Origin of the sequence: Amycolatopsis sp. NPDC051128 (assembly GCF_040682715.1) — a bacterium.
Taxonomy (GTDB): Bacteria; Actinomycetota; Actinomycetes; order Mycobacteriales; family Pseudonocardiaceae; genus Amycolatopsis.
Genome location: NZ_JBFBBN010000003.1, coordinates 57672 through 112421, shown reverse-complemented (window position 1 = coordinate 112421; position 54750 = coordinate 57672). Strand labels below are relative to the sequence as shown.

The 54750-nt window shown below is 71.1% G+C and carries 57 protein-coding genes and 3 pseudogenes (2 of these 60 running past the window's edge); 28 read left to right on the top strand and 32 right to left on the bottom strand.

Going from position 1 to position 54750, the window contains the following annotated elements; genetic code table 11:
• Positions 1–334, top strand: the 3' portion of a protein-coding gene (locus AB0M82_RS04560) for an SRPBCC domain-containing protein (protein ID WP_364717676.1). The gene continues 101 nt to the left of window position 1, outside the view; 334 of the gene's 435 nt are visible here — the last part of the coding sequence; its start codon lies off the left edge, out of view; its stop codon occupies positions 332–334.
• Positions 331–774 carry a nuclear transport factor 2 family protein gene (locus AB0M82_RS04555; protein ID WP_364717675.1) on the top strand — a complete coding sequence of 148 codons (444 nt, stop codon included), beginning with the start codon at positions 331–333 and terminating at the stop codon, positions 772–774. Before AB0M82_RS04560 ends, AB0M82_RS04555 begins: the two co-directional genes overlap by 4 nt.
• Here AB0M82_RS04555 and AB0M82_RS04550 read toward each other — a convergent pair.
• Positions 746–1678 (bottom strand): AraC family transcriptional regulator, encoded by a 933-nt coding sequence (locus tag AB0M82_RS04550; RefSeq protein ID WP_364717674.1) that lies wholly within the window; start codon positions 1676–1678, stop codon positions 746–748. The genes AB0M82_RS04555 and AB0M82_RS04550 overlap by 29 nt on opposite strands.
• A gap of 82 nt (positions 1679–1760) precedes the next feature.
• On the opposite strand from AB0M82_RS04550, the gene AB0M82_RS04545 reads away from it, so the two are divergent.
• Positions 1761–2252 carry an anthrone oxygenase family protein gene (locus tag AB0M82_RS04545; protein WP_364717672.1) on the top strand — a complete coding sequence of 164 codons (492 nt, stop codon included), beginning with the start codon at positions 1761–1763 and terminating at the stop codon, positions 2250–2252.
• 4 nt (positions 2253–2256) lie between these two features.
• Here the strand turns inward: AB0M82_RS04545 and AB0M82_RS04540 are convergent, their stop codons facing one another.
• The 5 genes from AB0M82_RS04540 to AB0M82_RS04520 are packed head-to-tail and all read right to left on the bottom strand — an operon-like array spanning position 2257 to position 6210.
• On the bottom strand, positions 2257–2739 hold the full coding sequence (locus AB0M82_RS04540; RefSeq protein ID WP_364717671.1) for a GyrI-like domain-containing protein: 483 nt from the start codon (positions 2737–2739) through the stop codon (positions 2257–2259).
• Positions 2739–3074: a YciI family protein gene (locus tag AB0M82_RS04535; protein ID WP_364717670.1), complete on the bottom strand. Its 336-nt coding sequence runs from the start codon at positions 3072–3074 to the stop codon at positions 2739–2741. Before AB0M82_RS04535 ends, AB0M82_RS04540 begins: the two co-directional genes overlap by 1 nt.
• Before the next feature lies 1 nt (position 3075).
• Positions 3076–3843 carry an alpha/beta hydrolase gene (locus AB0M82_RS04530; RefSeq protein ID WP_364717668.1) on the bottom strand — a complete coding sequence of 256 codons (768 nt, stop codon included), beginning with the start codon at positions 3841–3843 and terminating at the stop codon, positions 3076–3078.
• A complete protein-coding gene (locus AB0M82_RS04525; RefSeq protein WP_364718020.1) occupies positions 3840–5117 on the bottom strand; it encodes an RNA polymerase sigma factor in 1278 nt (425 codons plus the stop codon). Before AB0M82_RS04525 ends, AB0M82_RS04530 begins: the two co-directional genes overlap by 4 nt.
• Positions 5118–5139: 22 nt before the next feature.
• Positions 5140–6210: a TetR/AcrR family transcriptional regulator gene (locus AB0M82_RS04520; RefSeq protein ID WP_364717666.1), complete on the bottom strand. Its 1071-nt coding sequence runs from the start codon at positions 6208–6210 to the stop codon at positions 5140–5142.
• An 86-nt stretch (positions 6211–6296) separates the two neighbouring features.
• Between AB0M82_RS04520 and AB0M82_RS04515 the strand changes: the two genes are divergently transcribed.
• Positions 6297–7475, top strand: coding sequence for a cytochrome P450 (locus AB0M82_RS04515; protein WP_364717664.1), 1179 nt, complete (start codon positions 6297–6299; stop codon positions 7473–7475).
• Here the strand turns inward: AB0M82_RS04515 and AB0M82_RS04510 are convergent.
• Positions 7458–8234 (bottom strand): TetR/AcrR family transcriptional regulator C-terminal domain-containing protein, encoded by a 777-nt coding sequence (locus AB0M82_RS04510; RefSeq protein WP_364717663.1) that lies wholly within the window; start codon positions 8232–8234, stop codon positions 7458–7460. The two genes, AB0M82_RS04515 and AB0M82_RS04510, sit on opposite strands and share 18 nt — an antisense overlap.
• Positions 8235–8312: 78 nt before the next feature.
• On the opposite strand from AB0M82_RS04510, the gene AB0M82_RS04505 reads away from it, so the two are divergent.
• From AB0M82_RS04505 to AB0M82_RS04485, 5 genes are all read left to right on the top strand, one after another.
• Positions 8313–9254, top strand: coding sequence for an ATP-binding cassette domain-containing protein (locus AB0M82_RS04505; RefSeq protein ID WP_364717661.1), 942 nt, complete (start codon positions 8313–8315; stop codon positions 9252–9254).
• A complete protein-coding gene (locus AB0M82_RS04500) occupies positions 9251–10033 on the top strand; it encodes an ABC transporter permease (RefSeq protein ID WP_364717659.1) in 783 nt (260 codons plus the stop codon). Before AB0M82_RS04505 ends, AB0M82_RS04500 begins: the two co-directional genes overlap by 4 nt.
• Before the next feature lie 62 nt (positions 10034–10095).
• Positions 10096–12609, top strand: a complete 2514-nt coding sequence (locus tag AB0M82_RS04495) for a DEAD/DEAH box helicase (protein ID WP_364717658.1) — start codon at positions 10096–10098, stop codon at positions 12607–12609.
• Positions 12606–13712, top strand: a complete 1107-nt coding sequence (locus AB0M82_RS04490) for an SWIM zinc finger family protein (protein ID WP_364717656.1) — start codon at positions 12606–12608, stop codon at positions 13710–13712. The genes AB0M82_RS04495 and AB0M82_RS04490 overlap by 4 nt, the downstream gene beginning before the upstream one ends.
• Before the next feature lie 149 nt (positions 13713–13861).
• The gene (locus AB0M82_RS04485; RefSeq protein ID WP_364717655.1) at positions 13862–14431 is read left to right on the top strand and encodes a DinB family protein; all 570 of its coding nucleotides are present in this window, start codon (positions 13862–13864) and stop codon (positions 14429–14431) included.
• Positions 14432–14520: 89 nt separating this feature from the next.
• On the opposite strand, the gene AB0M82_RS04480 is transcribed toward AB0M82_RS04485, so the two are convergent.
• Positions 14521–15732, bottom strand: a complete 1212-nt coding sequence (locus AB0M82_RS04480) for an FAD-dependent monooxygenase (RefSeq protein WP_364717654.1) — start codon at positions 15730–15732, stop codon at positions 14521–14523.
• A 77-nt stretch (positions 15733–15809) separates the two neighbouring features.
• Here AB0M82_RS04480 and AB0M82_RS04475 point away from each other — a divergent pair, with 77 nt between their 5' ends.
• The 4 genes from AB0M82_RS04475 to AB0M82_RS04460 all read left to right on the top strand — a co-directional run bounded on the left by AB0M82_RS04475 (position 15810) and on the right by AB0M82_RS04460 (position 18558).
• Entirely contained in the window at positions 15810–16343 is a 534-nt protein-coding gene (locus AB0M82_RS04475; RefSeq protein WP_364717653.1) for a TetR/AcrR family transcriptional regulator, read from the top strand.
• A 119-nt stretch (positions 16344–16462) separates the two neighbouring features.
• Positions 16463–16960: a pyridoxamine 5'-phosphate oxidase family protein gene (locus AB0M82_RS04470; RefSeq protein WP_364717652.1), complete on the top strand. Its 498-nt coding sequence runs from the start codon at positions 16463–16465 to the stop codon at positions 16958–16960.
• A gap of 29 nt (positions 16961–16989) precedes the next feature.
• Positions 16990–17397, top strand: coding sequence for a YciI family protein (locus tag AB0M82_RS04465; protein ID WP_364717651.1), 408 nt, complete (start codon positions 16990–16992; stop codon positions 17395–17397).
• A gap of 6 nt (positions 17398–17403) precedes the next feature.
• A complete protein-coding gene (locus AB0M82_RS04460) occupies positions 17404–18558 on the top strand; it encodes a DUF6596 domain-containing protein (protein WP_364717650.1) in 1155 nt (384 codons plus the stop codon).
• Here the strand turns inward: AB0M82_RS04460 and AB0M82_RS04455 are convergent.
• The 3 genes from AB0M82_RS04455 to AB0M82_RS04445 all read right to left on the bottom strand — a co-directional run bounded on the left by AB0M82_RS04455 (position 18555) and on the right by AB0M82_RS04445 (position 21300).
• Positions 18555–20177 carry an acyl-CoA dehydrogenase family protein gene (locus tag AB0M82_RS04455; protein WP_364717649.1) on the bottom strand — a complete coding sequence of 541 codons (1623 nt, stop codon included), beginning with the start codon at positions 20175–20177 and terminating at the stop codon, positions 18555–18557. The two genes, AB0M82_RS04460 and AB0M82_RS04455, sit on opposite strands and share 4 nt — an antisense overlap.
• Complete coding sequence (locus AB0M82_RS04450) at positions 20161–20766, bottom strand: TetR/AcrR family transcriptional regulator (RefSeq protein ID WP_364717648.1); 606 nt, start codon at positions 20764–20766, stop codon at positions 20161–20163. The genes AB0M82_RS04455 and AB0M82_RS04450 overlap by 17 nt, the downstream gene beginning before the upstream one ends.
• 78 nt (positions 20767–20844) lie before the next feature.
• Positions 20845–21300: an SRPBCC family protein gene (locus tag AB0M82_RS04445; protein WP_364717647.1), complete on the bottom strand. Its 456-nt coding sequence runs from the start codon at positions 21298–21300 to the stop codon at positions 20845–20847.
• 22 nt (positions 21301–21322) lie between these two features.
• On the opposite strand from AB0M82_RS04445, the gene AB0M82_RS04440 reads away from it, so the two are divergent.
• Positions 21323–21937: a TetR/AcrR family transcriptional regulator gene (locus AB0M82_RS04440; protein WP_364717646.1), complete on the top strand. Its 615-nt coding sequence runs from the start codon at positions 21323–21325 to the stop codon at positions 21935–21937.
• Between the two features lie 13 nt (positions 21938–21950).
• Here AB0M82_RS04440 and AB0M82_RS04435 read toward each other — a convergent pair whose 3' ends face one another.
• Positions 21951–22514, bottom strand: coding sequence for a helix-turn-helix domain-containing protein (locus AB0M82_RS04435; protein WP_364717644.1), 564 nt, complete (start codon positions 22512–22514; stop codon positions 21951–21953).
• A 42-nt stretch (positions 22515–22556) separates the two neighbouring features.
• Between AB0M82_RS04435 and AB0M82_RS04430 the strand changes: the two genes are divergently transcribed.
• The 5 genes from AB0M82_RS04430 (at position 22557) to AB0M82_RS04410 (ending at position 25856) form a co-directional block, all read left to right on the top strand.
• Positions 22557–23072 (top strand): N-acetyltransferase family protein, encoded by a 516-nt coding sequence (locus tag AB0M82_RS04430; protein WP_364717643.1) that lies wholly within the window; start codon positions 22557–22559, stop codon positions 23070–23072.
• A 32-nt stretch (positions 23073–23104) separates the two neighbouring features.
• Positions 23105–23551: an SRPBCC domain-containing protein gene (locus AB0M82_RS04425; RefSeq protein WP_364717642.1), complete on the top strand. Its 447-nt coding sequence runs from the start codon at positions 23105–23107 to the stop codon at positions 23549–23551.
• Positions 23548–23880, top strand: a complete 333-nt coding sequence (locus AB0M82_RS04420) for a winged helix-turn-helix domain-containing protein (protein ID WP_364717641.1) — start codon at positions 23548–23550, stop codon at positions 23878–23880. The genes AB0M82_RS04425 and AB0M82_RS04420 overlap by 4 nt, the downstream gene beginning before the upstream one ends.
• Before the next feature lie 2 nt (positions 23881–23882).
• On the top strand, positions 23883–24323 hold the full coding sequence (locus AB0M82_RS04415; RefSeq protein WP_364717639.1) for an SRPBCC domain-containing protein: 441 nt from the start codon (positions 23883–23885) through the stop codon (positions 24321–24323).
• A gap of 564 nt (positions 24324–24887) precedes the next feature.
• Complete coding sequence (locus AB0M82_RS04410; RefSeq protein WP_364717638.1) at positions 24888–25856, top strand: tyrosine-type recombinase/integrase; 969 nt, start codon at positions 24888–24890, stop codon at positions 25854–25856.
• Positions 25857–25879: 23 nt separating this feature from the next.
• Here the strand turns inward: AB0M82_RS04410 and AB0M82_RS04405 are convergent, their stop codons facing one another.
• Positions 25880–26275 carry a hypothetical protein gene (locus tag AB0M82_RS04405; protein ID WP_364717637.1) on the bottom strand — a complete coding sequence of 132 codons (396 nt, stop codon included), beginning with the start codon at positions 26273–26275 and terminating at the stop codon, positions 25880–25882.
• A 66-nt stretch (positions 26276–26341) separates the two neighbouring features.
• Here AB0M82_RS04405 and AB0M82_RS04400 point away from each other — a divergent pair, with 66 nt between their 5' ends.
• Complete coding sequence (locus tag AB0M82_RS04400; RefSeq protein WP_364717636.1) at positions 26342–27130, top strand: glycerophosphodiester phosphodiesterase; 789 nt, start codon at positions 26342–26344, stop codon at positions 27128–27130.
• A 13-nt stretch (positions 27131–27143) separates the two neighbouring features.
• Here the strand turns inward: AB0M82_RS04400 and AB0M82_RS04395 are convergent, their stop codons facing one another.
• A complete protein-coding gene (locus AB0M82_RS04395) occupies positions 27144–27803 on the bottom strand; it encodes a transglycosylase family protein (protein WP_364717634.1) in 660 nt (219 codons plus the stop codon).
• Between the two features lie 245 nt (positions 27804–28048).
• Between AB0M82_RS04395 and AB0M82_RS04390 the strand changes: the two genes are divergently transcribed.
• From AB0M82_RS04390 to AB0M82_RS04380, 3 genes are all read left to right on the top strand, one after another.
• The gene (locus tag AB0M82_RS04390) at positions 28049–29449 is read left to right on the top strand and encodes an MFS transporter (protein ID WP_364717632.1); all 1401 of its coding nucleotides are present in this window, start codon (positions 28049–28051) and stop codon (positions 29447–29449) included.
• Between the two features lie 21 nt (positions 29450–29470).
• Positions 29471–30235, top strand: a complete 765-nt coding sequence (locus tag AB0M82_RS04385; protein ID WP_364717630.1) for a thymidine kinase — start codon at positions 29471–29473, stop codon at positions 30233–30235.
• 227 nt (positions 30236–30462) lie between these two features.
• A complete protein-coding gene (locus AB0M82_RS04380) occupies positions 30463–30810 on the top strand; it encodes an RNA polymerase-binding protein RbpA (protein ID WP_003081521.1) in 348 nt (115 codons plus the stop codon).
• 82 nt (positions 30811–30892) lie between these two features.
• Here the strand turns inward: AB0M82_RS04380 and AB0M82_RS04375 are convergent, their stop codons facing one another.
• The gene (locus AB0M82_RS04375) at positions 30893–31567 is read right to left on the bottom strand and encodes an NUDIX domain-containing protein (protein WP_364717629.1); all 675 of its coding nucleotides are present in this window, start codon (positions 31565–31567) and stop codon (positions 30893–30895) included.
• Positions 31568–31615: 48 nt separating this feature from the next.
• Between AB0M82_RS04375 and AB0M82_RS04370 the strand changes: the two genes are divergently transcribed.
• A complete protein-coding gene (locus AB0M82_RS04370) occupies positions 31616–32377 on the top strand; it encodes a DeoR/GlpR family DNA-binding transcription regulator (protein WP_364717627.1) in 762 nt (253 codons plus the stop codon).
• On the opposite strand, the gene AB0M82_RS04365 is transcribed toward AB0M82_RS04370, so the two are convergent.
• The 3 genes from AB0M82_RS04365 to AB0M82_RS04355 are packed head-to-tail and all read right to left on the bottom strand — an operon-like array spanning position 32364 to position 36405.
• Positions 32364–33131, bottom strand: coding sequence for a polyprenol monophosphomannose synthase (locus tag AB0M82_RS04365; protein WP_364717626.1), 768 nt, complete (start codon positions 33129–33131; stop codon positions 32364–32366). The two genes, AB0M82_RS04370 and AB0M82_RS04365, sit on opposite strands and share 14 nt — an antisense overlap.
• 26 nt (positions 33132–33157) lie before the next feature.
• Positions 33158–34789 (bottom strand): apolipoprotein N-acyltransferase, encoded by a 1632-nt coding sequence (lnt, locus tag AB0M82_RS04360; protein ID WP_364717625.1) that lies wholly within the window; start codon positions 34787–34789, stop codon positions 33158–33160.
• A gap of 11 nt (positions 34790–34800) precedes the next feature.
• Complete coding sequence (locus AB0M82_RS04355) at positions 34801–36405, bottom strand: amidohydrolase (RefSeq protein WP_364717624.1); 1605 nt, start codon at positions 36403–36405, stop codon at positions 34801–34803.
• A gap of 131 nt (positions 36406–36536) precedes the next feature.
• Between AB0M82_RS04355 and AB0M82_RS04350 the strand changes: the two genes are divergently transcribed.
• Both AB0M82_RS04350 and AB0M82_RS04345 read left to right on the top strand, forming a co-directional pair.
• Entirely contained in the window at positions 36537–37937 is a 1401-nt protein-coding gene (locus AB0M82_RS04350; protein WP_364717622.1) for a lysine 2,3-aminomutase, read from the top strand.
• A gap of 612 nt (positions 37938–38549) precedes the next feature.
• Positions 38550–39026 (top strand): hypothetical protein, encoded by a 477-nt coding sequence (locus tag AB0M82_RS04345; RefSeq protein WP_364717621.1) that lies wholly within the window; start codon positions 38550–38552, stop codon positions 39024–39026.
• Between the two features lie 190 nt (positions 39027–39216).
• Here AB0M82_RS04345 and AB0M82_RS04340 read toward each other — a convergent pair whose 3' ends face one another.
• The 3 genes and pseudogenes from AB0M82_RS04340 to AB0M82_RS04330 form a co-directional block, all read right to left on the bottom strand.
• A complete protein-coding gene (locus AB0M82_RS04340) occupies positions 39217–39453 on the bottom strand; it encodes a CHC2 zinc finger domain-containing protein (RefSeq protein WP_364717620.1) in 237 nt (78 codons plus the stop codon).
• Between the two features lie 42 nt (positions 39454–39495).
• Positions 39496–40518 carry a hypothetical protein gene (locus AB0M82_RS04335; protein ID WP_364717618.1) on the bottom strand — a complete coding sequence of 341 codons (1023 nt, stop codon included), beginning with the start codon at positions 40516–40518 and terminating at the stop codon, positions 39496–39498.
• 100 nt (positions 40519–40618) lie between these two features.
• Positions 40619–41276: pseudogene (locus AB0M82_RS04330) on the bottom strand (TetR family transcriptional regulator); the annotation flags it as partial.
• On the opposite strand from AB0M82_RS04330, the pseudogene AB0M82_RS04325 reads away from it, so the two are divergent.
• Positions 41160–41474 (top strand): annotated as a pseudogene (locus tag AB0M82_RS04325) (hypothetical protein); the annotation flags it as partial. The pseudogenes AB0M82_RS04330 and AB0M82_RS04325 sit on opposite strands and share 117 nt — an antisense overlap.
• A gap of 6 nt (positions 41475–41480) precedes the next feature.
• Here the strand turns inward: AB0M82_RS04325 and AB0M82_RS04320 are convergent.
• The 6 genes and pseudogenes from AB0M82_RS04320 to AB0M82_RS04295 all read right to left on the bottom strand — a co-directional run bounded on the left by AB0M82_RS04320 (position 41481) and on the right by AB0M82_RS04295 (position 44657).
• Positions 41481–41681, bottom strand: coding sequence for a hypothetical protein (locus AB0M82_RS04320; RefSeq protein ID WP_364717617.1), 201 nt, complete (start codon positions 41679–41681; stop codon positions 41481–41483).
• A gap of 37 nt (positions 41682–41718) precedes the next feature.
• On the bottom strand, positions 41719–42042 hold the full coding sequence (locus AB0M82_RS04315) for a hypothetical protein (protein ID WP_364717616.1): 324 nt from the start codon (positions 42040–42042) through the stop codon (positions 41719–41721).
• A 187-nt stretch (positions 42043–42229) separates the two neighbouring features.
• A pseudogene (locus AB0M82_RS04310) lies at positions 42230–42538 on the bottom strand (HD domain-containing protein); the annotation flags it as partial.
• Positions 42539–42797: 259 nt separating this feature from the next.
• Positions 42798–43106: a hypothetical protein gene (locus AB0M82_RS04305; RefSeq protein WP_364717614.1), complete on the bottom strand. Its 309-nt coding sequence runs from the start codon at positions 43104–43106 to the stop codon at positions 42798–42800.
• Positions 43107–43421: 315 nt separating this feature from the next.
• The gene (locus AB0M82_RS04300; RefSeq protein ID WP_364717612.1) at positions 43422–43790 is read right to left on the bottom strand and encodes an ADP-ribosylglycohydrolase family protein; all 369 of its coding nucleotides are present in this window, start codon (positions 43788–43790) and stop codon (positions 43422–43424) included.
• A gap of 18 nt (positions 43791–43808) precedes the next feature.
• Positions 43809–44657, bottom strand: coding sequence for a DUF6569 family protein (locus AB0M82_RS04295; protein ID WP_364717611.1), 849 nt, complete (start codon positions 44655–44657; stop codon positions 43809–43811).
• A 68-nt stretch (positions 44658–44725) separates the two neighbouring features.
• Between AB0M82_RS04295 and AB0M82_RS04290 the strand changes: the two genes are divergently transcribed.
• Complete coding sequence (locus AB0M82_RS04290; RefSeq protein ID WP_364717610.1) at positions 44726–45421, top strand: NUDIX domain-containing protein; 696 nt, start codon at positions 44726–44728, stop codon at positions 45419–45421.
• Between the two features lie 99 nt (positions 45422–45520).
• Here AB0M82_RS04290 and AB0M82_RS04285 read toward each other — a convergent pair whose 3' ends face one another.
• The 5 genes from AB0M82_RS04285 to AB0M82_RS04265 all read right to left on the bottom strand — a co-directional run.
• Positions 45521–46609 (bottom strand): 3'-5' exonuclease, encoded by a 1089-nt coding sequence (locus AB0M82_RS04285; RefSeq protein ID WP_364717608.1) that lies wholly within the window; start codon positions 46607–46609, stop codon positions 45521–45523.
• Between the two features lie 987 nt (positions 46610–47596).
• A complete protein-coding gene (gene drmC / locus AB0M82_RS04280) occupies positions 47597–48376 on the bottom strand; it encodes a DISARM system phospholipase D-like protein DrmC (RefSeq protein WP_364717606.1) in 780 nt (259 codons plus the stop codon).
• A gap of 3 nt (positions 48377–48379) precedes the next feature.
• The gene (locus AB0M82_RS04275) at positions 48380–50320 is read right to left on the bottom strand and encodes a DUF1998 domain-containing protein (RefSeq protein WP_364717605.1); all 1941 of its coding nucleotides are present in this window, start codon (positions 50318–50320) and stop codon (positions 48380–48382) included.
• A complete protein-coding gene (gene drmA / locus AB0M82_RS04270) occupies positions 50317–54102 on the bottom strand; it encodes a DISARM system helicase DrmA (protein WP_364718018.1) in 3786 nt (1261 codons plus the stop codon). The genes AB0M82_RS04275 and drmA overlap by 4 nt, the downstream gene beginning before the upstream one ends.
• 35 nt (positions 54103–54137) lie before the next feature.
• Positions 54138–54750: the final stretch of a DNA methyltransferase gene (locus AB0M82_RS04265; protein ID WP_364717603.1), read on the bottom strand. It continues 3485 nt past the right edge of the window; 613 of the gene's 4098 nt are visible here — the last part of the coding sequence; its start codon lies off the right edge, out of view; its stop codon occupies positions 54138–54140.

Genomic DNA, 54750 nt, shown 5'->3' with positions numbered 1-54750 from the left:
GTTCGTCACGAACGGGACGCACGAACTGGACTTCCGCGTCGGCGGCCGGGAAGCCCTGCATGCCTCGGGCCCGGACGGCACGGCGTTGATCTTCGTCGCGACCTACCACGACATCGTGCCGGAGCGGCGGATCGTCTACTCCGGGGCGCTGAGCGGCGGGGGCACGCTGGCGACGGTCTCGGTCACCACGATCGAGCTGGTCGGCGAAGGCGACGGCACCCGCCTGATCCTGACCGAGCAGGACACCTTCCTCGACGGCGCGGAGGAGCCGGCCTGGCGGGAGCAGGGCACCGGCGACCAGCTGGCCAGGCTGGCCAAGGAACTGGGGTCGTGAACGCCGTCGCGGAGTTGACCCGCTTGATCGAGGGCCGGGTCGCCGCCGTCGCCGCGAAAGACGTCGACGCGCTGGCTACGCAGTACGCCGAGGACGTCACGCTGTTCGACGCGGTCGGGCCGCTGGCCGATCGGGGCGCCGACGTCGAGCGGACGCGGCTGGAGACGTGGTTCGGCGCCTACCGCACGGAGATCGGCCTGCGGATCCGCGACCTCGAGGTGACCGTTGCCGGGCCGGTCGCGTTCGCGCACTACCTGTTTCACGTGCGGGGCACGATGCGCGACGGCGCCGAGGTCGCGATGTGGGTGCGTTCCACGGTCGGCTTCCGGAAGCTCGCCGAGGGCTGGAAGATCGTGCACGAGCACAGTTCGGTGCCGTTCAACGGCGCCACCGGCCAGGCGCTGACGGCGCTCAGGCCGACCGGTACCGCTGGGGACTGACGCCGAACTCGCGCTTGAAGGCCGCGCTGAGGGCGAACGCGCTGCCGTAGCCGACCTGGTGGGCGACCGCGCCGATCGTGGCGTCCGGTTGCTGGCGCAGCAGGTCCGCGGCGAGGGCGAGCCGCCAGCGGGTGAGGTAGGCCATCGGTGTTTCGCCGACGGCGGCCGCGAACCGCCGGGCCAGCGCCGCCCGGGAGACGCCGGCGTTGGCGGCGAGCTTCGCGACCGTCCACGGCTCGGCGGGCTGGTGCTGCAGCAGCCGCAGCGCCTGTCCGACGACCGGGTCGTCGTGGGCGCGGTACCAGGCGGGCGCGCTGGTGTCCGGCCGGTCGAACCAGGCCCGCAGCGCGGCGATCAGCAGCAGGTCGAGCAGGCGGTCGAGAACGGCTTCCTGGCCGGGCACGTCGCGGCCGATTTCGACGGCGAGCAGGCCGACGAGCGGGGTGGGCCAGTCGGCGGCGCGCAGGACGATCAGCGTGGGCAGTGCGGCCAGGAGCTTCTTGCTGAGCTCGCCTTCCATGCCGTAGGTGCCGGTGAGCAGCACGACCGGGCCGTCGGTGCCGTGGCCCCAGGTGCGGACGCCGACGTCGGCGAGTTCGGTGAGGTGCCCGCCGTCGGGGGTGCGGCACTCCTGGCCGGGCAGGATCAGCGCCTGCGGCGGGGTCGTCGGGTGGTCCGCGACGAGGTAGGGGCCGGGGCCGCGGACGATCGCGACGTCGCCTTCGCCCAGCGGCACGGCTTCGCCGGCGTCGGGCACGATCCACGCTTCGCCGCGCACCACCGACACGACGGTCAGGGGCGCCCGGTCTTCGATGCGCAGCGACCACGGCGGGGTGAGCACCGAGCGCAGCAGGAACGCGCCGTGGGCGCGGGGGCCGTCGAGGAGCGCGGCGAGGGGGTCCATGCTCCTCAGGGTAGACGCTGAAACATGCGATCGAGGCTTTCAACTATGGAGAGTCTCACGCGCAGCGGCTTGACTCGGGAGCATGACGACGAGGGTGGAGGAGAAGGCGATGACGACGTTCTCGGGTGTGGTGCTGGTGGCCGCGCTGGTCGCGGCCGGGTTGATCGCGGGGCTGTTCTACGCCTACGCCTGCTCGGTGATGCCGGGCCTGGCGGGCGGCGACGACAAGACGTTCGTGGAGGCGATGCGCGGGATCAACGTCGCGATCATCAATCCGGTGTTCATGGTGACGTTCCTGGGTGCGCCGCTGCTGGCGGGCGTGGCGGTGTTCCTGAACCTGGGCTCGAGGTCGCTGCCGTGGGTGATCGCGGGGTTCGTGTTCCTGGTGGCGATGCTGGTGATCACCGGCGCGCTGAACATCCCCCTGAACAACGCACTGGAAAGCGGCGGAGACGACTACGCGGCGGTCCGGGCACGGTTCGAGACGGCGTGGGTGCGCTGGAACGTCCTGCGCGCCCTGGTGAGCACGGCGGGCTTCGGATGCCTGGTCGCCGCCGTGCTCACCCGCCGCTGACCGGTCAGCCGGCGATGCGGAAGAGCAGGTCGGTGACCCACCGGGTGGGGTCCGGCACTTCGCGCGGGTTCGTGCGCAGCACCTCCAGGCGGCAGCCCCACTCGTCGCCGTCGGGCCCTTCGCGGCGGTCCCAGGTGACGCCCTCGGCCGCGCCCCAGGCGAGCACCGACTCCGTCGCGGCGGCCAGGCCGTCAGGGGCGCCGACGTAGGTGTCGAGGACGTACCTGCCCGCCGGCAGCTCACCGAGGAAGGCCGGTTCTTCCGGGGTGAATCCGCCCTCGATCGGGACACCGGCCTCGACGGTGAACCGCGTGCCGGGGTGGATGACCCGGTAGCGGAAGAACGGCGCCCCGGCCACGACGCCTTGCGCGGCCACCCCGCCGATGAGCGGCGGGAGGCGGTCGGCGATCCGCGGGAACTCCGGAATTCCGAGGGTGGCGCGCTCGGCGACGTACCGCTGGGCGGGCCGGTCCACTATGGACGGCATCAGGCGGGCTCCTCGAAGGTCAGGATCGGGCGGACCTCGATGCTGCCGTAGGTCGCGGCGGGGTGCTTGGCCGCGATCTCGAGTGCTTCGTCGAGGTCGTCGCACTCGAGGACGACGTAGCCGCCGATCTGTTCCTTGGCCTCGGTGAACGGCCCGTCGGTCAGCAGCACTTCGCCGTCGCGGACGCGGATCGTGGTGGCTTCCGACGGCGGGCGGAGCCCTCCGCCGCCGCGGATCTTGCCGCGGCGTTCCAGGTCCTCGCCCCAGCCGCCGCACCCGTCGTACTGGTGCTCCTCGGCGGTTTCGTCCCCGCAGATCATCAGCAGGTACCGCATTTCAGCGTCCTTTCAGTACTTCGCGCAGCCGCGCGGCGAAGGCTTCCGGTTCGGCGGCGAACCCGCCGTGGTCGCCCGGGAACGGTTGGGCGATCAGGCCGAGATCGGCGGCGAGTCCGAGGCCCGATTCGTGGGCCGGCTGCCCGGCTGATTTCTCTCCGGCGCCCACGACCAGCCGCGCCGACGTCGCCCGGAGCGCGTCGAGATCCGGGTCGTAGGCACCGACGGCCGGCATCAGGTGGCCGAAGAAGTAGGCGAAGTTGCCTTCCCCGCGCGGGTCGAGCGGCGGCGGGGGGTCGATGCCCAAGGTCGCCATGAAGGCGGGGAAGGCCGCGCCGACACCCTGGTCGCGGAAGATCGCGGGAATGTCGGGCCCGGCGAGCGTCTCGGCGGGCAGGTACCGGGTGATCGGTGGTTCGTGCAGCACGACCGTGCGGACGTCACCGGGGTGGCGCAGGACGTGTTCGAGCATCGTGACGGCGCCGCCGCTACTGGCCAGGACGTCCGCGGGCCCGACCTCGGCGAGCAGGCGGTGGACGTCGTCGGCGTGTTCGCGGAGGATCCCCACAGCCGGCGGTTCGCCGTCGAGGGGGCTGCGGGAGAGGCCACGCGGGTCGTAGGTGACCACGGTGTGGTCTTCGGCCAGCAGCGACCGGATGGGCGTGAACACCGTGGCGTCGGCGGGTCCACCCGGGACCAGCAGCAGGACGGGGCCGCCGCCAATGACGTCGTAGGTGATCGTGGCGCCGGGTACGGCGAGGGTGGTCATGGGTTCCTCCGGTGGTCGGGTTCGCCTTCCCGACGATCGGGCTCGTCCGGGACCGACACCGTTTCGGAAATTCTGCGCGTGAGGTAGCGGCGTTCGGCGTCGGTGGGCGCCAGGTCGCGGGCAATGGCGTACCACTGCGCCGCTTCGTCGTGGCGGCCGAGGCGGCGGAGGAAGTCGGCGCGGGTGGCCGGCAGCAGGTGGTAGCCCTCGAGGGCGGTGGTCAGCTCGTCGAGGAGGGCGAGACCGGCGAGCGGGCCGTCGGCCATGCCGACCGCGACCGCGCGGTTGAGCTCGACGACCGGGCTGGGCACGAACTTGCGCAGTTCGCGGTAGAGGCCGGCGATCTGGGCCCAGTCGGTGTCGCCCGCCCGGGCCGCCGTGGCGTGACAGGCGGCGATGGCGGCCTGGATCTGGTACGGCCCGGGGTGACGGCGGCGCAGCGCGGTCTCCAGGATCCCGGTGGCTTCGGTGATCCGCGCGGTGTCCCAGCGGGTGCGGTCCTGCTCTTCGAGGGGGACGAGTTCGCCGTCGGTGCCGACGCGGGTGGCGCGGCGGGCGTGCTGGAGCAGCAGCAGCGCGAGCAGGCCGAGGACCTCGGGTTCGTCGGGCATCAGCTCGGCGAGCACGCGGGTGAGCCGGATGGCTTCGGCGGCGAGGTCGGGGCGGAGCAGGTCGGGGCCGGCGCTGGCGGAGTAGCCCTCGTTGAACGTCAGGTACAGCACGCCGAGCACGGCGGCGGTGCGCTCGGGCAGCAGGTGCGCGGGCGGGACGCGGTAGGGGATGCCGGCGTGGCGGATCTTGCGTTTCACCCGCACCAGCCGTTGCGACATGGTCGCTTCGGGCACGAGGAAGGCGCGGGCGATCTCGGCGGTGCTCAGCCCGGCGAGGGTGCGCAGCGCGAGCGCGACCTGGGCTTCGGTGGCCAGTGCCGGGTGGCAGCAGGTGAAGATGAGCCGCAGCCGGTCGTCGGTCACGCCGCTGTCGTCGAAGCCGGGTTCGTCGGGGTGGTGCGTCAGGGCGGCCTCCCGGAGCTTGGCGGCGCCGGCGGTTTCGCGGCGGATCCGGTCGGTGGCGCGGTTGCGGGCGGCGGTGGTGAGCCAGGCACCGGGCCGGCGCGGGATGCCGTCGCGAGGCCAGGTGCGCAGGGCGAGGGCGAACGCCTCCTGGGCGCATTCCTCGGCGAGGTCCCAGTCGCCGGTGATCCGGATGAGCGTGGCCACGACCTGGCCCCACTCCTCGCGGAAGGCCTCCGCGACCGCGGTCTCGACGTCCACCACCGCTGCTCCTTCCGCCGGTTCACCCTCCCGACGAACGGTCGGGCCCGGGACCGACAGCCGCCGCGTGGCAGGCGCCGAAGCCCTCGGCGCGCATGACGATCCGGCCGCCTTCGACGCGGACGGCCGTTTCGGTGGCGTCGCTGACCGCGGTGACGCCGGTGGCCGCGGCGAGCGCGCCGCCCGCGTCGCAGATGATCCGCAGCCGCGGCCGGGTGGGCGGCGCGATCGCCTGGTCGAGGCAGCCGCGCAGGTCGGCGACGGCGAGGCGGGCCAGCGGGGCGAGCTCGCCGGGGTCGCTGGTGACGAGGACCGCGGTGACGTCCGCGCCGGTGCGGACGGCTTCTTCGAAGGCGGCGGCGCGGTGCAGGCCGAGGACGGTGACGACGCCGTCGCCGGGTCGCACGGGTTCGCCGGTCAGCAGGTTGGTGGCCGTCGGCGGGTGCCACGGTTCGTCGGTGCGGCGGGCCTGGCTCACGATCGGCGGAGTCGAGGGCCACTCGTCGGCGAGGTCCAGGTCCAGCAGGGCGGCGCACGCGGTGACGACGTGGAAGGGCTCGCCGAAGCCGGGCGCGGCGGCGGCGAGCTGGCTCGCGCCGTACAGCGTGGTCAGCGCGGTTTCGGCGACCCGCACCAGGCGCCGTCCCGGGCGGAGGCGTTCGAGGGCGAGCCCGAGCAGGATCGCGTTGACGCGCATGAGCTGCGCGAACGGCCGGCGGGTGTGTTCGTCGGCGAGGATCTCCGGCAGCAGGTCGCGGGCGAGGCGGGCCTCATCGCTGTCGCTGTCGGTGGCCAGGGGGAGCCGGGCGACCCAGGCGCGGGCGAAGGCGGCGAGGGTGTCGGACGCGCTCGGGTGCGGCGGCGGGGCCGCGGGCCGGGGCGCGCGTTCGGCGAGGTCGGCCAGGACGGCGAAGTAGAGGGCCCGCTTGCCGGGGAAGTTGGAGTAGACCGCGCCGCGGGTGAGTTCGGCGCGTTCGGCGATGACGTCGACCTTGGCCTCGCGGAAGCCGCGCCGGGCGAACTCGTCGCGGGCGGCGGCGAGCACCTTCGCGCGGTTGCGTTCCTGGGTCTCCGCCCTGCTGAGCCTGACCATCGTCCTCCTTGCCGTGGTGTCGCGGATCAAGATACCGTGACCACTGAGATGATTAGAACATCTGATTTGAACATCTGGAGTGGTGGATGACCCCCGAGATCGACCTGACCGACCTGAAAGTGCTCACCGACCCCTTCACCGCCTACGACCGGGCGCGGGAGGAGGGCGCGCTGGCCAAGCTGGTGATCCCCGGCTTCGGCCCGTTCTGGGCGCTGACCCGCTACGCCGAGGCCCGGGCGATGCTGAGCGACCCCCGGTTCGAGGTGAACTCCGGCAGCTTCATGCGGCCACCCGGCATCCCCGACCACTGCCTGGAGTACATGCGGACGATGGCCGAGCAGGACGGGCCCGAGCACCTGCGGCTGCGCCGGCTGGTCGCGCCCGCGTTCACGCCGAAGCGGGCCGCGCAGCTGCGGCCGAGGCTGGTGGCGATCACCGGACGACTGCTCGACGAGCTGCCCGCGCACGCCGAGGACGGCGTCGTCGACCTGGTGCCGCACTTCGCGCGGCCGCTGCCGATCGACGTCATCTGCGAGCTGGTCGGCGTTCCGGACGCCGACCGGCCGCGCTGGCGCGAGTACGGCGCCGCGGTGGCCGGCGGGATGGGCCCGGACTTCGCCGCGGCGATCCCGGCGATCATCGAGGGCGCCAAGGGCGCCGTGGCGCGCAGCCGGATCGAGCCGGGTGACGACCTCATCGGCGACCTGGTGCGCGCCCAGGCCGAGGACGGTGACCGGCTCACCGATACCGAGCTGGTCACCCTGGTCTGGCACCTGGTGCTGGGCGGGCAGACGCCGGTGAACCTCATCGCCAACGCCGTCGAAGCCCTGCTCAAGCACCCGGAGCAGCTCGCGGCGCTACGAGCGGAGCCGGCGCTGTGGCCGGGCGCGGTCGAGGAGCTGATGCGCTGGTGCAGCCCGCAGCTGCTGACCACGCCGAGGTTCGCGCGCGAGGACGTCGAGATCGACGGCGAGGTCATCCGCAAGGGCGAGCGGGTGACGGCGGCGATCGTGGCCGCCGACCGTGACCCGCGGGTGTTCGCCGACGCCGACCGCCTCGACGTCACCCGTTCGGGGCCGCCGCAGCTGGGGTTCTCGCACGGCCCGCACTTCTGCCTGGGCGCGTCGATCTCCCGGGTGCAGACGGAGGTGGCGCTGTCGACGCTGTTCGCCCGCTTCCCGGACCTGGCGCTGGCCGTCGACGACGTGCCGCGCGCGCCGGACGGCGGGACCTGGCGGCCGGCGGAGCTACGGCTGGCGCTCTGACACCAGCACCTCGATGCCGTCCAGGACGCGGGCGAGGCCGAAGCGGAAGGCGTGGGCCGGGTCTTCGGCGGCGTTGTGGAACTCGCCCGCGGCCTGGCCGACCCGGGAGGAGAGGGGATAGTGCGCCGCGTCGGCGGCCGGGATGCCGGCCAGGACCGGCGCGGCGCGCTCCCACCACTGCGCGTCGGTCATGCCACTGGAGCGGACCAGGCGGGCGGCCTCGAGCGAGCTGCGCGCGGTGGTCCGGACCAGGCCGGTGACGAGGGCGACCGCAGCGTCCATTTCGACGTCGTCGAGGCCGATGCCCTCGACCGCGCGCAGCTCGTTCTCGTACTTGGCGAAGCTGTTCGGGCCCAGCGCCGAGCGGCTGGTGGCGACCTGCGGCAGCCAGGGGTGGCGGTGGAAGAGCGCCCACTGGTCTTCGGCGATCGCGGTCAGTGCCGCCCGCCAGCCGAGGTCCGGCTCGGGGGCCGCCAGCTCGCCGTGGACGTGGTCGATCATCAGGTCCAGCAGCTCGGCCCGGCCGGGCACGTAGGTGTAGAGCGACATGGCGGCCACGCCGAGGTGCTCGGCGACGTGGCGGATGGTGACCGCGTCGATGGTGCCGGCGTCGGCGAGCGTGATCGCCGCGCGGACGACGTCGGCGGTGGTCAGCTTCGGTTTCGGGCCCCGCCGAGGGAGTGCGGACACGCCCCAGAGCAGCTCGATCGCCCGTCGCGGATCGCCGCCGCCGTTCTCCTCCGTGCTCACGCCGCTCATTCTGCCCACCCAAATCCCGTACGTCGTACAGAGTTGTGCTAACCTCTTCTTCGTACAACGTACAGAGTTTGGGGGAAGATGACTCCGCAGATCCACGCCGAGGGACTTCGCAAGCACTACGGCGACGCGTACGCCCTCGATGGGTTCGACCTCTCCGTCCCGGCCGGCACCCTGTGCGGCCTGCTGGGACCCAACGGTGCGGGCAAGACGACGGCGGTCCGCGTGCTGTCCACGCTGCTGCGCCACGACGGCGGCGTCGCACGGGTGGCCGGGTTCGACGTCGCCACTGAATCAGCGAGAGTGCGCTCGGCGATCGGGCTGGTCGGCCAGCAGGCCGCGGTGGACGAACTGCTGTCCGGGCGGCAGAACCTCGTGCTGTTCGGCCGGCTGCACCACCTGGGCCGACGCGCGGCCGCGCGCCGCGCCGACGACCTCCTGGAGCGGTTCGGCCTGGCGGACACCGGGTCGAAGCCGGTTTCGGCGTACTCCGGCGGGATGCGGCGGCGGCTGGACCTGGCCGCGTCGCTGCTCGCCACGCCGCGGGTGCTGTTCCTCGACGAGCCGACGACCGGGCTCGACCCACGCAGCCGCACCGAGGTCTGGCGGGCGGTGCGGTCCCTGGTCGCCGACGGCACGACCGTGCTCCTCACGACGCAGTACCTGGAGGAGGCCGACCGGCTGGCCGACCGGATCTCGCTGGTCGAGCACGGCCGCGTCATCGCCGAAGGGACCCCGGCCGAGCTGAAGGGCTCGCTCGGGGCGACCCGGATCGAGCTGGTGGTGACCGACCCGGACGTCCTCGCCGCGGCGACGGCGTTGCTCGCCCGCGTCACCGGCGCCGAGCCGGTCACCGAGGAACTCCGGGTGAGCGCGCCCGCGCCGGACGAGGCGTCGGTGCTCACCGACGTCGTCCGCGAGCTGGCCACGGCCGGGCTGGCGGTGGCCGACGTCGCGCTGCGGCGCCCGACGCTGGACGAGGTGTTCCTGCGGCTGACCGGGAAAACGGAGGTGGCCCGATGAGGTGGGCGCTGGAAGACGGGTGGACGCTGACCCAGCGGTACCTCGCGCACCTGGCGCGGCGGCCGGCCCGGCTGGCCACGGTCGTGGCGTTCCCGATCCTGATAATGCTGATCTTCGCCTACCTGCTCGGCGGCGGGATGACCGTGCCCGGCGGCGGCTCCTACCGTGAGTTCCTGATGCCGGGGATGTTCGCGATGACGATGGCGTTCGGGTTGTCCGGGACGATGATCGCGGTGCTGGACGACGCGGCGAAAGGCGTCACCGACCGGTTCCGGTCGCTGCCGATGGCGCCGTCGGCGGTGCTCACCGGGCGGGTGGCGGCGGACCTGGTGAACGCGGTGCTCGCGCTGGCGGTGCTGCTCGGGTGCGGGTTCGCCGTCGGCTGGCGGCCGCACGGCAGCCTCGGCGAGACCCTCGCGGCGCTGGGGCTGCTGCTCCTGCTGCGGACGGCGCTGGTGTTCGCCGGGATCTACCTGGGGCTGCTGACGTCCGATCCGTCGATGGTGACGCTCGCGCAGACGCTGGAGTTCCCGTTCGGGTTCCTCTCCAGCGCGTTCGTGGCGACCTCGACGATGCCGGCGTGGCTGGGAACCGTGGCGGAGTGGAACCCGTTGTCCTCCACGGTGACGGCGGCGCGGGTGCTGTTCGGCAACCCGGGAGCGGCCGGGCAGTCGTGGGTGAGCGCGCACCCGGTGGTGATGGCGGTCGGGTGGCCATTGGTGCTGCTCGCGGTGTTCGTGCCGTTGTCCGTACATCGATACAGGAGGCTGGGGAACTGAACGTCGACTTCGAACCGGGCGAACCACCGCGGACCGGGCAACTGGTGCTCGGTCCACACCGGATGTCCGTTGTGGACGGGCTCGCGGAACTGCTGGCCACGGCCGATCCCGACCCGTCCGCGGTGTTCTGGACGACGGCGGCGAAGGCCGCGCTGCGGCTGGTCGCCGCGGGTCGGCTGCTGCCCGGCGTCACCGCGGCCGGGCACGACGCCTGGCGCGTCGGGCCGCTCGAACCGGGTGAAGCCGCGTGGCTGCGGGAGCTGGCGGCCGCGATGCCGCCGGACGAGCGGGCCCCGGGTCCGCTGCTGCGGGCCTTCCTCGACGCCGTCGCCGACACGCTGCCCCGCACGCCCGCCGCGGCGAAGGCGGCCGGGACGCGGTTGTTCGCCGCGGTCGCGCCGCAGCGGGCGGAGGCGGTGCGCGACTGGGCGGACGAGCTGGCCGCGGGCCTCGACTCGGGAATCCGGGTTTCGCTGCGCGTGGAAGCGCCCGGCGGATTCGACGCCGGCCGCTACCGCGCCGTGGTGCAGGTGCACAGCCTCGCCGACCCGGGGCAGCTCGCCGACGCGACCGAACTGTGGGCCACCGGCCGGTTCGGGCCGCGGGCCCGCATCGACGTCGTGCTGGCGCTGCGGCGGGGCGCGCAGGTGTGGCCGGCGCTGGGCCCGCTGCTCACTTCGGCCGTGCCGGACGAGCTGGCCCTCGGTGAGGACGACGTGAGCGAGCTGGTCGCGGCCGCGGCGCCGCGGCTGGCGGCGGCCGGGATCGACGTGCACTGGCCGGCCGAGCTGGCGGGTTCGCTGACCGCGCGGGCCGTGGTGAGCGCCGGGGACGCGCCGGCCGACCTGCCGTCGTTCTTCGGCGGTGGGCGGGCGCTGGCGTTCGACTGGCAGCTCGCCCTGGGCGGCGAGGTGCTGACCGAAGCGGAGCTGGACGCGCTCGCCGAGGCCCGCCGTCCGGTGGTGCGGCTGCGGGACCGGTGGGTGCTGGTCGATCCGGCGCTGGCGGCGAAGGCGCGGGACCGGTCGCTCAAGCCGCTCACCCCGGTCGACGCCCTCGGCGCCGTGCTGTCCAGCAGCACCGAGGTCGACGGCGAGCAGGTCGAAGTCGTCACCGAGGGGTGGCTGGCGCGGCTGCGGGAACGGCTGTCCGGGCCGCCGGAACCGGAGGCGCCGCCGGCCGGGCTGGCCGCGTCCCTGCGCGACTACCAGCTGCGCGGGCTGCAGTGGCTGGCCACCGTCACCGGGCTGGGCCTCGGCGGCTGTCTCGCCGACGACATGGGCCTGGGCAAGACGGTCACGCTGATCGCGCTGCACCTGCACCGGGCGTCCGGGCCGACCTTGGTGGTGTGCCCGGCATCGCTGCTGGGCAACTGGGAACGCGAGATCCGGCGGTTCGCTCCCGGCGTGCCGGTGCGGCGCTTCCACGGCAGCGCCCGGTCCCTCGACGACGTCGACGGGTTCGTGCTGACCACCTACGGCACACTGCGCACCGACCCCGCGCCGCTGGCCGGGGTGCGGTGGGGGCTGCTGGTCGCCGACGAGGCCCAGCACGTCAAGAACCACCGGTCGGGCACGGCGAAGGCGTTGCGGCTGGTGCCCGCGGCCGCGCGGGTGGCGCTGACCGGCACCCCGGTGGAGAACACCCTCGCGGAGCTGTGGGCGATCCTGGACTGGACGGCGCCGGGGCTGCTCGGGTCGCTGACCGAGTTCCGGGCCCGCTGGGCGAAGCCGATCGAAGCCGGGGACGCGGCCGCGGCCGAGCGGCTTTCGCGGTTGCTGCGGCCGTTCCTGCTGCGACGGCGCAAGTCCGATCCGGGGATCGCGCCGGAGCTGCCGGCGAAGACCGAGACCGACCGGCCGGTGGCGCTCAGCCCCGAACAGGCGGCGCTGTACGAGGCGGTCGTGCGGGAGATGATGGCCGACATCGCCGAAAGCGACGGGATGGCGCGACGCGGGAGGATCGTCAAGCTGCTGACCGCGCTGAAGCAGATCTGCAACCACCCGGCGCAGTACCTGAAAGCCGTGTCTCCGGAAGAGGGCGGCGGCCGCTCGGGCAAGCTGGAGCTGCTCGACGAGCTGCTGGACACGATCCTCGCCGAAGGTGGCGCGGTGCTGGTGTTCACCCAGTACGTCGCCATGGCCCGGCTGCTGGAGAAGCACCTGGCCGCGCGCGGGATCGGCACGCAGTTGCTGCACGGCGGCACGCCGGTGGCCCGCCGCGAAGACCTGGTGGCCCGGTTCCAGGCCGGCGAGGTGCCGGTGTTCCTGTTGTCGCTGAAGGCGGCCGGCACCGGGCTGAACCTGACCCGCGCCGACCACGTCGTGCACTTCGACCGCTGGTGGAACCCGGCGGTGGAGGACCAGGCGACCGACCGGGCGTACCGGATCGGGCAGACCCGGCCGGTGCAGGTGCACCGGCTCGTCACCGAAGGCACGGTCGAAGACCGGATCGCGGCGATGCTGCGGGAGAAGCGGGCACTGGCCGACGCGGTGCTGGCCGGCGGCGAAGCCGCGTTGACCGAACTGTCGGACAACGAGCTCGCGGAGCTCGTCGAGCTGAGGAGCCGCGGATGAGCGACGAACGGGTACGCGGGTTCCCCGCCTTCGGGGTCACCGGGGCGCGCGGGCGGTTCGCGAGGTCGTGGTGGGGCCGGGCCTGGCTGAGCGCGATGGAGGACACCGCGCTGGACCAGCGTCAGCTCAAGCAGGGCCGCAAGTACGCCGCGGCCGGGCTGGTCGGGCCGATCACGGTGAGCCCGGGCCGGATCGCGGCGGTGGTCGACGACGTCGACGGCGGCCCGTTCCGGACCGAGCTGCGGCTGGCGGAACTGTCCGAAGCGGACTGGACGCGGTTCCTCGACCGGGTCGCGTCGCGCGCGGGGCACCTGGCGGCACTGCTGGACCGGGACATGCCCCACGATCTCGTCGAGGCAGCCGACGACGCGGGCGTCCACCTGCTGCCCGTGATCGGCGACCTCGATCCGGAGTGCGACTGCCCGGGCTGGGAGCTGCCCTGCAAGCATGCGGCGGCGTTGTCGTTCCAGGCGTCGTGGCTGCTGGACGCGGACCCGTTCGTGCTGCTGCTGATGCGGGGCAAGGGCGAGCGCGAGATCCGCGAGGAGCTGGAGAGCCGCACCGCGCCGCGGGAGGACTTCGCCGCCGAGGACCGGACGCCGGGGGAGCTGCCGGACCTGGCCGGCTTCCAGCCGGCGGGCGCCCCGTCGATTCCCGCCGCGCCCGGCGTGCCCGCCGAAGCCTTCGCCCTGCTGACCGCCAACGCTACGGCGCAGGCGAAGGCGTTGCTGGCGGGGGAGCCGTGGCCGGGACGGCGGCACGACGCGGTGCGGCTGGCCGCGGAGTTCCCTTCGGTCGCCGGGCGGCTCGGCGACGGGCCCGGCTTCCGGCGGGCGGTCGCGGCCTGGACCTACGGCGGACGTGCCGGTCTCGAAGTCCTCGACGCGCCGTGGACGCCACCGAAAACCGCACTGGCGGCCGCGCGCGCCGCGCTCGCCGACGTCACGGACGAGGAACCGGTGTTCGACCGCAACCACTGCACGGTCGGCGGGATGCAGGTGCGGCTGGACCACCAGGGCCAATGGCACCCGTACCGGCTCGACGGCGACGCGTGGTGGCCCGCGGGGACGCCGGAGACCGACCCAGGGCTGCTGCTGGGCTGAAAACGCCGGGATTCCCGGTATCCAGCGCGGTACTCGTTGTCTCCTGACCCCTGACGGCGGGTTCCGCCGGACTACTGGGGGTGCGGGCGCGCGGGGCTCCTCCCGCGCGCCCGCCCGTTTTGTCGGTGCCCGGCGCTAGCGTCGCGCGCATGGATCCCCTTTCCGCCGACCTGCGCCGGTACCTGCAGGAGTCCCGTGACAGCCTGCTCGCGTCGCTGTCCGGGCTGAGTGAGTACGACATCCGCCGTCCGATGACGCCGACGGCGACCAACCTCCTGGGCCTGGTCAAGCACGTCACCGGGGGTGAGCTCGGCTACCTCGGTGACTGCGTGGGCCGCCCGGCCCCGGTCACGCTGCCGTGGGTGGCGGACGGGTCGATCTGGGACAGCGCCGACATGTGGGCCACCGCCGAGCAGACCCGCGAAGAACTCGTCGAGCTGTACCGGACCGCGTGGCGGCACTCCGACGAGTCGATCGAACTGCTGCCGCTCGACGCGCCGGCCTCGGTGCCGTGGTGGCCGGAGGAGCGCCGGAAGACGACGTTCGGCTCGCTGCTCGTGCGGGTCGTGGCCGAGACCGCGCACCACGCGGGCCACGCCGACATCCTCCGCGAGCTGATCGACGGCCATCCGGGCGCCGACCACGACGACATCGGCGACCAGGCCTGGTGGGACCGGTACCGCGCCCGGGTCCAGGAGGCGGCCGACCACCACCGCTAGCCGCGCGTCCGAGGTTGGTCGACCGCCGCCCAGTCTTGACGACATGAGCGAGCCGTTCGCGGTGCGTCGCCGCGGCCGCGAAACAGGGCCTACCCGACCGGTGTGACCGCGTAGTCCTTGACCCGCATCGAGTCGTGCATCCGCACCCCTCCGGTGTTGAGCTTCGCGAGCGCCGTCGTGAGCCCGGCCGGCAGGGCGGAGACCAGCTGGCCGCCGCGGGCCAGTGCCCACGTCCCGGTGCGGGAGGCAGGGATCAGGCGCCGCGCGGCGCCGACCGCGAACGCCCGGCTCTGCCGCACCAGCTCGCCCATTTCCCGTTCGTAGGCGGCGAAGGCGCGCTCGTGGTCCCCGCCCGCCGCGGCCAGCTCGCCGGCCAGGACGTACGCGCCGAGCACCGCGAGGCTGGTGCTGCCGCCGACGGCCGGGCCGGGGCAGTAACCGGCGTCGCCGACGAGGGTGACCCGGCCGCGTGACCAGGTGTCCAGCGTCAGCTGGGTGATCGAGTCGAAGTAGAACGGGCCCGCGCCGTCCAGCTCGGCCAGCCAGCCGTCGACCTGCGGGTGCAGCCCGGCAAACGCTTCCCGCAGCAGCTGCTTCTGCCGCGGGAGGTCGCGGTGGTGGTAGTCGAGTGGCTCGTCGCGGCGGAACAGGAACACCGCGCGCGCCTCGGACATGTGCCGGGCGCTGTAGATGCCCGTGGTGCGGCCGACGCCGAGGTGCATGACGGTCTCGCCGTCGAGGCCGAGGGAGTCCGGCAGGGACAGGACGGCCAGGTAGGCCCCGATGAACTTCGTCAGCCCGGCCTCCTCGCCGAACACCAGGCGCCGCACGTTCGAGTGCAGCCCGTCGGCCCCGACGACGACGTCGAACCGGCGCGGCGCGGCCTGTTCGAAGGTGACTTCGCCGTCGGGGGAGATGGCGGTGATCGAGTCGCCGAACAGGTATTCGACGTCGTCGCGGCCGGCGTCGTAGTAGATCTCGCTGAGGTCGTCGCGCATGACCTCGACGTGCCGGTCCGACGTGGCGCGGAAGATCTTCGCCAGGTCGATCCGCACGGGCCGCCGGACGCCTTCCCGGTGGAGCGTCAGCCGGGTCGTGCCGGTGGCGAGCGCCTCGACGCGGGGCAGCACGCCCATCCGTTCGGTGATGTCCATGGCCGGCCGGAACAGGTCGACCGCGTGGCCGCCGGTCTTCCGCAGCGCCGGCGCGCGCTCGACGACCGTGACGTCGAAGCCGTGCCTGGCCAGCCAGTACGCCAGCACCGGACCCGCGATGCTGGCGCCGGAGACGAGAACCCGCATGAGAACCTCCCTGACTTAACGGTAGGTAAGTTGTACCACAGCTCCTTACCTATCGTTAAGTCAGTTATGCTGGGGCCGTGCCGAAACCCTCCGACACCAAGCAACGCATCCAGGACGCCGCCCGAGAGCTCTTTGCGAGCCAAGGGGTGCAGCGCACCAGCCTGCAGGACATCGCCGACCGGCTGGGCATCACCAAGCCCGCGCTCTACTACCACTTCCCCTCGCGCGACGACCTGGTCCGCAGCATCATCCAGCCACTGCTCGACGACGGCGAGAGGTTCCTCCTCGACCAGGAGGCCCGCGGCGACACCCCGGTGCGAGAGCTGATCGAGGGGTTCTTCGACTTCAACTACCGGCACCGCGCGCCCGTCATCATGCTGCTGGCCGAGCTGCCGACCCTGGCCGACCTCGGGCTCATCGACAAGGTGCTGGGCTGGCGCACCCGGCTGACCACGCTGATCTGCGGCCCCGAGCCCACGCTCGAGCAATCCGCCCGCGCCGTCCTCGCCCTGGGCGGCCTGCAGGACGTCTGCATGCAGTTCCCCGACGCCCCCGCCGAAGAACTGAAAGCCGCCGCGGTCGCGGGCGCCCTCGACGCCCTCGGCCACTAGCGCCGGCCCCGGGCAAAACTTTTCCGAAATTGGTGTGCTCCGGGTGTCGAGAACGTCGCGACGGCTCCGTCCCAGGCACATCAGCGGCCAGGACGGGCCGCACCGGAGAAGGAGGAACCGTGCAGCCGAACGAGATCACCGAGGTCCTGAACCGGCCGCTCAGCCAGGAACTCCTGGCCCGCGACCTCACGCGCCTGGCCTACGTCGCCAAGGACGGCACCCCGCGCAGCGTGCCGATCGCGTTCACCTGGAACGGCTCGGAGATCGTCCTGTGCACGTCGAAGAACGCCCCGAAGCTGGCGGCCCTGCGCGCGAACCCGGCGGTCGCCCTGACCATCGATACCGAAGTACACCCGCCCAAGATCCTGCTCATCCGCGGCCGGGCCGAACTGGACGTCGTCGACGGCATCCCGGCGGAGTACCTCCAGATGAACGGCAGCTACGAGATGACGGCCGAGCAGCGGGTCGAATGGGAGGCGGAGGTGCGGTCGCTCTACGACGGCATGGTCCGGATCGTCGTGACCCCGACGTGGGCGAAGCTGATCGACTTCGAGACGACCCTGCCCAGCGCGGTCGAGGAACTGGTCCGGCAGCGGGCCGAACGTCAGAACGCCTGAAGACCCCCACCACATCCAAGGAGACCACGATGCCCAAGTACCTGCTGCTCAAGCACTACCGCGGCGCGCCGGCGGCGGTCAACGACGTGCCGATGGACCAGTGGACACCGGAGGAGGTTTCGGCCCACATGCGGTACATGAAGGACTTCGGCGCCCGGCTCGAGAGCACCGGCGAGTTCGTCGAACACCAGGCGCTCTCCCCGGAGGGCACCTTCGTCCGCTATGGCGGCGAGGGGAAGCCGCCGGTCACCGACGGCCCGTTCGCGGAGACCAAGGACCTGATCGCCGGCTGGGCGATCATCGACGTCGAGACCTACGAGCGGGCGCTCGAGCTGGCCGCCGAGCTGTCCGCGGCGCCGGGCGCGGGCGGGAAGCCGATCCACGAGTGGCTCGAGATACGCCCGTTCCTGACCGCGCCCCCGACCATCACGGAGTGACGCACGGTGGACGAAGCGCTGCTGCGGACCCTCACCCCCGCCGTGACCAGCGTCCTCGTCCGGCGCGGAGCGGACTTCGCGACGGCCGAGGACGCCGTTCAGGACGCCCTGGTCGAAGCCGTGCGGGTGTGGCCGGACGACCCGCCCCGGGACGCCAAGGGCTGGCTGGTCACCGTGGCGTGGCGCAAGTTCCTCGACGTCACCCGCGCCGAGACCGCCCGGCGCGACCGCGAGCTCCGTCTCGAGAGCGAGCCCGAGCCCGGCCCTGCCGAGGCGGGAGACGACACACTGCAGCTCTACTTTCTGTGCGCGCACCCGTCCCTCAGCCCGGCCGCGGCCGTCGCGCTCACGCTCCGCGCGGTCGGCGGGCTGACCACACGGCAGATCGCGCAGGCCTATCTCGTGCCGGAAGCGACCATGGCCCAGCGCATCAGCCGGGCCAAGCGAACCGTCGCGGGCGTCCGGTTCACCCGGCACGGCGACGTCGCCACCGTGCTACGCGTGCTCTACCTCGTCTTCAACGAGGGCTATGGCGGCAACATCGATTTGGCCGCCGAAGCGATCCGGCTCACCCGCCGGCTGGCGGCCCAGACCCACCACGAGGAGGTCGCGGGCCTGCTCGCGCTCATGCTGCTCCACCACGCCCGGCGGCCGGCGCGGACCGATCCCGACGGCAGGCTCGTGCCGCTCGCCGAGCAGGACCGCGGCCGATGGGACACCCGCCTGATCGCCGAGGGGGTCGACGTGCTCCAAGCCGCCCTGGCCCGCGACCGCCTCGGGGAGTACCAGGCCCAGGCCGCCATCGCCGCCCTGCACGCCGACGCCCGGACCGCCGAGGAGACCGACTGGGTGCAGATCGTCGAGTGGTACGACGAACTGGTGCGGCTCACCGGCAGCCCGGTGGCCCGCCTCAACCGGGCCGTCGCGGTCGGCGAGGCCAACGGCCCGCGGGCCGGTCTGACCGCACTGGCGGAGCTCGATCCCGCCCTGCCACGCCACACCGCGGTCGCCGCCTACCTCCACGAGCGTGACGGTGACCCGGTGACCGCGGCCCGGCTCTACGCCGAAGCGGCCCGGTCCGCCGCCAGCCTTCCCGAACGCGAGCACCTCACACGGCAGGCGGCCCGGCTCAACGCGCAGCTGCGCGGCGAACCGGGCTAACGCACCTGGGCCCGCTCGATGATCGCGCCCGTGTCCACTCCGGCCGGCAGCGTGCCGAACGCGATGCCCCAGTCGCCGCCGAAGCGGGACGCGCAGAACGCGTCCGCCACCGCCGGGTGGCCGTGGCGCACCAGCAGCGATCCCTGCAGCACCAGCGCCATCGCCTCGACCAGCCGCCGCGCCCGGTACTCGATCCCGGTCAGGTCGGTCAGCTCCTTGCGGACGCGGCCGACGGCGTCGTCCAGCCGCGCGTCGCCACCGGCCGCCTGCTCGACCTCGGCGAAGAACGCCGCCACCGCCTCCGGCTGCTTGCCCATCGCGCGCAACGCGTCCAGCGCGGCGACGTTGCCCGAGCCTTCCCAGATCGACGACAGCGGCGCCTCGCGGTAGAGCCGCGGCATGCCGGACTCCTCGACGTAGCCGTTGCCACCGAAGCACTCCAGCGCCTCGGCCGCGTGCATCGGCGCGCGCTTGCACACCCAGTACTTCGACACCGCCAGCCCGAGCCGCCGGAACGCCTGCTCCTGCTCGTCGCCGGACCGGTCGCCGGCCGCGGCCAGCCGCATCGCCACCGTCGTCGCCGCTTCGGACTCGAGCACCAGGTCGGCCAGGACGTTCGCCATCAGCGGCTGGTCCACCAGCGCCTTCCCGAACGCGTGCCGGTGGGTCGCGTGGTGGATCGCCCGCACCGCCCCCAGCCGCATGCCCGACGCGCTGCCGAGCACGCAGTCCAGGCGGGTGTTGTTGACCATCTCGATGATCGTGCGGACCCCGCGGCCCTCCTCGCCGACCAGCCACCCCACCGCGTGGTCGTACTCGATCTCCGACGACGCGTTCGACCGGTTGCCCAGCTTGTCCTTCAGCCGCTGCAGCCGGATCGGGTTGCGCGAGCCGTCCGGCAGCACCCGGGGGAGCAGGAAGCAGGAAAGCCCGCCCGGCGCCTGGGCGAGCGTGAGGAACAGGTCCGACATCGGCGCCGAGGTGAACCACTTGTGCCCGACGAGGGTATAGCTCCCGTCCGCCGACGGCGTCGCCGTCGTCGTGTTCGCCCGCACGTCGGAACCACCCTGCTTCTCGGTCATCGACATGCCCGCGATCAGGCCGCGCTTGGTACTGGGCTCCCGCAGCCCGAAGTCGTACTCGGTCGCCGCCAGCAGCGGCTCGTACCGCGCCGCCAGCTCCGGATTCGCTCGCAGCGCCGGGATTGCCGCGTACGTCATCGAAATCGGGCAGCTGTGCCCGGCCTCGACCTGACCCCACGCGTAGAACTTCGCCGCCCGGGCCGCGTGCGCCCCTTCGCGCGGGTCCTGCCACGGCGTCCCGTGCAGCCCGTGCGACACCGCCACCGTCATCAGCTCGTGCCAGTACGGGTGGAACTCGACCTCGTCGATCCGGTGGCCGTAGCGGTCGTGCGTGCGCAGCACCGGCTCGTTCTCGTTGACCAGCCGGCCCCACTCCTGGGCCTGTTCGCTCCCGGCCAGCCGCCCCAGCTCGTGCAGCTCGCCGGCGGCCCAGCCCGCACCCGCCCGCTCCAGCCCGGCCAGCAACGCCGGGTCGTCGGCGACGTCGTGGCCCGCCAGCGGCGGGACCTGGTTGGTGACCTCATGCGTGGCGGGCATCGGAACCTCCTAGAGCGCGGACGACGAACGTGCGAAGCTCGGCGACGTCACCGGCGTTCCCACTGGTCAACGGGCCGATCAAGACTTCGGCGGCGGCACCAACCAGCGCGGCGGCGGTCAGCCGGCCGTCCTGCGGCGGCAGCGCGCCCGCGCGCACCCCGGCCGCGATGTGCGCGGCGACCACCTCGGTGAACGCCCGCCGGAACTCGAGCCGCTCGGCGTCGATCAACGCGTCGACCGGCTCGGCGAGCAACGCGTACGCCTGCCGCGGCGCCTTCAGCGCGCGCTGCGCGAACGTCTCGAACACGGCCAGGACCCGTTCGACGGGCTCACCCGGCTCCGCCGACGCCGCCCGGACCGCCTCGACCTCCCGCGTCACGACCTGCCGGAACACGTGCACCACCAGGTCGGCCTTGGTGGGGAAGTGGCGGTAGACGCTGCCAACGGCCACCCCGGCGCCCTCGGCGACCGCCGCGACGGAACATCCGCTGTAGCCGTGCTCGGCCAGCCGGCGCGTCGCCGCGGCGACGATCGTCTCGCGCTGCGCGTCCAGGCGTTCCTGCACCTTCGGGGTGCGGCGGTAGGGCACGTCAAGAAGTGAAGCACCGATTCATTACTTCAGTCAACGCTGTGCCGATCAACGCTGTGCCGATCAACGCTGTGCCGATCAACGCTCGAGCAGCCGCTTCGCGCCCCGCACCTCGGCCTCGACGTCGGCCCGCAGCTTCCGCCGCAGGATCGGTTCGGCCAGCCAGCGCAGGGGAGCGGCGAACCCGAACGCGATCCGGCGCCGCACCCGGATCCCGCCGTCCACCGGCAGACACTCGAAGCGGGCTTCGAACGTCGAGAGCCGGCGCGCGAGCCGGTTCTCCGGCCGGTCGGGAAGCTGGACGTCCACCCGCTCACCCGGCGTCAGCGTCATCCTGGACACGACCTTCGGCCCCGGGCCCAGCCCCGGCAGCGCCGAACGGAACCGGAACTCGGTGACGTCCCCTTCCCGGCGCACCCAGTCGATCGGGCCCAGCTTGCGGTCGACCTCCGCGTACCGCCGTGGGTCCATGACCAGCGCGAGAAAGGCGTCCGGAGTGCACGACACGGTCTCTTCGACAGTCACTTCAACCATAGAAAGAGAGTAGTTTCTCACTATGGCTCGGACAACCCCCGGCGTGACCCGCCGCCGCATCCTCGACGAAGCCGTCCACCTCTTCGCCACCCGTGGCTACGACACCACCTCCGTCGCCGACATCCAGACCGCCTGCGGCCTCAACCCCGGCAGCGGCGCGCTCTACAAGCACTTCCCGTCCAAAGCGGCACTCCTCGAGGCAGCGGTCCACGACAACCTCGCGCGCTTGGCCGCCCGCACCGCCGAAACCGCCGACGCCCAGCTACCGGACGACCCCCGCGAGGCACTGCGCGTCCTCGCCGACGTCGTCTGGACGTTCATGGCCGCCGATCGCGACCTCATCCGCCTGATGATCCGCGAATTCACCGGCTTCCCCGATCTGTTCGAGCGGATGTGGCAGGGTGTCGTCGCCACCGTCTACCGCCGCGGCACGGAGTGGATCACGACACTGCGGGACCAGGGGAGGTCCCGGGTGGCCGACCCGGAAGCCACCGCCGCCGTCCTGGTCGCGTCGCTGACCTACTACCCGATCCTCGACATCCTCATCGGACACACCCCGGGCGACCTCGCCCCGGACCGCTTCCTCGCCGCGTGGATCGACCACGCGCTCGCCGCCCTCGATCTCACTTCCCCCTGATCACGCCGCCCGGTCAGGTACCCCGCTTCACCAGCGCCACCAGGTAGCGGCAGGGGAGCGACCCCGGGTTCGCGAACACGCAGTCCGCCGGAGGACCCAGCTGCAGGCAGTCCCCGGCGCCGAGTTCGTGCACCTGTGCGCCCTCGTGGAAGCGCAACCGCCCGGCCAGCACCCAGATCTGCTGGTGCAGGAACGTGTACGTGCCCGCCGCCAGCGCCACCTCCGCGCCCGGCGGCAGCTCGACCTCCACCAGTTCCAGCGGACGACCGCCGGCGGGGGAGACCGCCCGGCGCCGGTACCCGGTGTCCGGATCCACCCACACCGGCTGGTCCGCCGCCCGCGCCAGCCGCCGCTCGTCACCCTCGGCGCGCGCGATCAGCTCCGACAGCGTCATGCCCAGCGCAGCCGACAGCTTCGCCAGCAACGCCGCCGTCGGCTGCACGTCACCCCGCTCGATCTTGCCGATCATCGCGCGCGAAACACCCGATTGCTCGGCGAGCAGCGCCGCCGAAAGACCTCGGGAGGTCCGCGCCGCGTGCACCGTCGCGGCCAGCCGTGCGGTCAGGGGATCAGTCATGGACTGGATACTATACGACTCAGACCGGCTACCATATGAGCCATGATCCGACACGCCACCGAGCACGACGCCGCGGCCTGCGCTGCCCTCTACGCGCCCTACGTCACCGACACCGCCATCTCCTTCGAAACCGAACCGCCCGACGCCGCCGAAATGGCCCGCCGCATCGCCCACGCCCACGCCTGGTTCGTCTTCGAAGACGACGGCCACGTCGCCGGGTTCGCCTACGCGCACCCCTTCGCCGAGCGCGCCGCCTACCAGTGGTCGTGCGAGACGAGCATCTACCTCGAACCGGACCGCCGCCGCACCGGCGCGGGACGCGCGCTCTACGAGACGCTGTTCGAACGGCTGGCCGGACTCGGCTACCGCCGCGCCTTCGCGGGGATGACCCTGCCGAACGACGCGAGCGCCGGCCTGCACCGTGCCCTGGGGTTCGAGCCCGTCGGCGTCTACCGCCGGGTCGGTTGGAAGCGCGGCGCGTGGCACGACGTCGCCTGGGTGCAGCGGGACCTTCACGCAACTAAAGGTTGCACATGTCCACCGGACGAGCTAACGTGACACGCAACCAAACGTTGCACAAGGAGTCCGACATGGAACACGGCACACTCGAACGCGAGATCCACATCGACGCCACCCCCGACGTCGTCTTCGACGTCGTGAGCAGCCCCGAACACCTCCGCGAATGGTGGCCCGACGAGGCGGAATACCCCGTCGAACCCGGGGGAGCGGGACGCATCGGCTTCGGCGGCAGCTGGGTCCAGTTCACCGTCGTCGACGCGAACCCCCCGAAACTCTTCTCCTTCCGCTGGACCCACGCCGAAGGGGAGACCGCCGCACCGGGCAACTCGTTCCTCGTCGTCTTCGAACTCGAACCCGCCGGCACCGGAACCCGCCTGCGGATGACCGAAAGCGGCTTCCGCGAACGCGGCTGGGGCGAAGCCAAGATCGCCGCCGAGTACGCCGACCACGTGAGCGGCTGGGACCAGTTCCTGCCCCGGCTGCCCGCCTACACCGCCAAAATCGGAGCCACTCGGTGAGCACCGCCGTGGACGACGACCTCTGGTCGGCGATCGGCGACCCCACCCGGCGCCGGATGCTCGACCTGCTGCTCGACGAGGGCAGCGGAACGGCGACCAGCCTCAGCGGGCACCTCCCGGTGACCCGCCAGGCCGTGGCCAAACACCTCGCCGTCCTCGACCGCGTCGGTCTCGTGCACGCCCAGAGCACGGGGCGCGAAAAGCAGTTCCGCGTCGACGAAGCCCAGCTCGCCCGCGCCGTCGCCCAGCTCGCCGACGTCGGCGAATCCTGGGACGCCCGGCTCCGCCGCATCAAGCGCATCGCCGAAACCATCGAAAGGAACCGGTAGACATGGACATCCTGCACCGCATCGGCATCCGGAACGCCACCCCGGAAAAGGTCTACGAGGCCCTCACCACGCTCGACGGCCTGTCCGGCTGGTGGACCGAGAAAACCGTGGGGGACACCGAACTCGGCGGCGTGCTCGAGTTCCGCTTCATTCCGGGCGGGTTCGACATGAAGGTCATCGAGCTCGACCCGGGCCGGCTCGTCCGCTGGGAAGCCGTCGACGGACCGCCGGAGTGGATCGGCACGACGATCCGCTGGGACCTCGAACAGCGCGGCGAGTACACGATCGTCCTGTTCAAGCACGAAGGCTGGCGCGAGGCGGTCGAGTTCATGCACCACTGCGGCACGAAGTGGGCGATCTACCTGATGAGCCTCAAGCAGCTCGTCGAGACCGGGGAAGGCGCTCCGGCACCGCGGGACGTGATGATCAGCGACTGGCACTGAGGTTACTTGACATAATGTACATTATCGGCACTTGGTGACGTGCTGAGCCGGGAGGTCAAGAGGAGCGGAAACCCGGGTCTGGCACGGGTGCAGTTCGTCAGGACGGCTTCTCGTGAGGTTTCGGTGGCGCGAGAGCTCTCGTCGGACTGGAATCCCGCAGCCCGGGCCACCTCGACGGGCAACCGGGGCTGCAAGAGATCCCCTGGAAGCCGCGAGGTCTGCACCCCGTCAGTCGACCTCAAAACGTCACGGTGACGAAACTGTCGAGGGCGCCGGTGGCCAAAGTCGGCGACATGCGGCATCCGAGTAACCGCCAGCGCGACGTCGCCGCCCTGGCTACCCCTTGGGCCCTCAGGCCGCGTGGTCGAACGTATGAACGATCCCCGGTTTTCGCGCACTCAACGGGGCTCAGGCGGCCCGGATCGAGTCCGGCGAGAATCGGGATCCCCCGGAAGCGGACCTCCTGGTGATGCCGACGTTTCATGCATAATTGCCATTATGCATGAAACGTCGGATCCGGGCCCGCGCACCGGAACTGTCGGTGCCGTACGGTACAAGATCCATATGAAGGTTTCCGAGGCCCAGCAAGCCTTCTTCGCCGCCCGCCGTCCTCGCAAGGACTCTCCGCACACCACCGACGCCTACCGCCGCGACCTCGCCGGGATCACCACTCTCCTGGTTTCGGAGCTCGGCCGCCCGGCCGAAGACCTGGAGGTCGCCGACCTCACCGGGCCGGCGCTGCGGTCGGCGTTCGGCGTGTTCGCGGATGGGCACGCGAAGAGCTCGGTGCTGCGGGCCTGGTCGACGTGGAACCAGTTCCTCACGTTCTGCGTGGCCGATGGGCTGCTGGCCGGCAACCCGATGGGCGCGGTGGCGCGGCCGCGGACCCCGGCGTTGACGCCAAAACCGTTGCGGGGTGAGGAAACCCCGGAACAGCTGCTGTCGGCGGCGGCCACGGGTTCGCGGCGCGCGCGGGACCCGTGGCCGGAGCGGGACGTGCTGGTGATCGCGTTGGGGCTGGTGGCGGGGCTGCGGGCGGCGGAGATGCGGGCGCTGACTTCGCGGTCGCTGGTGGGGCGCGCCGGTGAGCTGCGGTTGCACGTGAAGGGGAAGGGCAGCCGGGATCGGTCGATTCCGGTGCAGCCGGTGCTGGCGGAGCTGATCGAGCGGTACCGGGAGTCGTGCCGGGTGCGGTTCCCGAACGTGCGCTCCTCCCCTGGTTCGCCGTTGCTGCTGGATCGGTCGGGTGAGCCGATCGGGCGCGGTGCGCTGGAGTATCTGGTGAAGTCGTGTTATCGGGGTGCGGGGTTGCACGACCGGGTGCCGGTGGGGGCGAATCTGCACGCGTTGCGGCACACGTTCGCGACGCGGCTGGCGGAGGACGGGGCGACGGCGTCGGAGATCATGGCGTTGCTGGGGCACGCGAGCTTGGCGACGAGTCAGAACTACATCGAGGCGACGGGCCGGGAGCAGCGTGCGGCGGCGGCGAGCAACCGGACTTACCGGGCGTTGGACGGGTTGCGGCCGGCGTAGCTTTCCGTGTTCCGGCGGCGTGGTCAGCGGAGTTGTTCGAGGTCCTTGGCGGCGCGGGCGATTTCGTCGGCGAGGCCGCGGAGTTCGCTGAGGTCGGCGCCGTCGTCGGCGGCGGTGACGATGTCTTCGGCGGCGCAGCGGAGCTGGAAGAGGCGGTCCTGGAGGGCGGCGACTTCGGTGTCGGACAGCACGACGGCGTCTTCGGGGAGGCCGCTGCGCTGGAGGGCGGTGCGGCGTTCGTAGGCGCGCTGGCGGCAGGATTGGCCGCAGTAGCGGCGGCGGCGGCCGACGTTGCCGCCTTCGGGGAGGCGTCGTCCGCACCAGCCACAGTGCTTGGGCGCGCCGCGGCGGGCCGGGGTGAGGCCGTCGACGGGTGTCGTCGGGGCGGGTGGCTGGGCTAGTTCGGCGGCTTCCCTCACCCGGGAGACCCTAGCTGGCCATCGTCTGCTCATGCCGGGGTCATGGCGGAAGTGCACACTTGGGGGATGCAGGCGTCGTTTCCGTACCTGGCCGATCCGCTCCCCCGTGCGTTCGCCCACCGTGGGTGGCATCTGGACGAGCTGGCCGGGTTGGAGAATTCGCTGCCGGCGTTCCGGCGGGCGTGCGCGGAGGGGTACCGGTACCTCGAGACGGACGTGCACGCGACGGCGGACGGTGTGGTGGTGGTGCACCACGACGCGAATCTGGACCGGACGACGGATGGCGCGGGGCCGATCGCGGCGCAGACGTGGGCGCAGCTGAAGGGGGTGAAGGTCGGGGGGAAGGTGCCGCTGTCGCGGCTGGAGGACGTGCTGGAGGAGTTGCCGGACGCGCGGTTCAACGTCGATGTGAAGGCTGATCGGGCGGTGGAGCCGTTCGTGGGGGTGCTGGAGCGGATGGGGGCGTACGACCGGGTGGCGGCGGCGGCGTTCTCGGACGCGCGGCTGGTGCGGTTGCGGAAGCTGGCGGGGCCGAAGCTGGTGACGGCGATGGGGCCGCGGTCGGCGTTCGCGTTGTGGGCGCGGGGACGGCTGCCGTTGCTGCCGCTGGGGCGGCTGGTGCTGGGGGCGATGGCTCAGGTGCCGGTGCGGCAGGGGATGTTGAAGGTGGTGGACAAGGCGTTCGTGTCGATCGCGGGGCGGTCCGGGATCGAGGTGCACACGTGGACGATCGATGATCCGGTGGAGATGCGGATGTTGCTGGATCTGGGGGTGCACGGGATCGTGACGGACCGGCCGGATCTGCTGCGTGAGGTGCTGATCGAGCGGGGTGTGTGGCAGCGGTCCCAGGACTGACCGGGCGGGCCGGTCAGCGGGGTGGTTTGCCGGTCCAGGCGGCTTTCCACGTCTTGGGGCCGAGGAGGCCGCTGTCCTTGATGCCGTTGGCGCGTTGGAGGGCGAGGACGGCGGTGCGGGTCTTTTCGAGGTAGCAGCCGGTGCCGGTGAAGCTGTAGCCGTAGGCGTTCATGCGGAGCTGGAAGGTCTTGAGCGGGGTGGCGCAGTCGCCGTAGGAGTAGACGACGCCGGGCCAGGGGGGTTTGGGGTCGCCGGGTGCCGGTGGCGGGCCTCCCCCGCCGATGTAGGCGGCTTCGGCGTAGGTGGGGACGCGTTTGCTGCGGGCGTCGGCGTCGCCGGTGAGGTTGAGCATGCCGGCGCACTGCCAGGGTTGCCAGCCGCGCATGCGGTAGAGGTAGAGGGCGCGGTAGTCCTGTTCGGCGGGGGCGGCCTGGTGGGGGCGGCCTGGTCCGCCGACGCTGCGCCAGGTGGGCAGGTCGAACTGGTAGGCGCCGTAGTGGCCGTTGCCGGTGTTGGTGGCGTAGCGGCCGCTCGATTCGCACATGCGGAGCTTGGCCCAGGCCGTCGACGCGGGGTCCGCCGCGGCGACGGCGGAGGTGGTGAGCTGCAGACCCATGGCGGCGGTGGCGAGGAGCAGGAGTCTCGCCACGGTGCGTCGCCGGTTCTGGGTCATGCGAGCACAGTAAGAGCGTGTCCCTTTGGCCACAAGAGACACACTTTGCCCTCCAGTCTCGCATGGAACTTTGTTCACATGGGTTTCCGACACGCCGTGAAGGGTGGAGCGTGGTCGCCACCGGAGTGGCGGATGATCACGAAGCGACAAACCGGACACGGTTTCGGCGGCGCTGTGACCGTCGTCGCTACCTGCCCCGTAGTCTCCGCGCTGACCTGGAAGTTCTCGACACCGAGGAGCCGTGGATGACGCTGGCCGGGACGCGCTCGACCAAGCGCGAGCGCAGGGGCTGGTATTTCTACGACTGGGCGAATTCGCCGTTCTATTCGTCGACGACGACGGTGTTCGGCGCGCTGTCCATGAGCGGGATCGCGGCGGCGGACGCGAAGACGAACATCACCCTTAATGGTGACAACGCTTGTGTCGACGCGGCCGGTCGGCCGGACACGCTGCACCACTGCGACGTGACGTTGTTCGGGCTGCACTTCCCCGCCGGTTCGGTGTGGGGGTACCTGCTGTCGGTGGCGACGGTCGTGCAGGTGCTGGTGCTGCCGATCGCCGGCGCGGTGGCCGACCGGAGCCACAACAAGCGGCGGATCCTGGGCGGGTTCGCGTTCCTGGGTGCGGCCGCCGCGGCGGCGATGTTCTTCCTGGCGGGGTCGAACTGGCAGCTGGGCGTGGTGCTGTTCATCGTGGCGAACATCGGCTACGGCGGTTCGCTGGTCGTCTACTACTCGTTCCTGGTCGACATCGGCGGGCCGGACGAGCGGGACGACATCTCGGCGAAGGGCTGGGCGTTCGGATACCTGGGCGGCGGGCTCGCGCTGGCGTTGCAGCTGGGCTTCTACCTGGGCCATGACAGCTTCGGGGTGGACAAGGGCACCGCGGTGCAGATCTGCTTCCTGACCTCGGGGCTGTGGTGGGCGCTGTTCACCGTCCCGGCGGTGCGGGCGCTCCCCCGGCGGCACACGCCCGTGGACGTGGTGCGGGGGAAGCCGGTGCTGCGTGCGGGCTTCGCGGAGCTGCGGGAGACGCTCGTGGCGGCGAAGGCGTACCCGTTGACGCTGGCCTTCCTGGGCAGCTACCTGGTCTTCACCGACGGCATCAACACGGTGGTGACGGTGTCGGCGCAGTACGGCAAGGACGAGCTGGGGTTCGGCAACGAAGTGCTGATCGTGACGATCCTGGTGATCCAGTTCGTGGCTTACCTGGGCGGCACGCTGCACGGGCTGGTGGCGCGGCGGATCGGGGCGAAGCGGACGATTCTGGGCAGCCTGGTGCTGTGGATCGTGGTGCTGGGCGGGGCGTACTTCGTGCAGCCGAAGCAGCTGCCGCAGTTCCTCGCGGTAGCGGTCGGGATCGGGCTGGTGCTGGGCGGGACGAACGCGCTGTCGCGGTCGCTGTTCAGCCAGATGATCCCGGAGGGCAAGGACGCGCAGTACTACTCGCTCTACGTCGTGGGTGAGCGCGGGACGTCGTGGCTGGGGCCGCTGGTGTTCGCCGGGGTGGGTCAGGCGACGGGGTCGTTCCGGCTGGCCATCGTGGCGTTGGTGATCTTCTTCGCGGCAGGGCTGGTGCTGGTTTGGCTGGTGCCGGTGCGGCGGGCGATCGAGGCGGCGGGCAACCGTCCGCCGGAGGTTCTGTAGCCACCGATAGGGTCGGGCGTCGTGACCTTGCTCAACGACCAAGCCGCCGGCCCAGATCCCACCGATGCCCTGTCGTCGGTTCCCGCGGCCGGTTCGCGCCGGGGGACGCCGCCGGTCGGCAGGCTGAAGTTCTGCTACGGGCCGATGGACTGCGGGAAGTCGACCCTGGCGCTGCAGATCGACCACAACCACGCCCGGCAGGGCCGGCGGGGCCTGGTGCTGGTGCGCCACGACCGGTCCGGCGCGCCGCAGATCTCCAGCCGGATCGGGCTGACCCGGCAGGCGGTGGAGCTCGGCGAGGACACCGACGTGCGGGAGCTGGTGCGGCAGGAGTGGGCGCGCGGGCAGCACGTGGACTACGTGGTGGTGGACGAGGCGCAGTTCCTCTCCCCCGGGCAGGTCGACCAGCTGGCGGAGCTGGCCGACGAGGTCGAGATCGACGTGTACTGCTTCGGGATCGCGACGGACTTCCGGAGCCGGTTGTTCCCGGGAGCCGCTCGTCTGTTCGAACTGGCGGACGAGCTGCAGCCGGTCCAGGTGGAGGTGCTGTGCTGGTGCGGACTGGCCGGGCGCTTCAACGCGCGGGTGCTGGACGGCGAGGTGGTACGTGAAGGCGATACCGTCGTGGTGGCAGATACCGAACAATCCGTAGTTGAAACTTCAGCTTTAGCACGTTTTGAGGCCGAATCGGCTACGGTGCGTTATCAGGTATTGTGTCGCCGCCACTATCGAGTGGGCGACCTGGGCCCGGTTACTGCTCGTCACGGTCAGTTACGATTGACCTGAACCGGGTCCCAATAGCCCATCCGGGGGATATCAGCACTAAGAAGGCCGTATTGACGTCACGCCAGAGCGCGAAACGCCTCCTACTAGAGGAAGCTGATGCCGGCGGGTGACGCAGCTCATCGTGAGCAACGACATGGCGACTCGGGAATCCTCGAGGCCTCCGAGTCGTTGCATAGGGTGAGCACCACCCTGGCTCCACCCCGGAGCTGACTGAAAGGACCCCCATCATGGCCGACCGTGTTCTTCGTGGAAGCCGGCTGGGAGCGGTCAGCTACGAGACCGACCGCAACCACGACCTCGCCCCACGCCGCACCGTGCGCTACGCCTGCCCGAAGAACCACGAGTTCGAGGTGCCGTTCTCCGACGACGCCGAGATCCCCACGGTCTGGGAATGCCGCCTGCACGGCAGCGAATCGGAAATCGTCGATGGTGGGCAGCCCGAGCAGAAGAAGGTGAAGCCGCCGCGCACCCACTGGGACATGCTCCTCGAGCGGCGCACGATCCCCGAGCTCGAGGACCTGCTCAACGAACGTCTAGCCGAGCTGAAGGGCCGCCGGACCTCCCGGTCCGCGTAACTCCAGCCGGCCCGTAGCCACTGCTCCCCTGCGCCGAGAGCCCCCGCGATCCCCGCGGGGGCTCTCGGCGTTTCGCGGGTGCTCACCGGCCGGGGCGGAAGGGGCCCTGGAGGGCGGCCCACTGCAGGAGCATGATCGTCTTCGCGTCGGCGATCTCCCCCGTCCCGATCATCTTCAGGGCGTCCGTGAACGGCAGTTCCAGCACTTCGATGTCTTCACCCTCTTCGGCTATGCCACCGCCTTCACCGCGCCTTGAGGGGTCGTAAGGGGCCGCGTAGCAGTGCAGGCGTTCCGTCACCGAGCCTGGGCTCGTGTAGACGTCGAACACGTGTTCCAGCTCGCCGATGCGGACGCCCGTCTCCTCCTCGGCTTCGCGGCGGATCGCCGTTTCGGCGTCGTCGGAGTCCAGGAGGCCGGCCGCCGCTTCGATCAGCATGCCGTCGTCGTGGCCGTTCACGTAGACCGGATAGCGGAACTGACGGGTCAGCAGCACCGTGCCGGTCCCGGCGCTGTAGAGCAGCACGGTGGCTCCGTTGCCGCGGTCGTACGTTTCGCGCTGCTCGCTCGTCCAGCGGCCGTCGTCGCGTCGGTAGGCGAACGTCGTGCGCCGCAGCACGTGCCAGCCCGCCGCCAGCAGTTCCACGTCGGTGACCCGGACCCGCGGGTTGCGGTCCAGGTCGCGGCCAGCCCGGTCGAGACCGGTGCGGCCGCGGTGGTCCGGGACGTCCACGCCGGAGACGCTTGTCGAAGTGGTCATGCCGCGACCATAATGTGCACGATCCGGAACAAACAAGGAGGATCGTGCATGTTGGTCGGCGAACGCCGTGAACTGCTGCTGGCCCGGCTGGCGGCCGAGGGCAAGGTGCTGGCGAAGGACGTCGCGGCCGAGCTGGGGATCTCCGAGGACAGCATCCGCCGTGACCTGCGGGACCTCGCCGCGGCCGGGCTCTGCCAGCGCGTCTACGGCGGCGCGCTGCCCGTCTCCCCCGCTGTCGCCGACTACGCGAGCCGGACGTCGATCGCCGTCGACGGCAAGGACAAGGTGGCCGCGCTCGCCGCGGACCTCGTCCGGCCCGGGTCGACCGTCATCCTCGATGGCGGCACCACCACGCTGGCCGTCGCCAAGGCCCTGCCACGCGACCTCGAAGCGACGATCGTGACCCACAGCCCGACCATCGCCGTCGCGCTGCTGGACCACCACGGCATCGAGGTGTTCCTGCTGGGCGGGCGGCTCTTCCGGCACTCCGCGGTCACCTGTGGCGCGGCCGCCGCCGAAGCCGCGCAGGCGATCAGCGCCGACGTCTTCCTGCTCGGCGTCACCGGCGTCCACCCCGAAGCCGGTCTGACGACCGGCGACGCGGACGAAGCCGCGATGAAACGAACCCTCGCCCGGCGCGCGGCCGACACCTTCGTGCTGGCGAGCGCGGAGAAGCTCGGTGCGGCTTCGCGGTGCGGCGTGCTGCCGTTCGCCGACATCGCCGGCGTCATCACCGACGCCGACGAGTCGGACCAGAACGTGCGGAAACTTGCAGCGATGGGCGTCGAGCTGCGGCTCAGCCGCGCTTGACCAGCTTCCGCAGCTGCTGCCAGCGCCGCTCGACGCCCCACTTGGCCACCCGCAGGAACGCCTCGCGGATGATCGAGCCGCTCATCTTCGACTCGCCGATCTCGCGCTCGGTGAACGTGATCGGCACCTCGACGATCTCGAACCCCGCGTCCGCGGTACGCAGCGTCAGGTCGATCTGGAAGCAGTAGCCGTGCGAGTTGACCTCGTCCAGGGCCAGCTTCTCCAGCACCGGACGGCGGTACGCGCGGAACCCGGCGGTGATGTCCCGCACCCGCATGCCCAGCGCGACCTGCGAGTAGACGTTCGCGCCGCGCGAAAGGATCTGGCGGTTCAGCGGCCAGTTCACGACACTGCCGCCCGGCACGTAGCGGGAGCCGATCGCCAGGTCGGCGTCGCCCACCGCGTCCAGCAGCCGGGGCAGGTCCTCGGGCGCGTGCGAGCCGTCGGCGTCCATCTCGACGATCGTGTTGTACTCGCGTGCCAGGCCCCACCGGAACCCGGCGATGTAGGCCGCGCCCAGGCCGGCCTTCTCGGTCCGGTGCATGACGTGGACGTTGTCGTTCGTGGCGGCCCGCTCGTCGGCGAGCTCACCGGTGCCGTCCGGGCTGCCGTCGTCCACCACGAGCACATGCACGTCCGGAAGTGCCTTGTGCAGGCGATCCAGGATAGGGCCGAGGTTCTCCCGCTCGTTGTACGTCGGGATCACCACCAGCACCGGCTCGATTCCCCGGGCCCCCCGCGGCGCCTGCGACATCCGTCTTCCTCCGAATCCGCGGCGTGTCAGTCCGCCGCTTCCCCTGCTGCCGTGCCGGCGCTCGTGCGCCGGGTGCGAAAACGGAGTACGAGCCCGCCGGCCACCCCGGCGATCGCCAGTGCCAGCAGCCCGTACTCCGTCCACGCACCTAGTTGATCCGACAGCGTAGTCTGCGTCCGCAGCGGGACGCGCCCGACCAGGGACTCTGCCGTGAAAAGGCCCGTTGAGCTGGTAACGGACCCGTCGGGGGCCACGATGGCGCTCACCCCGGACACCGCCGAGACGACCACGGCGCGGCCGTGTTCGACCGCTCGCAGCCGGGACATGGCCAGCTGCTGCATGCTCATCTCGCTCCGGCCGTACCAGGCGTTGTTGGTCGGCACGACCAGCACTTCGGCGCCCGCGCCGACGGCGTCCCGGCCCGGGTGGTCGAACGCCGTCTCGTAGCAGATGAACACGCCGACCTTCGTGCCGGCGAGCGCCATCGCCGGGTTCGCCCCGTCGCCGGGCACCATGTCGACGGTTTCCTGGTCGAGGAAGGGCGTGACGAGCTGGGCGACCTTGCGGGCCGGCACGTACTCCCCGAACGGCACCAGCTGCTGCTTCGCGTACCGGGCGCCGGGTCCGGTACGCGGGTCCCAGGCGATGACCGAGTTCTGGAGGTGCCGGTCCGGCAGCTCGTAGAGCGCCCCGATCAACGCCGGCACGCCGAAGTTCGCCACGAGCTGGTCGACCTGCGGGTCGGGACCGGTGATCGTCGTGGCGCTCTCCGGCCACAGCAGCAGGTCCGGCTTCGGCACCTTCCCGGCCTGGACGGCGGCCAGCAGCCGCCGGCTCTCGGCGATGGTGTCGCGGCGCAGCACGGCGCGCTCGCCCTGGAGCGCGAGCCCGATGTCCGGGGCGTTGCCCTGGACGGTCGCGACGGTGCGCTCGCCGTCCTGCGCGTCCGTCCCGATCGACGGCCACAACGCCAGTCCGGCGACGACCGGCAGCGCGGCGCCGAGCGCGGCGAAGACGGTCTTGCGGGCCCGCAGGGCGGGCTTGAGCGCGCCGCGCGCGTCCCAGAGCCGTCCGGCGAGCGCGGCGAGGCAGAAACCGGTGAAGACGACGGCGAGGCCGACGAGCGGCGCGCCGCCGATCGAGGCGAGCGGCAGGAACGCGCCTTCGGGCTGGCTGAACGCGACGCGGCCCCACGGGAAGCCGCCGAACGGGAACCAGGCACGCGGTGTCTCCAGCGCGATGAACACCAGCGCCGCCCACAGCGGCCCGGCCGGCAGCCGGGACACCAAGGTGATGAGGCCGCCCGCCAGGCCGTGGTAGAGCGCCAGCGCGCACGACAGGCCGAGCCACGGCCACGGGCCGAAGTCCGGGCCGAGGAAGTCCAGTAGCCAGGTCAGCAGCGGCATGAAGAACACGACGCCGAACGCGAAGCCGTAGCCGAACCCGCCCCGGAACCCGCGTCCGCGCAGCACGAGGGCGAACCCGGCGAACGCCAGCGGCGCCAGCCACCACAGCGGGCGCGGCGCGAAGCTCAGGTAGTAGGCGAAACCGGACACCAGCGCCGCGGTGAGCCGCAGCAGCCAGGCACGGGGGAACCGCCGCGTGCGGACGGGTTGGTGCGGGGCGCCCGGTTCGGGTTCCGCCACGGTGACTGCCACGGTTGATGACTTTAGGTGCCCGGCGTGAAGTCGTCGTAGACGACCTCACCGGCGCGGACCGTCCGCAGGCACCGCGGCAGGGTGGCGTCCGGCTCGAGCCGCGGCAGCGGCGGCACTCCGGCGCGCGGGTCGGTGGACCAGCGCTGCACGCGGGTGTCCGGGGTCGCCACGACGAGGTCGGTCGCGTCCCAGATCGCGTAGTGCGCCGGCGCGCCCGGGACCAGGCTCCCGGAGACGCCGTCGTTGACGCCCGCCGCGCGGTGCCCGGCCCGGGTGTGGGCGGTGAACGCCGCCCGCGGCGACAGGCCCGCGTCCGGCGTGCGGTGGTAGGCGGCCGCGCGGACACTCGCCCACGGGTCGAGCGGCGTCACCGGCGCGTCGGACCCGAAGGCGAGCAGGACGCCCTCGGCGGCGAGTGTGGAGAACGGGTTCAGCCCGGCCGCGCGGTCCGCGCCGAGCCGTTCGGCGTACATGCCGCCGGTCCCGCCCCACGCGGCGTCGAACAGCGGCTGCATCGAGGCGACGACGCCCCAGCCGGCCAGCGTCCTGGCCTGTTCGGCGGTGACCATCTCCAGGTGCTCGAGCCGGTGGTGGCGCGCGGCAAGCGCGCGCTGGCCGACCTCCTTCTCGGCGAGGCGGAAGCCCTCGATCACCTCCGCGACCGAGGCGTCGCCGATGACGTGGAACCCGGCCTGCAGCCCGGCTTCGGTGCAGGCGGTCAGGTGCTCGCCGATGCGGTGCGCGTCGAGGTAGAGCGTCCCCGAACCGGGGTGGTCGGCGTAGGGCTCGGTGAGGGCCGCGGTGTGGGAGCCGAGCGCGCCGTCGACGAACAGGTCACCGGCCAGGCCGCGGACGCCCAGTTCGCGGGCGGTGTCGACGGCGCCGAGCTCGCCCCAGTAGCCGACGACCTCCGGCTGTCCGGGGCCGGCGAGGGCGAGCAGGGCGGCGAGGTCGTCGCGGCCGGAGATGTCGGGGCCGGCGCACTCGTGCACGCTCACGATGCCCTGGCGGGCGGCTTCGGCGAGGAACGCCCGCTGGGCGCGGTCGCGCTGCTCCGGGGTGATCGCCGCGCGCACCGCGGCGCGGACGGCGTGGTGCGCGGCGCGGGTCAGCGGGCCCTCGGGCGACCAGCCGTCGGCGCCGCGGGCGGACGGGGCCAGCTCGACCAGCGCGGTGGAGACGAGCGCGGAGTGGACGTCGACGCGGCTCAGATAGACGGCCGCGCCGCCGGCGGCGTCGTCGAGTTCGGCGCGCGAGGGCAGGCGCGGGTCGGTCCAGGCGGTTTCGTCCCAGCCGTGGGCGAGCAGGACCTGCCCGGGGACGACGGCGGCGCGGACGCGGCTCAGCAGCTCCGCGCCGCCGCGGACGCCGGTGAGGTCGAGGCCGGTCAGGTGCAGGCCGGTGGCGGTGGCGTGGACGTGCGCGTCGACGAACGCGGGCGCCACGAACGCGCCCCCGAGGTCGACCACTTCGGCGCCGGGGTGGAGGGCGCGGGCGGGGGCGTCCTGCCCGACCCAGACCACGGTGCCGCCGGTGACCGCCATCGCCGTCGCGTCCGGGCCGGCGGGGGTGTAGACGCGCCCGCCGAGCAGGAGCGTGGTGTGTTCGTCCGTCACGTGCCTGAGTCTGCCGCGCCTCTCCGGGCTTCCACCACCTGGGGGAAGACACGCCAGCAGGCAGGAAGATTTACTCCGCGAGAGCGTTATGACAGGATATTTTAACGCGTCCCCGCCGACTAGGAGTACAAGTGACTGCGATCCAGGAACCTGTGACGCCTGCCGCCGCCATCGACCAGCCCTACGAGTACGCCCGCGCGGAGCTGGTGGAACCCGACTGGCGCCGCTTCCCCGGCTGGCACGACGTGACCGACGCGCAGTGGCGCGACGCGCAGTGGCAGCGGGTGCACTGCGTCCGCAACGTCAAGCAGCTGCGCGCCCTGATGGGCGACCTGCTGGAGGAGCGTTTCTACGACGATCTGCTCGCCGACCAGCGCGAGCTGGCGACGATGTCGATGCTGCTGCCGCCGCAGATGATCAACACGATGGCCCCGACGGCGGGCACCGACCCGGCCAAGGTGACCGAGGCGTTCTACGCCGACCCGATCCGCCGCTACATGCTCCCGGTCAAGAGCGACCGTGACCCGGTCTGGCCGAGCCACCCGCACTCGGAGCGCGACTCGCTGCACGAGGCCGAGATGTGGGTGGTGGAGGGCCTGACCCACCGCTACCCCACCAAGGTGCTGGCCGAGATGATCTCGACCTGCCCGCAGTACTGCGGCCACTGCACCCGGATGGACCTCGTCGGCAACTCGACCGAGCAGGTCGAGAAGCACAAGCTGACGCTCAAGCCGGTCGACCGCCAGGACGCGATGATCGCGTATCTGAAGAAGACCCCGGGCGTCCGCGACGTCGTGGTCTCCGGCGGCGACGTCGCCAACGTGCCGTGGCCGCAGCTGGAGTCGTTCCTGATGCGCCTGATGGACATCGACACCGTCCGCGACATCCGCCTCGCGACGAAGGCGCTGGCCGCGCTGCCGCAGCACTGGCTCCAGCCGAAGGTGGTCGAAGGCCTCGAGCGCGTCGCCGTGACCGCCCAGCGCCGGGGCGTGAACCTGGCGATCCACACGCACGTCAACCACGCCCAGTCGGTGACCCCGCTGGTGGCGGAGGCGGCCCAGACGGCGCTGAACGTCGGGGTCCGCGACGTCCGCAACCAGGGCGTCCTGATGCGCGGGGTCAACGCGACCCCGGCGGCGCTGCTGGACCTGTGCTTCGCCCTCCAGGGCGAGGCGAACATCCTCCCGTACTACTTCTACATGTGCGACATGATCCCGAACGCCGAGCACTGGCGGGTGCCTGTTTGGGAAGCCCAGGAGCTGCAGCACGCGATCATGGGGTACCTGCCGGGGTATGCGACGCCGCGGATCGTGTGCGACGTGCCTTATGTCGGGAAGCGGTGGGTGCACCAGCTGGCCGAGTACGACCGGGAGCTGGGGATCTCGTACTGGACCAAGAACTACCTGACCAGCGTCGATAAGGCCGACGCCGAGGACCGCGGTGAGGCACTGCGGCGGCGCTACCCGTACTACGACCCGATCGCCACCCTGCCCGAAGCCGGCCAGACCTGGTGGGCCAACCAGTCCAGCTGACGCCAGCGCGTCGGCCTTCAGGAGTAGGTCGAGGGGGTGCCGCGGAGCCCGATCCGGGCCGCGCGCATCCCCTCGGCCGTCTCCGACGTTTGGGCTGGTCAGAGCTGGTGAGGACCGGTTGGGACCGATCACGATATGCCCCAGATATGCCCCAGGGATTCCATTGTGGACAGACATGTGCGTCTGGCGATCAGTGCAGGCGAGTTGGTCGACCAAGCCTTTCCGAGTTCTTTTCGTGAAGCTGATTCATCTGTCCGCGCGTCACAAACTCCGAAATAATGCAATATTCGTAGGCCGGGATTGTGAGACCATTCGTCTCGCTTTGTTGACACGTAGAAGAATTGCCATACGGCTCCGAGTGTGGTTGATCAGGACGGTCACTTAGCGTAGTTTCGTCACAGGGCGAGACAGCAGGGCGCGCCGCGGCCCGGCGGTCCGAGCTACGAGAACGGTCGACCGTCGGCGACTATCTCGATACAAGATGTGGGTGATACCCAGGGGTATCACCCACATCTTGTGGGCCGCGAGAAGCTCAGGTTGTGCAGTGGCCGCGAATGCATGCCGATCGCGGCGTGTGTGCCGATTGCGTACGGGTGATGGCACTCTGGGAATGTGTCCAGGTCCGCAGCCTCCGCCGACCCGAAGGTGGCCCCGCGCCCCGACGTCGATCTGCGCCCGTCGATGGTGCGCCAGTACTCGGCCAGGACACTCGCGTGCTACCGGGCCCGGCTCGCCCACTACCGACACTGGTGCCGTACCCGCGGCTACCAGTACGGCACGGACGCGATCACGACGGCCAAGCTCGTCGAGTACGTCGACGAGCAGACCGGCCGCTGGGACGACGCCTCCGATGCCCCGGACCCCGCCGGCTACCCGCGGTACCGGCCAGACACCATCCGGCAGGCCGTCAACGCCCTCATCTACTGGGCCGAACGCAGCACCGGCCAGCCACCCGACGACCGCGCCGCGAAAGAAGCTCTCCGCCGCTTCACCGACGACTTCAACCAGACCCATCCCGCAGCCTGGCGAGTGGCCATAGGCCGATCCCCCCGGCCGCGGCGCCAAACCGTCCAGCGACCGTCCCGGTGAGACCCTGACGGCGAGGCGGCTCCTAGTAGGCCGTTGTGACTAAGCCACGGCGGCCGCCATGCCGGACGTGACGCTCCGAGCTTGCTAGCATCGCGCTCGGATAGTCTCGGATGTGCCCCTGACCTGCTGGTCATGCCGCCTGGGGCTGTGATCATTCCTGGGCCGGTTCCGCAGCCTGAACCGCTGACCGTCAGTGCCGGTGGCCGACCTCGGCGGCAAACATCCGCGCGTCGCCCCCGACACCGCATCCAAAGCAGTGAAACGTGCCGTGGCTGGGCCGGACCCGGAACATCCGCGATCGGCATAACGGGCAGTCGCCGCGCAGCTGCTGCTCGCCGAGCGGGCTCAGCTGGACATACCGGCCGACGAGCTCAGCGATCCCGCCGGCACCCGGCGGCTCGGGCGCCGAGACAGCGGTGGTGGTCATGGCCGGAGGGCCGCGCTGTCCGGCCGCGTGATGCAAGCGACGTCAGCAGCCGCGGTGGTAGGCCACCGCCCGCGGTTGCGTCGTGCCCGCCAACCTGATGGTCGCGGCCAGCGTCCCGTCGTCGGTGAGCCCCGCCGGCCGCGGTGCCGCGTTGAAGTCGGCGTCGCCGGCCAGGTCGGCGGTGGGTTCGCCGTTCTCCCAGATGCGGAGTTCGTAGTTCTCGGGGCCGAAGGTGTGGGCCACGCCGGCCATCGTCGTGCCGGCGTCGAGGAACAGGGTGTCGGCCGCTTCGGTGGTCGTGTGCACGACGTTCCCGGCCATGTCCGCCTCGATGGCGACCATCGTCAGCTCGGGCGTGACGACCGAAGCGGCGATGCGGCCGCCGTGGAAGGCCTCGAGGTAGACCGCGCCGCCGGGGTACAGCGGGGGCAGCTGCCGGTAACCACCGTCCGCGGCTCGGACGAACACCTCGCCCGAGCGCTCGCCGATGTCGGTGTAGAGCAGGACGCGGCCCTGCTCGTCGACGTCGACCGGGTAGGTGTCGTAGAGGTGCTGCGGATCCGGGTTCAGGACCTCGGCCGTGCCCGGCCGCGCGGCGGCCCACAGCACCGGGTGGACGTCGCCGCCGAACCCGCCGTAGGCGACACCGATGACGTCCCCGGCGTTGTTGATGTGCGTGGCCTTGGCGGACCGGAACCCTTGCGGCATGGGCAGGTTCACGTATTGGCCACCGCGGTACACGACGGGTTTCGCGGCCCACCAATCACCGGTCCCCCCGTCCCCTACGACGTCTCCGGAGGAGTTGATGTCGCGCACTTCGACCAGGCGGAACGACGAAACGACCTGACCGCCGTGCCACCGCACCTGCGAATACGCGTCGGGGCCGCGCACCGCTCCGACGAACCAGCCGCCTTCGGCCGCCGCGTAGACCTCGCTGCTGGTGTAGGGCGCCGGCAGTGCCAGCGGTGTCATCGCCCAGGTGCAGCCCGCCGCCACCGCGGGTTGTGCGCCGGGCACGAGGGCGGCGCCGAGCGCCGCCACGAGTAGAAGAGTTCGCTTGAGCATGGTTCCCCCGGGAGTCGGCCGTCTCCCCCACCACGCCCGGTGGCCCCGGGAGGTTTGGCTGCCGGCCGAGTTGCCACCCGAACGGCTCAACAGGCCGGCGTCACAGGTCCAGGGCACCCACGAACAACGCGGCCACGGCGGCGCGGTGCTCCGGGCTGTCCTGCCAGTACAGGCGGCGCCCGGCCTCAACCGCCACGCCGAACCCGGCGTGCACCAGCACCCGCGCCTGGCGGGCGTCGAGGTCCGGGCGGGCCTGGCGCAGGTGCTGCTCCCAGACCGCGCTGTGCTCGCGCTGCGCGGCCACCAGCGGGCGGCGCAAAGCGGCGGGCAGGCCGACGACCTCGGCGTCGGCCACGCTGGTGAGGGCGTGGTGCTCGAAGCTGTAGGCCACGTAGGTCGCCGTCAGCGCGAGCAGGGCCTCGGGCGCGCCGGTCACGCCGCGCAGGTTGTGTTCCACCGCCTGGGCCAGCAGGCCGGCCGTCTGCAGGCACGCCGGCGCCAGGATGTCGGCCTTGCCGGGGAAGCCCGGAGGGCACCAGCCCCACGGCTTCGGCGATCATGCCGGTGGTGACGGCGGCGAACCCGGCCCGTTCGAACAGCGGGATGGCGGCCGCGAGGATTTCCGAACGCCGGGTGCGCGGCTGGAGCGGGGCGGGCAATTCGACGAGGGGCGCGCCCACGAGCGCCTGCCGCGGGACGGTCGCGGCCACGCGCAGCGCGGAAGCCAGCAGGAGGTCTTCGACGCGCCGACGGCCGATCGTGCACCGCCCGCAGGTGCTCGTCGCGGGCTGTGGCTGGAGGGGCTGTCCGGACCGGAGCGGGACCCGTACAGCAGCTTCGGCGGGTTCGCCGCGCGGGCCCTGCACATCGACGCACCGAACGTCACCTGCCCGCCGGACTACACCAGCCTGCTCATGCTGCGCCCCGACCCGGCCGGCGGCGGGCACTCGGTTCTCGCCGACCTACGCGCGGCCGCGGTGCTGCTCGCCGATGCCGACCGTGACGTCCTGCGGCGGCCGGTGTTCTTCGAGGACCGCACCGAGAAGCTGCGCGGCGTTGGCGAGCCGATGCTGCCGTTTCCCGTCCTCGGGAACGGGCCGCCCGGAGAGACGTGGATCAGGTTGGCCGGGAAGCTGCTGACCGACGAGCGCAACACCGCCCACCTCCCGGTGCTCGAGCGGTTCGCGTCTTTGCTGGAGGTCACCGCGCGGCGGGTGCGGTTGCGCCGCGGCGAGCTGTTGCTCGCCGACCAGCGCTGGGGTCGCGTTCGGCCACGTGGTCGACCTCGACGGCGGCGTGGATGTCCAGTGCGGCAAGGACAGCGGCCGGAACGTAGATCTTGGACGCGGGCGCCAGGAACGCGACACCGGCCTCGGTCATCGCCGCGAGATTGCCGTGGGAGACCAGCTTGGAGTCGCCGATCAGCAGAAAGTCCCGTGGTGTGGCCATGGTCGTCAGCGCGGTCATCGTCGCGACGACCTGGGCCACCTCGCCGACGTTGCCGTCGTAGGCGCGGTGGAACACCGCCGACGGCGCCGTCGGCGGTGACCGCCAGCCCGGCCTGGACCTGTTTGAGGTCGTGGCGGCGGTCTTTGGGGTGACCGTATTTCGGGGCCGGGTAGTCCTCGTCGGTGTCGTCGAAGGCGCTGCGGGTCCAGACGCTGAGCCCTTCCGCTTCCAGATCGTTGACTGTGCACCGCGCGTTGTGCACCTTGTCGGCCAATGACACGCGAAGAGCACCAGTACTGCGCTGCGCGCCCAGGTGGTCGAGATATACCTGTTTGCGGGTCCGGAATTCGGCCATGCCCTCGTCCTGGGCCGAGGGTCCCGAACACGCCTCGACCAGGTGCCGAACAGTCCGGCCGAAGTGACGCTCGATCTCGGCGGCGCGGACACGGTGCGGGTCCTGATCCTCCAGCATGTCATGCAGCAGCCCCGCGATGGCGTCTGAGGTGGTCCCACCATCTTCCAGGACAAGACCAGCCACGCTCAGCAGGTGACTGACGTACGGAATTCCCGGCCTGGTGTCGCCGACGCTGCGTTTGCGGACCTGATCGGCATGCGCCCTCGCCGCATAGGCGACCGGCGAGGGTGTCGGGGAATCCGGCGTGTGAGGTGTTCACGGTGGGACTCCTGTCCGCTGGACGTGTGCTGCGGCCATTGATCTGGATCGGACTACGACAGGCGGCGCCTTGGCCGCCACGTCCGCACCGAAGCCGGGGTGCGCAAGTACGACCAGCCAATGGGGACCCTGATCACCAACCGACAGCGCCGCCTCCTCACCTTTGTGGGTCAGCATCCACCCCCGCCGGCGGCTGGAGGGTGGGGGCCTTGCCGCGAGCGGCCGCGACGAAACTGGGATCGATCTTGCCGACGCCCTTGTTCATCATTTGGATCGCGACGTCTTCGGTGATCGGGTGGGCACCGGGCTCGCCGTTGAAGACGTACATCGACAGACTGGGCCAGTCGACCAGCCCTTCGCCGGGAACGAACCGGCGAGGCAGCCCGTCCTGCGGGTCCAGGGCCATGACCGCGTACGGGGCCTTGTCCCAAAAGTCCTGCAAAGCCCACCACTGGAACGCTGTCACGTACTCTCTCCCGTCTCTCCGCCGAACAGCGGTGTGCGCAGTGCCGTCACGATCGCCACCGGCCGGCCAGCGCGGCCCGTTGTCGCCGGCTTTGGTGGTGGCGGGTGGGTTGGTTTCGGTGGCGCGTGCGAGGCCCGCACCACGATGTGCGGGGAGCAGGCGCGCTGCCAGTCGGTGGCCTGCAGTGTCGGGTCGGCGGTCAGGGCGCGCAGGCTGGGCATCAGCCAGCGGGAGGGCATGCGGGTGCCGCCGCGGCGCAGATCCCCGCGTGGGAAGGTCAGGGAGTAACCGGGGCGTGGCGAAGTCTGCGGATTCTCATGGGCTTTGCGTGGCGTGCAGTGCGTCGCGGAAGGACTTGATCGGGTCGGCCTTGGGCAATACGGATTTGGTGCACCCGTCGGCCAGTGCCGTGTCGACGGGGACGCTGCGCAGTCGGGCTCCGTAGAGCGCGGCGATGGTGGGGGTGCGGCTGCGGGCCTGGACGATCACGCACGCCATCTCGGTGTCGTCGCTCCACTGCCCCGGCTCGTATCCGCCCAGCCCGCCACCCAGCATCCGGGCGGGTTCGCCCGGGCCGGGTAGCGGCCGGCTGCCGTACTCGTAGGGCACGCCGAGGGCGTCCCCGGCCGCGGCGCCCACCAGCGCACCCACCGCCCGATCAAGCTGCTTCGCGTTGAGACCCATCAGTTCGCTCCTCGTTGTTCAGGCGGCCACGAGGTCGTGGCCTGGGTTGATCGCGACCGTGTGCACCGCACGACCCCGCCACACCAGCACCGACATCACCACGTAGGACGACCTCGCTCGCCCACTCGCGCCAAGACCCGGACCCGGCTCCGGCGTCACCGAGACTGCGGCCACCCGGGCGACGAACCGGCGGGCACGCCGCCCCGGTGTCGCGACCGCGGCGGCGGACACCGCGTCGACCGCCGCCGCGTGCAACAACCCGCCCCAGACCTGGGCGAGTGTCCGGGGCGAGTCGAACACCTCCAGTGACACCGGTTGTCCCGCGATCCCGATCAGCACTCCGGTCTGGAACGGCAACGGGGCCAGTCCCTCGACCAGTGCCGCGGCCGTCTGCTCGACCCGGTCGGTCGCGGCGAGCAGCGAATGGGTGTCGGTGCCGCCGTGACGGTCCTCATACCGGCTAACCCGCTCCCACACCGCCCCCTGGCCCTGCGCGGCGCGCACCACGACCGGGGCATGGCGCCCTCGCCGTGCGTGTCCGCCGCCACCGGCCCAGCGTCCCTGCTCGACACACTGCACCGGCAGCACCACCTGCGCCTTCGCGGCGACCAGCGCCGACTGGGTCGTAACCCGGTGCTGCCAGCCGCCCTCCAGCAACTCTCCCTCCAGGACCAGCGCCGGTTTGGACCCGGAGTTGGTCACCTCCAGCTCCGCCACCGACGGCGTGTCCGGCCGCTCCGCCACCGACACTTCCGCAGCGTGGACCGCGTAGCCGGGCGAGGTGACCGCCGTCCCGCTCCAGATCGGGAACAGGCTCAACGCGCCCCGCGTCACGGGGCGCCCCACATGCATGTCGACGAGATCCATCACAACCTCCACAGTTAGCGCAAGAACGCGCTAATCAATAAGAGCACATCTGCGCTAACCTGTCCACTATGGAGTGGCAAGACAACGCGGGCAAGCGGCTCAGTGACTATCCGCGACCGTCGGTCGCGGTGGACGTCGCGGTGCTGACCGTCGATCCGGAGCGGACCGGTCTGATGGTGCTGTTGCACCAGCGTGACGAGACATTCGCCACCGGCCGGTGGTCCCTCCCCGGCACCTTCGTCCGCGAACACGAACTGCTCAGCGAGGCTGTGCGGCGCGCACTGGACACCAAGGTCGGGGTATCCGGTCGCGCACCGCAACAACTGCACGTCTTCGACGAACCCAACCGCGACGACCGCGGCCGGGTACTCAGCATCGCCCACCTCGACCTCATCGCCTTCGACCAACTCGACACCACACGCCGCCCGGGATGTCTCCTCTCCCCCATCGAAGGAGATCCGCCCCGCGCCGTGCTGCCCGACGGGAACAGCGGAGGTCTCGCGTTCGACCACGACCAGATCGTGGCCGGCGCGGTCGGCGCGACCAGGGACGCCTACCAAGACCGACCCGACCCGAGCCACCTCATCGGGCCCGAGTTCACGCTCCGCGAACTGCACCGCCTGCATGCGGCAGTGCTTGGCGACGCGGTCCTCGCCAAGGACACGTTCCGGCGCCGCATGCTGCCCCACCTCGTCGAAACCGGCCGGTACAGCGACGGCACGGTCGGCAAACCCGCCCGCCTGTTCCGGAGGGCGTACGTCTGAGTGCCGGTCAGCACACGACTGAGTTGATCTTCGGGTTCGTGTTGTTCCCCCAGCGCCCGCGTTGCTTCCAGCTTCATCGGTGCTCTCCCGGGTTGACCGTTACTCGTGTTCAGGCGGCGGTGGAGGGCCACGGGTGATGGTGTGCTCGACCGCACCGGTTGGCCGGAGGAACAGCAGGACGGAGCGCACGACTGGTTCGGTTGTGGCGTCTTCGATTGCTCGGGCGTAGACGTGTAGTTGGGTTGCGTAGGCGGCCAGGGCGTCGGTGTCTGCTGTGGTGTCGGTTTTGTAGTCGACGAGGACGAGGCCGTCGTCGTCGCGGTAGAGCAGGTCCACGTACCCCTCGACCAGGACGTCGTCCACGACCGTGCCCACATACGTTTCCCGCCAGTGCGGCCGGCATGCCGCGCGGGTGATGGTGGGTGAGGTGAGGGCGGCGTGGACGGCGGCCGCGATGTCTGGCGCGGCGTCGGCCACCCCCTCGGCAAGTGCCTGCGAGGCGGCGAGGCCGGTGAGGCCGTCACCGGTGGTGAGGTCGATGGTTTGCAGGACCGCGTGGGTGGCGCGACCGATCGCGGTTCCGTACCGGCCTTTGGCCCATGGGGGGAGTTCGAGGTCACGGGGTTGTTTGGCCAGGCCGTGATGGGCGAAGGTCGGCAGCGGGGTGGCCGACCGGCCGTGGGCGATGTCGGTGGCGGACTCGGCCTCCCGGCGGCGACCGTTACCGACCGCGACCTGATGGTTTCTGACCCATTGCGCCCACTCCACGAGCGGGGCTGCTGCGGGCGGGGCCACCCGATCCAGGGGGTGCACGGCGATGGGGGCGGTCCAGGTTTCGTGGTCGGCACCGACGCATCCGTGGGCCAGGACGGCGGCGGGGCAGGCGCGGGTGCCGCGGTGCACCGAGACGGCGAGGTGGTCTTGGGCGCGGGTGCACGCGACGTAAAGCAGCCGGATGTCCTCGCAGTCCTCCATGATCTTCTCGACGGTGTCGGCGTCGGGGTAGCCGATGGTGTGCAGGTCGCCGAGTTTGAGTTCGCAGCCACCTGCGGGTGGCCACAGCACCGGCGGCCGTCGGGTTGTTCCCGGCGAGGACAGACCGGTGAGAATGACGACGGGGAATTCGAGGCCTTTGGCGGCGTGGATGGTGGTGATCCGCACGGCCTCGGTGTCGGTTTCGGGCAGCACGGTTTCGGTGACCCGGGCGTGGTCGTCGGCCTGCCCGTGCGCCCAGTGGAGGTATTCGCGCAGGGATCCGTGTTCGGCTTCGGACAGGCGCGGGCCTGGTCCACCACGAAGCGCAACCGCCGCCACGTCTCCCGGTACCGGGGTGAGTCGACCGCCGTTTCCAATACCCGGCGGTGCTCGAGGATGTCCTCGAGCAGTTCCGAGGGGGTGCGGCGGGACCGGGACCGCGCCCACCGCCCGAGTTGCGCGAGCCCGTCGGCCACGAGTCCGTCGTGGACTGGTGGGGTGAACAGGGTTCCACGAGCCACCAGCTTGTTTGTGTCGCCACAGGTCCACATCGGAGCAGCCGAACATCGGGGTGCGTAGGGTGGTGACGATGGCGAGGTGGTCGGTGGGGTCGTCGACCGCCTCGGCGCAGTGCAGGAGTTCCCGGACCTCGGGTGCGGAGTAGACGAAGGTGGCGGCTTCGGTCCGGTACGGCACCCCCGCCTGGTCCAGTGCGTGTTCCAACCCGGTGATGGAGGTGCGGGTGGGGGCCGGGATCGTGATGTCCGACAGGCACACTGCCCGCACTCCACCGTCCCCGTTGTCGCGGACGGGCCAGGCTTCGCGGACCGCACGGACCACCAACCCGGCTACATCATGGGCTTCCCGGGCACGCAGCATCTCGGCGGTCCGGTTGTCGGAGTGTTCGGTGGCGCCGAGCACCACGACAGGTGGGCCACCCCACGTTCGGGTTGGTCGGTGGAGAGCGGAGGGGTTGGTAGGCGGGTTGCGCGCCGGGGGTTTCGGTGATCAGGCGGGTGAAGACGCGGTTGATCCACCCCAACACGGAGGTGGTTGACCGGAAGTTCGTGGTGAGGCTGACGGATTCGCCGAGGGTGGTGCGGGCGTCGACCGCGCGGCGGAACCGGTAGATCGACTGCTTGGCATCCCCCACGAAGAACAACCGCAAAAAAACCGACGAGCACTCCGACGGCTTTCGCTTCAGACGTCCTGCAGGATACTTTCGTGCCGGAGCTGCATGATGTGGTAGCTGAGGCGCTCTGCGATGTCGCCGCCCCGGACGAGCAGCCCAGCTTCGAAGTTGTCGCCAGCAGCGCGCTTGGTGAGGTTCGCACTGGTGATCAGGGCGACGGAGCTATCGATGATGACGATCTTCGCGTGCAACGCCGCTCCGAGCGCTGGTCGCTGGGCGGCTGGCCAGCGCAGCCGCAGTGCGATGAGCTCCGCCAGCGCAGCACCGGGGTTGCCGGTGAAGGTGTGGTTGTCCTGGTGGTCCTCGGCGAGAACGGTCAACCGGACTCCGCGGACGTTGGCTTCGGCAAGCGCGGTTCGTAGGCCTTTGTGCATGTGCAGAGCGAAGGTCACCAGGACGATCTCGTGCTGGGCCTCATTGATGAGTTGAAGGAGCACCTGCTCGGTCCGGCGGGCGTGGAGGACCGTGCTGCCGGGTCCACTGACGACCAGTTCCAGGGAAGGGTTTCGTCGGGCTTGTTCGTGGGCGTGGGACGCGGCGGCCACGGCGGACCCCAGTGCTGTTCCGGTGACCGCGGGGTAGGTGGCCCATGCGTCCAACAGTCTTGTTGCCTGCTGGGTGAAGGCGGCGGCGGGGACCAGGTGAGCAAGGTGGTCGGTGCCGTGCGGGCCGACGAAGGACGTCATCGCAGCGCCAAGGCGTTCTGCGTGGGCCGGTCGCAGCGCGCGGCCCACGCTTGCCGCGATGTCGAGCAGGGGTCGGGGCGGGAGCTGACCGGTGTGGGTCATCGTCTAGTTCGACCGCGAGGTGATGTGGCTGCACACCGCGATGTCCGGCTCGTCGCTGTTGACGGCGACGATGAGTCGCCGGTCGAGGAAACGGTTTCCCCGTTCACAGGTGGTTTCGGAGGCGAACAGGCAGGCATGACAGGCCGCGCCGTGCAGAGTGTCTTCGGTCCTGAGGGGGGTGTGCTCGGCACACAGGGGGTCTGAGGAGCAGCGTCGGGCGTTGGCAACCGCGGCGCGCAGAAGCCGGTCGAGCTGGGTGGATTCGCAGAGTCGGACCAGCCCCCCGAGTGTTCCTTCGCTGTCGCTGGCGGATGTGTAGAGCAAAATCCCGGCTTCGTCGCGATCGGCGTTGGCGTAGATGCGTTCGCTGATGCTCGCCGCGGAGTAGCCGCATTCGAGGGCGATCTCGCGAACCAGCAGATGCGACAGCGTGTGCAGCATGACGTAGCGGTCGCCGGGCCAGGAGTCCTCGTGTGGCCCGGCAAGCTCGCGGTTGTCCCGCCACCGGCCGTGCGCCTGGCGCAGGAGATCCATGTGCGGACTCACCGAGGCGGCCTGCTCCCAGGCGTGCACGACGTCGGGGCGCACGACGATGAAGATCCCTTCGCCGTGGGTGGTGGCGGCGGGCACCCAGTCCAGTTTGTTGCGGCTCAGCGGCGCCTTCTGGCTGCTGTCCGGCGAGCCCCATTCGGGGGCGTCGATGCGGGTGAATCCCACGATGGCCTTGGTTTCCCGCAGGCGGCTGATCTGCACGACCCGGCCGATCAACCCAGCCCAGGCATCCGGGCCGGGCACGATGTCCGCGGTGAAGTCGTCGTCACGCCGGGCCTTGGCGGGTTCGCACAACGCCTCGTACTCGCGTGCGGTCAGGTCGATCGGCTCGTCCGGGACGTCGGCCTCCGCTGTTCTGCGGGCGCTGATCTCGGCCCAGACATGCTTCCGGTCGTGCTCGCGGAACGAGCCGAGCTCAGGTGTCGTGGTCAGGGCGTAGTCGAGGATCTCTTCGTTGTGCACCTTCCCGAGCCGGGCCCAGTGTTTCTCCACCATCGCGGCGAGCTCACTGCCGAGGTCGGGGATATACAGCGCCTTGGCGATGAGGCTGAACCATTGGTTGGATGCGCCCAGCACCATGGCGCGGACGGGGGCGATGCAGCCGGCCGGGTCGAACCACCCCAGGTGGGGGTGCCGGGCGCGGCAGCCGGGCAGCGCGATGCTGCCGGGCGTGCGGTGGTGTGCGAGTGCGTCCTTCATGTTGCGCTTGTCCCCACACGAGCAGCGGATGCTGATCTGGGAGCCGAAGTTGGATCCCGGGTCGAGCATGACCAGACGTCCCTCGCGGCCCTTCGCGCACGCGCGGCCGTTGTGGACGTACTCGATGTAGGGGAACTCGTCCAGATGCCCGTTGGTGCAGGCGATCACGAACCGTGCGGGCACCGCACTGGGTTGGCGGACTCGTTTCCCGCCGGGTCCCGTGGCCCGGCAGTCATGGACGAAACGGGCCTCGTCCGGTCGGTATTTGTTGACGTTGTCGAACCGGAACGGCCCTCCTCCTGACGCGCTGATGCCGGCCAGCAACCGGCAGCCGGAGCACCGCATCCAGCGTGGGAACGGGCTGACCGGGACGCCCACCCGGTTGGCCTCGGTGTCGTCGGGATCCTCGCCCCGTTCGCGGTAGGGCGTGGGACGGAGTTGGCGGACGTGCGTGCCGAGGAGCTGTCGGACGCGGAGCAGGAGACGCGGTTCAGTCAGCTCCACCTGGTTGGCCTGCGTGTAGTCCCAGTAGTCCAGGCCCTGGACGATGACGCTGAGGTGCGGCAGGTCGACGACCGCGCCGACACCGTCGGAGAACAGCATGGCGTTGGGCCGTTGGCTGCCGACCCGACGCAGATTCTTCTCCTGCGCGCCTGCTGTTCCTGCGCGCCAAGCCGGTGGTGGAGTGCTCATCGTGGGGGCTCCCCTGCTGCGGCCAGGACGGGTGTGGTACCCAGCTGACCGAACTCGTCGGTATCGGCGACCACATCTGTCTCGTCCTGCGTGGTGTCCTCGGGTGTGTCGGCGTCCGCGACGCCGAATGTCCACGCGGGCCGCTCAGCGACTTCGGGAGCAGCCAGGGTGATGAGCAGGTTCGTTTCGGGCTCGACCTCACGCAGTGACCACCCGGCCGACCAGGTGCCCCAGGAGCCGACGCCGGGGTCCAGCAGCGGAACAAGGTTGTCCTGGGGCCTGGTGTAGGACAGCACACCTGATTCCAGGCCCTTGCGGCGGCGGTCCCAGTCGTCCATCAGCTCGCGGCACATCGTGACCACCTTCTCGGTGTGCGCGGCGTCGCCGACGACGTCGCCGGCTCGCTCCGCGATCCAGGCGATCGCGGAGTCCACGGCAGGGCCCGTCACCGGGACGCGGTGCGCACCCGGCTCGCCTTCCCAGTCATGAAGCGCGTGTCGCAGGGTCGAGACCAGGACGGCGGCCAGGCCCCGGTCCATCGCGCGGTCGGCGAACGGAGTCACCGATAGTGGTTCGACTCGGGCGTAGAACGTCTCGTGGAAGTGCACGAAGGTTTCCAGATGCGCCAGGTCACGAGGCCGAGCCCAGTTGAAGATCGTCACGACCAGTCCGGGTCGCTGCGGGTCACGCCCGACGCGGGAGGACGCCTGGATGTACTCGGCGCTGTTCTTCGGTTGGCCGGTGACTACCATCAGCCCCAGGCGTGCCACGTCGACACCGACCTGCAGCATGCTCGTGGCCAGCAGCATGTCCACGGGCTTCGCGCCGGCCTCGTGGCGTGGCAGGCTGTCGAGCGTGGCCTGTGCCTGCGCGGACTGTCCGTGGCCCTCGCGCCGGGCCTTGAGCAGCGCGGTCACGGCGGCTTTGGCGGCGGTGGAGTCGATGTCCGGGTTGAACGTGTTGGCCAGCGCGGACAGCGACCGGCCGATGTCCTGGCTGTTGATCCGCGCGGTCAATTCACGCAGTTCGAGGTTGCGGCGGTCGCGGAGTCCACGCCGGGACTGTTGCTGCAGCCGGGTGGCGATGTCGTCGTCGACCAGGCGTCGCATCCCGGCCAGCTCGACGGTGGAGGAGAAGTAGTCCACCAGCGTCATGTACGGGTCTGCGGCCCGGCCGTGCTCGTCGAACAGCAACTGCGCGGCAGCCAGCAGCATCTGCGCGACACGGATCTGCACCTGCTTGATGCGTTGCCCGTGTGCGCAGATCCCGAGGTAGCGTCGGCCGGGGTGCTCGTCGTCGACCGGGATCTGGGTGGAGAAGAACGTCTCACCCGCATCCAGCACGGGCGCCGGGAAGATCGCCAGCTCGCGGTTGAACAGGCAGTGGACCTGCTCGTGGGCGCGGCGCACGGTGGCGGTGGACGCGAGGACTTTGGGGCGAACCATGGCACCGTTGACCGTCCAGGAACCCAACCGTTCCACCGCGGTCTCATACAACCCGACCATCGTGCCCAGCGCGCCGGAGATCAGGTGCAGCTCGTCCTGGATGATCAAGTCGGGTGGGCGCAGCGGCCCGCAGTCCCGCGGTTTGGTGCCCTCGAGCGTGCCCTTCCGCGGATGCCCGCCGTCCTTGCACTCGGTCTTGCGCGTCAGGTCCGGGTGACGGTAGCCGTGCCGAGCGCAGATCGACCGGGTGTGCCCGAACAGCAGGCCGGTCTGGCCGCGCAGCGGGAGCTGGGCGAATTTGTCGACCGTGCCGATGACCAACGCCGGCGCGAGGCGGAAGACCTCCTCGTCGACGGTGACGACAGGCAGCCCTTCACCCCAGGCTGCGGATTGCTTGCGGGAGTAGGCGCATTGCCCGTCGGGATCCCCGCACCACACGATGACCCGCCGCCGTGTGGTGTCGCATTCCGCGTCCTGCCCGGGTTCGATCACTCGGCCGCACCACGGGCAGGCCAGCACCTGGATCGGGTTGGACGCACCGGCCCCGGCGTAGCGGGCACGCATCATGTCCAGGGCCTGCTTGGCCTGGTCGAACCAGTTCGGGGTGACCTTCGAGCCGACCCACAAGCCGATCCGGAACGGCTCGTCGCCCCACGGGTTGGGTGGACCGCCCGCGCGCTGGGCGGTCGCGGCGTCCCGACGCAGGTGCTCGGCGGCGCAGACCAGCGTCGCGGCACGCTGGAACTGCTGGGCGGTCAGCAACCGCAGCGTGTAGCGCATCAGGACCGCCACACCCGAGCGGCCGTCGCGGGCGTCGGCGCCGGTGCCGACGATGCCCTGCAATCGGCGGATCGCGAACGTGTACGCGGTCAGTCCGAGGTAGGCCTCGGTCTTGCCGCCGCCGGTGGGGAAGAACAGCAGGTCCGCAAGCCCAGGTCCGTTGGCCGCGGCGGCGTGGGCTCGGTCCGGGTGCGAGGGGTCGGTCAGCGAGGGCAGGTTGAGCAGCACGAACGCGAGCTGGAACGGACGCCACGACCTGCGTCTCGGCTCGTTGACCAGGGCCAGTCCGGCGGTGAGGGTGAGTTCCGGGTCCTTCGCGCGTTCGACGGCGAGTTCGGTGTGCTCGCGTTGCATCGCCATCGCGAGGTTCGCGAACTTCCACGCCTGCCATGCCTGGTTGCCCGCTTCGGTGTCCGCCGCGAGCAGGTCGATGCCGGCCGAGATCCGGTCAGCGGCGACTCGGGCCGCGCGCAGGTTCGCCGCCGCGGCACGACCGTGCCCAGCGAGCGTCGTGTCGGCGGTGGCCTTGTGCTCCTGCTCATCGAGCCAAGTGCGGTAGCCGTCGGACAACGGCCGCAGCGCGGCGATGACCTCGCCACGCGGGGCGCTGGCCAGCACCCGCATCTCCACCTCGAGACCGGCGAGCTGCGGCACCTGGGTGGCCTGGGGCGCGACGGTCTGTTCGACCTCGAACGAGGGCAGGTTCGTCGTCGACACCCGCCATGCGCAGCCGTCCCCGGCGCGGCGTTCGGCGTTGACCCCGGCGTTGCGCCCGACCGCGAACTGCCGCGCTCGGCGATACAGCATCTCCAGGCTCAGCCGCTCGAGATCCGCCTCGGTCGGGACGTCGTCGGCGACCACATGCGACGGATCGTTGTGCGGCAAGAACACCGCGGCCGCACCGTCGGCAGCGGTGACCTCGAGCCGGACCTGGAACAGCCGCGCGGAATCCCGGCGATCATCCGGCTCTGGCTGGGTGTTCACGATCGCGACGTCAACCACCCGAGACCCGCGATGCGGTCGGCACCGGGCGCGAACAACCACGTCCGGTTGCTCGGTGTCCGGGCGGCCAGACGGCTCCGGCTCGGTCATATTCAGCAGGACAGTGCCGCCCGAGGCGACGTGCTGCCATACCAGCCGCGGTGTCCCCGCTTCGGTCAGTTGTGTCTGGGATGGGCCTTGGACGTAGCGGCCCCATGATGCCCTCACCAGCACGGTCGGCACATCCAACGGCACGCTGAACGACAGACCCAACGAGGCGGGCGACATCGACCCCGCGGCCGCGGCCGCAGTCACCTCGCCGGTCCCTTCACCGGAGCCGTCGTCTGACGCCGTCGCATCGGTCGCCTCGGCGTCCAGCGCGACCCGCGCCGGCGTCAGCACCCCGAGGATGTAGCGCTCAGATGGAATCGTCCCGGCCGGCAGCTCCTCCATGTCACCGGCCCACGGGCCCAGCAGGTCTCGGACCAGGAACCGTTCCAGCTCGCTACGAACCTGCCGTGATGTCCACGGCGCCGAATTTGCGGCGGCTCCAGCGTTGTCACCGCCGCTCGGCACCGTGGTTGGTGGAGTAGGCACGGTGCCCGCCGCGGTCACACCAACTCCTCACCGAACAACACGTCCTGATCATCCGGAGGACTCTTCTTGGTTCCCCCGCGGCGTCGACCCGCCGGCTTGGGCTGATTCCCGCGCTGCTCCTCTGCATAGCGGGCGTGGTTGAGCTCCAGCAGGCGGTCGAGCAGCTCCACACGGGCCGCCGCGCACACGGTCCACCGCACTCCCTGGCGGGTCTCGTGGTGTCCATGACCGAGTGGCAGGTCTGACCACCCGTATGCCTCGCAGACAGCGTCATCGACCTCGACGTGCAGTTGGCGCAGATGGACAACCTCGGCGTCTTTGACGGCGGAGTCGTGAATCAGGTTGTATGTCTTCGTCAGGCCGAGCTGGCGCCCCAGCATAAAGGCTCTTCGGTCCTTGTCCAGCGCCTTGCCGGCCGCCCGCATCCGAGCAGTCAAGACCGGCAGCGGGAGCGTCTCGAACACATCCGACGGGGTGTACCGAAGATCATTCCGCATGGTCGAAGCGTGCGCGATCGCCCACCAGTAATGTGGCGCGCTGGAGAGCAACGCCAAGTACGCGAGATCATCCGTCGCGAACACCGCCGTGGCGTGCGAGAAGACTTGCCCCGTAGGGACCATGACCGGC

Coding starts and splice junctions, on each gene's coding strand:
- AB0M82_RS04550 (WP_364717674.1), bottom strand. CDS start 1,678: ATGGACCCCCTCGCCGCGCTCCTCGACGGCCCCCGCGCCCACGGCGCG.
- AB0M82_RS04545 (WP_364717672.1), top strand. CDS start 1,761: ATGACGACGAGGGTGGAGGAGAAGGCGATGACGACGTTCTCGGGTGTG.
- AB0M82_RS04540 (WP_364717671.1), bottom strand. CDS start 2,739: ATGCCGTCCATAGTGGACCGGCCCGCCCAGCGGTACGTCGCCGAGCGC.
- AB0M82_RS04535 (WP_364717670.1), bottom strand. CDS start 3,074: ATGCGGTACCTGCTGATGATCTGCGGGGACGAAACCGCCGAGGAGCAC.
- AB0M82_RS04530 (WP_364717668.1), bottom strand. CDS start 3,843: ATGACCACCCTCGCCGTACCCGGCGCCACGATCACCTACGACGTCATT.
- AB0M82_RS04520 (WP_364717666.1), bottom strand. CDS start 6,210: ATGGTCAGGCTCAGCAGGGCGGAGACCCAGGAACGCAACCGCGCGAAG.
- AB0M82_RS04515 (WP_364717664.1), top strand. CDS start 6,297: ATGACCCCCGAGATCGACCTGACCGACCTGAAAGTGCTCACCGACCCC.
- AB0M82_RS04510 (WP_364717663.1), bottom strand. CDS start 8,234: ATGAGCGGCGTGAGCACGGAGGAGAACGGCGGCGGCGATCCGCGACGG.
- AB0M82_RS04505 (WP_364717661.1), top strand. CDS start 8,313: ATGACTCCGCAGATCCACGCCGAGGGACTTCGCAAGCACTACGGCGAC.
- AB0M82_RS04500 (WP_364717659.1), top strand. CDS start 9,251: ATGAGGTGGGCGCTGGAAGACGGGTGGACGCTGACCCAGCGGTACCTC.
- AB0M82_RS04495 (WP_364717658.1), top strand. CDS start 10,096: ATGTCCGTTGTGGACGGGCTCGCGGAACTGCTGGCCACGGCCGATCCC.
- AB0M82_RS04490 (WP_364717656.1), top strand. CDS start 12,606: ATGAGCGACGAACGGGTACGCGGGTTCCCCGCCTTCGGGGTCACCGGG.
- AB0M82_RS04485 (WP_364717655.1), top strand. CDS start 13,862: ATGGATCCCCTTTCCGCCGACCTGCGCCGGTACCTGCAGGAGTCCCGT.
- AB0M82_RS04480 (WP_364717654.1), bottom strand. CDS start 15,732: ATGCGGGTTCTCGTCTCCGGCGCCAGCATCGCGGGTCCGGTGCTGGCG.
- AB0M82_RS04465 (WP_364717651.1), top strand. CDS start 16,990: ATGCCCAAGTACCTGCTGCTCAAGCACTACCGCGGCGCGCCGGCGGCG.
- AB0M82_RS04455 (WP_364717649.1), bottom strand. CDS start 20,177: ATGCCCGCCACGCATGAGGTCACCAACCAGGTCCCGCCGCTGGCGGGC.
- AB0M82_RS04445 (WP_364717647.1), bottom strand. CDS start 21,300: ATGGTTGAAGTGACTGTCGAAGAGACCGTGTCGTGCACTCCGGACGCC.
- AB0M82_RS04440 (WP_364717646.1), top strand. CDS start 21,323: ATGGCTCGGACAACCCCCGGCGTGACCCGCCGCCGCATCCTCGACGAA.
- AB0M82_RS04435 (WP_364717644.1), bottom strand. CDS start 22,514: ATGACTGATCCCCTGACCGCACGGCTGGCCGCGACGGTGCACGCGGCG.
- AB0M82_RS04430 (WP_364717643.1), top strand. CDS start 22,557: ATGATCCGACACGCCACCGAGCACGACGCCGCGGCCTGCGCTGCCCTC.
- AB0M82_RS04425 (WP_364717642.1), top strand. CDS start 23,105: ATGGAACACGGCACACTCGAACGCGAGATCCACATCGACGCCACCCCC.
- AB0M82_RS04415 (WP_364717639.1), top strand. CDS start 23,883: ATGGACATCCTGCACCGCATCGGCATCCGGAACGCCACCCCGGAAAAG.
- AB0M82_RS04410 (WP_364717638.1), top strand. CDS start 24,888: ATGAAGGTTTCCGAGGCCCAGCAAGCCTTCTTCGCCGCCCGCCGTCCT.
- AB0M82_RS04400 (WP_364717636.1), top strand. CDS start 26,342: ATGCAGGCGTCGTTTCCGTACCTGGCCGATCCGCTCCCCCGTGCGTTC.
- AB0M82_RS04395 (WP_364717634.1), bottom strand. CDS start 27,803: ATGACCCAGAACCGGCGACGCACCGTGGCGAGACTCCTGCTCCTCGCC.
- AB0M82_RS04390 (WP_364717632.1), top strand. CDS start 28,049: ATGACGCTGGCCGGGACGCGCTCGACCAAGCGCGAGCGCAGGGGCTGG.
- AB0M82_RS04380 (WP_003081521.1), top strand. CDS start 30,463: ATGGCCGACCGTGTTCTTCGTGGAAGCCGGCTGGGAGCGGTCAGCTAC.
- AB0M82_RS04375 (WP_364717629.1), bottom strand. CDS start 31,567: ATGACCACTTCGACAAGCGTCTCCGGCGTGGACGTCCCGGACCACCGC.
- AB0M82_RS04370 (WP_364717627.1), top strand. CDS start 31,616: ATGTTGGTCGGCGAACGCCGTGAACTGCTGCTGGCCCGGCTGGCGGCC.
- AB0M82_RS04365 (WP_364717626.1), bottom strand. CDS start 33,131: ATGTCGCAGGCGCCGCGGGGGGCCCGGGGAATCGAGCCGGTGCTGGTG.
- AB0M82_RS04340 (WP_364717620.1), bottom strand. CDS start 39,453: ATGACCACCACCGCTGTCTCGGCGCCCGAGCCGCCGGGTGCCGGCGGG.
- AB0M82_RS04335 (WP_364717618.1), bottom strand. CDS start 40,518: ATGCTCAAGCGAACTCTTCTACTCGTGGCGGCGCTCGGCGCCGCCCTC.
- AB0M82_RS04300 (WP_364717612.1), bottom strand. CDS start 43,790: ATGGGTCTCAACGCGAAGCAGCTTGATCGGGCGGTGGGTGCGCTGGTG.
- AB0M82_RS04295 (WP_364717611.1), bottom strand. CDS start 44,657: ATGGATCTCGTCGACATGCATGTGGGGCGCCCCGTGACGCGGGGCGCG.
- AB0M82_RS04290 (WP_364717610.1), top strand. CDS start 44,726: ATGGAGTGGCAAGACAACGCGGGCAAGCGGCTCAGTGACTATCCGCGA.
- drmC (WP_364717606.1), bottom strand. CDS start 48,376: ATGACCCACACCGGTCAGCTCCCGCCCCGACCCCTGCTCGACATCGCG.
- AB0M82_RS04275 (WP_364717605.1), bottom strand. CDS start 50,320: ATGAGCACTCCACCACCGGCTTGGCGCGCAGGAACAGCAGGCGCGCAG.